Source organism: Modestobacter sp. I12A-02662, assembly GCF_041028325.1.
Lineage (GTDB): Bacteria > Actinomycetota > Actinomycetes > Mycobacteriales > Geodermatophilaceae > Modestobacter.
The window spans coordinates 1-55,991 of sequence record NZ_JABGDE010000009.1; the positions used below are offsets into that span (position 1 = coordinate 1).

58 protein-coding genes and 2 pseudogenes (1 of these 60 running past the window's edge) are annotated in these 55,991 nt (G+C 75.0%); 7 read left to right on the forward strand and 53 right to left on the reverse strand.

The window, feature by feature from the left end:
• Window positions 1-394 precede the first annotated feature (394 nt).
• The 8 genes from dapB to HL189_RS14280 all read right to left on the reverse strand — a co-directional run bounded on the left by dapB (window position 395) and on the right by HL189_RS14280 (window position 8,522).
• The gene (dapB, locus tag HL189_RS14245; protein WP_369134369.1) at window positions 395-1,201 is read right to left on the reverse strand and encodes a 4-hydroxy-tetrahydrodipicolinate reductase; all 807 of its coding nucleotides are present in this window, start codon (window positions 1,199-1,201) and stop codon (window positions 395-397) included.
• 58 nt (window positions 1,202-1,259) lie between these two features.
• Window positions 1,260-1,625, reverse strand: a complete 366-nt coding sequence (locus HL189_RS14250; protein WP_369134370.1) for a VanZ family protein — start codon at window positions 1,623-1,625, stop codon at window positions 1,260-1,262.
• 3 nt (window positions 1,626-1,628) lie between these two features.
• Window positions 1,629-3,005, reverse strand: coding sequence for a M16 family metallopeptidase (locus tag HL189_RS14255; protein WP_369134371.1), 1,377 nt, complete (start codon window positions 3,003-3,005; stop codon window positions 1,629-1,631).
• A complete protein-coding gene (locus HL189_RS14260) occupies window positions 3,002-5,260 on the reverse strand; it encodes a polyribonucleotide nucleotidyltransferase (RefSeq protein WP_369134372.1) in 2,259 nt (752 codons plus the stop codon). The genes HL189_RS14255 and HL189_RS14260 overlap by 4 nt, the downstream gene beginning before the upstream one ends.
• Window positions 5,261-5,519: 259 nt before the next feature.
• Entirely contained in the window at window positions 5,520-5,789 is a 270-nt protein-coding gene (rpsO, locus tag HL189_RS14265) for a 30S ribosomal protein S15 (RefSeq protein ID WP_222269598.1), read from the reverse strand.
• A gap of 123 nt (window positions 5,790-5,912) precedes the next feature.
• A complete protein-coding gene (locus tag HL189_RS14270) occupies window positions 5,913-6,890 on the reverse strand; it encodes a bifunctional riboflavin kinase/FAD synthetase (RefSeq protein WP_369134373.1) in 978 nt (325 codons plus the stop codon).
• A 28-nt stretch (window positions 6,891-6,918) separates the two neighbouring features.
• Window positions 6,919-8,067 carry a branched-chain amino acid aminotransferase gene (locus tag HL189_RS14275; RefSeq protein ID WP_369134374.1) on the reverse strand — a complete coding sequence of 383 codons (1,149 nt, stop codon included), beginning with the start codon at window positions 8,065-8,067 and terminating at the stop codon, window positions 6,919-6,921.
• 122 nt (window positions 8,068-8,189) lie between these two features.
• The gene (locus HL189_RS14280; protein ID WP_369134375.1) at window positions 8,190-8,522 is read right to left on the reverse strand and encodes an antibiotic biosynthesis monooxygenase; all 333 of its coding nucleotides are present in this window, start codon (window positions 8,520-8,522) and stop codon (window positions 8,190-8,192) included.
• Window positions 8,523-8,580: 58 nt separating this feature from the next.
• Here HL189_RS14280 and larB point away from each other — a divergent pair, with 58 nt between their 5' ends.
• Window positions 8,581-9,264 (forward strand): nickel pincer cofactor biosynthesis protein LarB, encoded by a 684-nt coding sequence (gene larB / locus HL189_RS14285; RefSeq protein WP_369134376.1) that lies wholly within the window; start codon window positions 8,581-8,583, stop codon window positions 9,262-9,264.
• Between the two features lie 83 nt (window positions 9,265-9,347).
• On the opposite strand, the gene larE is transcribed toward larB, so the two are convergent.
• Window positions 9,348-10,181: an ATP-dependent sacrificial sulfur transferase LarE gene (larE, locus tag HL189_RS14290; RefSeq protein WP_369134377.1), complete on the reverse strand. Its 834-nt coding sequence runs from the start codon at window positions 10,179-10,181 to the stop codon at window positions 9,348-9,350.
• A 52-nt stretch (window positions 10,182-10,233) separates the two neighbouring features.
• Here larE and HL189_RS14295 point away from each other — a divergent pair, with 52 nt between their 5' ends.
• A complete protein-coding gene (locus tag HL189_RS14295; RefSeq protein ID WP_369134378.1) occupies window positions 10,234-10,788 on the forward strand; it encodes a GNAT family N-acetyltransferase in 555 nt (184 codons plus the stop codon).
• Window positions 10,789-10,795: 7 nt separating this feature from the next.
• Here the strand turns inward: HL189_RS14295 and truB are convergent, their stop codons facing one another.
• The 11 genes and pseudogenes from truB to rimP form a co-directional block, all read right to left on the reverse strand.
• Entirely contained in the window at window positions 10,796-11,716 is a 921-nt protein-coding gene (gene truB / locus HL189_RS14300; protein ID WP_369134379.1) for a tRNA pseudouridine(55) synthase TruB, read from the reverse strand.
• Complete coding sequence (locus HL189_RS14305; protein ID WP_369134380.1) at window positions 11,713-13,056, reverse strand: MATE family efflux transporter; 1,344 nt, start codon at window positions 13,054-13,056, stop codon at window positions 11,713-11,715. The genes truB and HL189_RS14305 overlap by 4 nt, the downstream gene beginning before the upstream one ends.
• The gene (locus HL189_RS14310; RefSeq protein ID WP_369134381.1) at window positions 13,047-14,036 is read right to left on the reverse strand and encodes a bifunctional oligoribonuclease/PAP phosphatase NrnA; all 990 of its coding nucleotides are present in this window, start codon (window positions 14,034-14,036) and stop codon (window positions 13,047-13,049) included. Before HL189_RS14310 ends, HL189_RS14305 begins: the two co-directional genes overlap by 10 nt.
• A 4-nt stretch (window positions 14,037-14,040) precedes the next feature.
• Window positions 14,041-14,256 carry a hypothetical protein gene (locus tag HL189_RS14315; RefSeq protein ID WP_369134382.1) on the reverse strand — a complete coding sequence of 72 codons (216 nt, stop codon included), beginning with the start codon at window positions 14,254-14,256 and terminating at the stop codon, window positions 14,041-14,043.
• Window positions 14,253-14,765 carry a 30S ribosome-binding factor RbfA gene (gene rbfA, locus HL189_RS14320; protein WP_369134383.1) on the reverse strand — a complete coding sequence of 171 codons (513 nt, stop codon included), beginning with the start codon at window positions 14,763-14,765 and terminating at the stop codon, window positions 14,253-14,255. Before rbfA ends, HL189_RS14315 begins: the two co-directional genes overlap by 4 nt.
• 81 nt (window positions 14,766-14,846) lie before the next feature.
• Window positions 14,847-15,143 (reverse strand): DUF503 domain-containing protein, encoded by a 297-nt coding sequence (locus tag HL189_RS14325; protein WP_369134384.1) that lies wholly within the window; start codon window positions 15,141-15,143, stop codon window positions 14,847-14,849.
• A 92-nt stretch (window positions 15,144-15,235) separates the two neighbouring features.
• Window positions 15,236-17,071, reverse strand: coding sequence for a translation initiation factor IF-2 (gene infB, locus HL189_RS14330; RefSeq protein ID WP_369134600.1), 1,836 nt, complete (start codon window positions 17,069-17,071; stop codon window positions 15,236-15,238).
• A gap of 1,140 nt (window positions 17,072-18,211) precedes the next feature.
• Window positions 18,212-18,355: pseudogene (locus tag HL189_RS14335) on the reverse strand (translation initiation factor IF-2 N-terminal domain-containing protein); the annotation flags it as partial.
• A 149-nt stretch (window positions 18,356-18,504) separates the two neighbouring features.
• Window positions 18,505-18,780: a YlxR family protein gene (locus HL189_RS14340; protein ID WP_369134385.1), complete on the reverse strand. Its 276-nt coding sequence runs from the start codon at window positions 18,778-18,780 to the stop codon at window positions 18,505-18,507.
• 8 nt (window positions 18,781-18,788) lie between these two features.
• Window positions 18,789-19,907: a transcription termination factor NusA gene (nusA, locus tag HL189_RS14345; protein ID WP_369134386.1), complete on the reverse strand. Its 1,119-nt coding sequence runs from the start codon at window positions 19,905-19,907 to the stop codon at window positions 18,789-18,791.
• Window positions 19,904-20,695, reverse strand: a complete 792-nt coding sequence (rimP, locus tag HL189_RS14350) for a ribosome maturation factor RimP (RefSeq protein WP_369134387.1) — start codon at window positions 20,693-20,695, stop codon at window positions 19,904-19,906. Before rimP ends, nusA begins: the two co-directional genes overlap by 4 nt.
• A gap of 210 nt (window positions 20,696-20,905) precedes the next feature.
• On the opposite strand from rimP, the gene HL189_RS14355 reads away from it, so the two are divergent.
• Window positions 20,906-21,412: a hypothetical protein gene (locus HL189_RS14355; protein WP_369134388.1), complete on the forward strand. Its 507-nt coding sequence runs from the start codon at window positions 20,906-20,908 to the stop codon at window positions 21,410-21,412.
• A 15-nt stretch (window positions 21,413-21,427) separates the two neighbouring features.
• The gene (locus HL189_RS14360; protein WP_369134389.1) at window positions 21,428-21,916 is read left to right on the forward strand and encodes a ferritin-like domain-containing protein; all 489 of its coding nucleotides are present in this window, start codon (window positions 21,428-21,430) and stop codon (window positions 21,914-21,916) included.
• 138 nt (window positions 21,917-22,054) lie between these two features.
• Here HL189_RS14360 and HL189_RS14365 read toward each other — a convergent pair whose 3' ends face one another.
• The 5 genes from HL189_RS14365 to dxr all read right to left on the reverse strand — a co-directional run bounded on the left by HL189_RS14365 (window position 22,055) and on the right by dxr (window position 28,724).
• Window positions 22,055-23,914, reverse strand: a complete 1,860-nt coding sequence (locus tag HL189_RS14365) for a penicillin-binding transpeptidase domain-containing protein (RefSeq protein ID WP_369134390.1) — start codon at window positions 23,912-23,914, stop codon at window positions 22,055-22,057.
• A 222-nt stretch (window positions 23,915-24,136) separates the two neighbouring features.
• The gene (locus tag HL189_RS14370; protein ID WP_369134391.1) at window positions 24,137-24,988 is read right to left on the reverse strand and encodes a GNAT family N-acetyltransferase; all 852 of its coding nucleotides are present in this window, start codon (window positions 24,986-24,988) and stop codon (window positions 24,137-24,139) included.
• A 24-nt stretch (window positions 24,989-25,012) separates the two neighbouring features.
• A complete protein-coding gene (gene ispG / locus HL189_RS14375) occupies window positions 25,013-26,149 on the reverse strand; it encodes a flavodoxin-dependent (E)-4-hydroxy-3-methylbut-2-enyl-diphosphate synthase (RefSeq protein WP_369134392.1) in 1,137 nt (378 codons plus the stop codon).
• Window positions 26,150-26,184: 35 nt separating this feature from the next.
• Window positions 26,185-27,558, reverse strand: a complete 1,374-nt coding sequence (locus tag HL189_RS14380) for an RIP metalloprotease (protein ID WP_369134393.1) — start codon at window positions 27,556-27,558, stop codon at window positions 26,185-26,187.
• A complete protein-coding gene (dxr, locus tag HL189_RS14385; protein ID WP_369134394.1) occupies window positions 27,516-28,724 on the reverse strand; it encodes a 1-deoxy-D-xylulose-5-phosphate reductoisomerase in 1,209 nt (402 codons plus the stop codon). Before dxr ends, HL189_RS14380 begins: the two co-directional genes overlap by 43 nt.
• Before the next feature lie 70 nt (window positions 28,725-28,794).
• Here dxr and HL189_RS14390 point away from each other — a divergent pair, with 70 nt between their 5' ends.
• Window positions 28,795-29,115, forward strand: a complete 321-nt coding sequence (locus tag HL189_RS14390; protein WP_369134395.1) for a DUF2631 domain-containing protein — start codon at window positions 28,795-28,797, stop codon at window positions 29,113-29,115.
• An 18-nt stretch (window positions 29,116-29,133) separates the two neighbouring features.
• On the opposite strand, the gene HL189_RS14395 is transcribed toward HL189_RS14390, so the two are convergent.
• From HL189_RS14395 to HL189_RS14410, 4 genes are all read right to left on the reverse strand, one after another.
• On the reverse strand, window positions 29,134-29,853 hold the full coding sequence (locus tag HL189_RS14395; RefSeq protein ID WP_369134396.1) for a VIT1/CCC1 transporter family protein: 720 nt from the start codon (window positions 29,851-29,853) through the stop codon (window positions 29,134-29,136).
• Complete coding sequence (rlmN, locus tag HL189_RS14400) at window positions 29,850-31,028, reverse strand: 23S rRNA (adenine(2503)-C(2))-methyltransferase RlmN (RefSeq protein ID WP_369134397.1); 1,179 nt, start codon at window positions 31,026-31,028, stop codon at window positions 29,850-29,852. The genes HL189_RS14395 and rlmN overlap by 4 nt, the downstream gene beginning before the upstream one ends.
• A 68-nt stretch (window positions 31,029-31,096) precedes the next feature.
• Window positions 31,097-32,416, reverse strand: coding sequence for a hypothetical protein (locus tag HL189_RS14405; RefSeq protein WP_369134398.1), 1,320 nt, complete (start codon window positions 32,414-32,416; stop codon window positions 31,097-31,099).
• Window positions 32,417-32,548: 132 nt separating this feature from the next.
• Window positions 32,549-33,220 (reverse strand): TrmH family RNA methyltransferase, encoded by a 672-nt coding sequence (locus HL189_RS14410; RefSeq protein ID WP_369134399.1) that lies wholly within the window; start codon window positions 33,218-33,220, stop codon window positions 32,549-32,551.
• Window positions 33,221-33,280: 60 nt separating this feature from the next.
• Here HL189_RS14410 and HL189_RS14415 point away from each other — a divergent pair, with 60 nt between their 5' ends.
• On the forward strand, window positions 33,281-34,390 hold the full coding sequence (locus HL189_RS14415) for a GNAT family N-acetyltransferase (protein WP_369134400.1): 1,110 nt from the start codon (window positions 33,281-33,283) through the stop codon (window positions 34,388-34,390).
• 7 nt (window positions 34,391-34,397) lie between these two features.
• On the opposite strand, the gene HL189_RS14420 is transcribed toward HL189_RS14415, so the two are convergent.
• From HL189_RS14420 to rpsB, 5 genes are all read right to left on the reverse strand, one after another.
• Window positions 34,398-35,537, reverse strand: coding sequence for a phosphatidate cytidylyltransferase (locus tag HL189_RS14420; protein ID WP_369134401.1), 1,140 nt, complete (start codon window positions 35,535-35,537; stop codon window positions 34,398-34,400).
• A 21-nt stretch (window positions 35,538-35,558) separates the two neighbouring features.
• Window positions 35,559-36,116 carry a ribosome recycling factor gene (frr, locus tag HL189_RS14425; RefSeq protein ID WP_369134402.1) on the reverse strand — a complete coding sequence of 186 codons (558 nt, stop codon included), beginning with the start codon at window positions 36,114-36,116 and terminating at the stop codon, window positions 35,559-35,561.
• Window positions 36,117-36,222: 106 nt separating this feature from the next.
• Window positions 36,223-36,972 carry a UMP kinase gene (gene pyrH, locus HL189_RS14430; protein WP_369134601.1) on the reverse strand — a complete coding sequence of 250 codons (750 nt, stop codon included), beginning with the start codon at window positions 36,970-36,972 and terminating at the stop codon, window positions 36,223-36,225.
• Window positions 36,973-37,201: 229 nt separating this feature from the next.
• Window positions 37,202-38,017, reverse strand: a complete 816-nt coding sequence (gene tsf, locus HL189_RS14435) for a translation elongation factor Ts (RefSeq protein ID WP_369134403.1) — start codon at window positions 38,015-38,017, stop codon at window positions 37,202-37,204.
• A 112-nt stretch (window positions 38,018-38,129) separates the two neighbouring features.
• On the reverse strand, window positions 38,130-39,062 hold the full coding sequence (gene rpsB / locus HL189_RS14440) for a 30S ribosomal protein S2 (RefSeq protein ID WP_369134404.1): 933 nt from the start codon (window positions 39,060-39,062) through the stop codon (window positions 38,130-38,132).
• 456 nt (window positions 39,063-39,518) lie between these two features.
• Between rpsB and HL189_RS14445 the strand changes: the two are divergent.
• Window positions 39,519-39,833, forward strand: a pseudogene (locus HL189_RS14445) (peptidoglycan DD-metalloendopeptidase family protein); the annotation flags it as partial.
• 181 nt (window positions 39,834-40,014) lie between these two features.
• On the opposite strand, the gene HL189_RS14450 reads toward HL189_RS14445, so the two are convergent.
• The 19 genes from HL189_RS14450 to ffh all read right to left on the reverse strand — a co-directional run.
• The gene (locus HL189_RS14450) at window positions 40,015-40,524 is read right to left on the reverse strand and encodes a hypothetical protein (RefSeq protein WP_369134405.1); all 510 of its coding nucleotides are present in this window, start codon (window positions 40,522-40,524) and stop codon (window positions 40,015-40,017) included.
• Between the two features lie 141 nt (window positions 40,525-40,665).
• Window positions 40,666-41,460, reverse strand: coding sequence for an RNA polymerase sigma factor WhiG (gene whiG / locus HL189_RS14455; protein ID WP_369134406.1), 795 nt, complete (start codon window positions 41,458-41,460; stop codon window positions 40,666-40,668).
• A gap of 58 nt (window positions 41,461-41,518) precedes the next feature.
• Window positions 41,519-42,478 (reverse strand): tyrosine-type recombinase/integrase, encoded by a 960-nt coding sequence (locus HL189_RS14460; RefSeq protein WP_369134407.1) that lies wholly within the window; start codon window positions 42,476-42,478, stop codon window positions 41,519-41,521.
• Between the two features lie 69 nt (window positions 42,479-42,547).
• A complete protein-coding gene (gene dprA, locus HL189_RS14465) occupies window positions 42,548-43,756 on the reverse strand; it encodes a DNA-processing protein DprA (RefSeq protein WP_369134408.1) in 1,209 nt (402 codons plus the stop codon).
• Complete coding sequence (locus tag HL189_RS14470) at window positions 43,753-45,273, reverse strand: YifB family Mg chelatase-like AAA ATPase (RefSeq protein ID WP_369134409.1); 1,521 nt, start codon at window positions 45,271-45,273, stop codon at window positions 43,753-43,755. The genes dprA and HL189_RS14470 overlap by 4 nt, the downstream gene beginning before the upstream one ends.
• A complete protein-coding gene (locus HL189_RS14475; RefSeq protein WP_369134410.1) occupies window positions 45,273-45,650 on the reverse strand; it encodes a YraN family protein in 378 nt (125 codons plus the stop codon). The genes HL189_RS14470 and HL189_RS14475 overlap by 1 nt, the downstream gene beginning before the upstream one ends.
• Before the next feature lie 148 nt (window positions 45,651-45,798).
• Window positions 45,799-46,119: a DUF2469 domain-containing protein gene (locus HL189_RS14480; RefSeq protein ID WP_222269673.1), complete on the reverse strand. Its 321-nt coding sequence runs from the start codon at window positions 46,117-46,119 to the stop codon at window positions 45,799-45,801.
• A complete protein-coding gene (locus HL189_RS14485; RefSeq protein ID WP_369134411.1) occupies window positions 46,116-46,943 on the reverse strand; it encodes a ribonuclease HII in 828 nt (275 codons plus the stop codon). The genes HL189_RS14480 and HL189_RS14485 overlap by 4 nt, the downstream gene beginning before the upstream one ends.
• Window positions 46,944-47,057: 114 nt before the next feature.
• A complete protein-coding gene (locus tag HL189_RS14490) occupies window positions 47,058-47,762 on the reverse strand; it encodes a LuxR C-terminal-related transcriptional regulator (protein ID WP_369134412.1) in 705 nt (234 codons plus the stop codon).
• Window positions 47,763-47,913: 151 nt separating this feature from the next.
• The gene (gene lepB / locus HL189_RS14495) at window positions 47,914-48,882 is read right to left on the reverse strand and encodes a signal peptidase I (RefSeq protein WP_369134413.1); all 969 of its coding nucleotides are present in this window, start codon (window positions 48,880-48,882) and stop codon (window positions 47,914-47,916) included.
• Window positions 48,883-49,025: 143 nt separating this feature from the next.
• On the reverse strand, window positions 49,026-49,382 hold the full coding sequence (gene rplS / locus HL189_RS14500) for a 50S ribosomal protein L19 (protein ID WP_369134414.1): 357 nt from the start codon (window positions 49,380-49,382) through the stop codon (window positions 49,026-49,028).
• Window positions 49,383-49,550: 168 nt separating this feature from the next.
• Entirely contained in the window at window positions 49,551-50,045 is a 495-nt protein-coding gene (locus HL189_RS14505) for an NUDIX hydrolase (RefSeq protein WP_369134415.1), read from the reverse strand.
• A complete protein-coding gene (gene trmD / locus HL189_RS14510) occupies window positions 50,042-50,791 on the reverse strand; it encodes a tRNA (guanosine(37)-N1)-methyltransferase TrmD (RefSeq protein ID WP_369134416.1) in 750 nt (249 codons plus the stop codon). Before trmD ends, HL189_RS14505 begins: the two co-directional genes overlap by 4 nt.
• A complete protein-coding gene (gene rimM / locus HL189_RS14515) occupies window positions 50,788-51,303 on the reverse strand; it encodes a ribosome maturation factor RimM (RefSeq protein WP_369134417.1) in 516 nt (171 codons plus the stop codon). The genes trmD and rimM overlap by 4 nt, the downstream gene beginning before the upstream one ends.
• A 41-nt stretch (window positions 51,304-51,344) precedes the next feature.
• Entirely contained in the window at window positions 51,345-51,581 is a 237-nt protein-coding gene (locus HL189_RS14520) for an RNA-binding protein (protein WP_014742367.1), read from the reverse strand.
• 3 nt (window positions 51,582-51,584) lie between these two features.
• Window positions 51,585-52,076, reverse strand: a complete 492-nt coding sequence (rpsP, locus tag HL189_RS14525) for a 30S ribosomal protein S16 (protein ID WP_369134418.1) — start codon at window positions 52,074-52,076, stop codon at window positions 51,585-51,587.
• Window positions 52,077-52,282: 206 nt separating this feature from the next.
• Window positions 52,283-54,019, reverse strand: a complete 1,737-nt coding sequence (locus HL189_RS14530; RefSeq protein WP_369134419.1) for a proline--tRNA ligase — start codon at window positions 54,017-54,019, stop codon at window positions 52,283-52,285.
• Window positions 54,020-54,112: 93 nt separating this feature from the next.
• Entirely contained in the window at window positions 54,113-55,198 is a 1,086-nt protein-coding gene (locus HL189_RS14535; RefSeq protein WP_369134420.1) for an amidohydrolase family protein, read from the reverse strand.
• On the reverse strand, window positions 55,195-55,991 hold the 3' portion of the coding sequence (gene ffh, locus HL189_RS14540; protein WP_369134421.1) for a signal recognition particle protein. The gene runs 790 nt beyond the window's last position; 797 of the gene's 1,587 nt are visible here — the last part of the coding sequence; its start codon lies beyond the right edge, outside the window — the gene reads right to left on this strand; it ends in the stop codon at window positions 55,195-55,197. The genes HL189_RS14535 and ffh overlap by 4 nt, the downstream gene beginning before the upstream one ends.

A 55,991-nucleotide genomic window follows, 5' to 3' on the forward strand; every position in this document is an offset into this window, starting at 1 on the left:
CCCCGGATGGGGCATTCATTACATGGCACTGACTTTCGGCACGCTGTTGAGTTCTCAAGGAGCGGACGCGCGGAGAACCAGACCTTGCGGCCTTCGTCCCCGGCGGCTTGTCCCACGCTACGCCGTGCACGGCTCGCTGTCACATCCGGAGATCTGACCCGCGGCTCCCGGCCCTCTCGGCCCGGTCTCGCTCGGCGCAGGGAGAAAACTACGTGTCGGTCCGGTGCCCGTCAAACCGGGGCGGGCGCCGACCGGTCATCGGCGGGTCCGATGGGATCCATCCCAGCGCAAGACCCCTGGTCAGCGGGCCGCGCGGAGGACGCAGTTGCGAGGCAGGTCACGGTCCGCTGCCGGTCCGGCGTCCCAGGACCCCCATCGGCACCGGGCCCGTGCGTCACAGACCCAGGAGGGACTCGATCCCCACGGTCAGGCCGGGGCGCCGGCCGATCTCCCGGACCGCCAGCAGCACGCCGGGCATGAACGACGCCCGGTCGTAGGAGTCGTGCCGCAGGGTGAGGGTCTCCCCCGCCGCACCCATGAGCACCTCCTGGTGGGCGACCAGCCCGGTCAGCCGCACCGCGTGCACCGGGACGCCCTCGACGTCGGCGCCGCGGGCGCCGGGCAGCGAGTCGGACTCCCGGGTCGCGTCCGGGGCTGCCGGGACCCCCGCCGCCCGCCGGGCCGCGGCGACCAGCCGGGCGGTGCGTGCGGCGGTCCCGGACGGGGCGTCCACCTTGCCGGGGTGGTGCAGCTCCACGATCTCCACGGACGGGAAGAACCGGGCCGCCTCCTGGGCGAAGCGCATCAGCAGCACCGCACCGATGCCGAAGTTCGGGGCGATCAGCACACCGAGTTCCGGCTTGGGCTCCAGCCACTCGGCGATGGTGGCCAGCCGCTGCTCGTCGAAGCCCGTCGTCCCCACCACGCAGTGGATGTTCTGGTCGATGCAGAACCGGATGTTGTCCATCACGGAGTCCGGCCGGGTGAAGTCGACGACGACCTGCGCGCCGGCATCGGCGACGTTGAACAGCCAGTCCCGCTCGTCGACCATGGCGACGAGCTCCATGTCCTCGGCCGCGTCGACCGCACGGCAGACCTCGGTCCCCATGCGGCCGCGAGCCCCCAGCACCCCCACCGAGATCAGCGGCGGCTCCGGAGCCGGGACGACGGGACCGGACGGGGAGGCGGACGGAGTTCTCACCCCGCGATGCTCGTCAACCGTGCGGTGGGGCGCAAGGCGGCCCCCCGCGTCCCGGAGGTCACACCGACGCGCGTCGTCTCCGGACCGACCGCTCCCAGACCAGGAGGCCGACGAGCACGCCGGTCACGTCGGCGACCAGATCGGCGACCGAGCCGTTGCGGTTGACCAGGTCGGTGGACTGGATGATCTCGCTGACCGCGGCGTACAGGACCAGCAAGCCGGCCAGGCCGCCGCGGCCCACCCCGGCCCACCGGCCGGTGAGCGCGAGGACGGCGAACAGCAGGCCGTGCACCAGCTTGTCGATCCCGTACGGGCTCGGCGGCACGTCGGACGGCGGGGCGAACAGCACCGCGAGCGAGATCAGGACGGCGACGGCGAAGGCGCCCCGGGACAGGGCACCGTGCGGCTGGAGCGGGGAGGCCACGGGTCAGCCCCCCAGCTTCTCGAGGTCCCGGTCCCGGTACGGGCCGACGACGGTCAGACACGTGGGCCGCCCGTACAGGTCGGCGGCGATCTCCCCGACCTGCTCCTGGTCGACCGAGTCGAGCCGGTCGAGGACCGTCCGCACCGGCAGGTACTCCCCGTAGGACAGCTCGCTCTTGCCCAGCCGGCTCATCCGGGACCCGGTGTCCTCCAGACCCAGGACCAGCCCGCCCTTGAGCTGGCCGCGTCCGCGGGCGACCTCCTCGGCGCGCAGCCCGTTCGCCGCGACCTCCGCGAGCTCGGCCCGCACGAGGCCCAGCACCTCGGGCACCCGCTTGGGCGAGCAGCCGGCGTAGACCGACCAGGCACCCGTGCCCGCGTAGTGGGTCAGCGACGAGCCGACGCTGTACACCAGCCCGCGCTTCTCGCGGATCTCCTGGAACAGGCGGGAGCTCATCCCGCCGCCGACGGCCGCGTCGAGCACGGCGGCGGCGTACCGCCGGTCGTCGAGCCGGCCCACGCCGAGGCCGCCGAGCAGCAGGTGGGTCTGCTCGGTGCGCCGGTGGATCAGGCCGGTGGACCGGGCTGGGCCGTCGAGGCGGACCTCGTCCCCGATCCGCAGGGGGTCCGGCCGGGACGGGCCGGACAGCCGGTCGCCGAATGCCGCCGTCACCAGGTCGAGGACCTGCTGGTGGTCCACCCGGCCCGCCGCGGACACCACGATCGAGGGCACCCGGTAGCGCCCGCGGTACCACCCGTCGACGTCGTCGCGGGTGAGCGCCTCGATCGACTCCACGGTGCCCAGGACCGAGCGCCCGAGCGGGGTGTCCCCGAACAGCGTCTCGGCGAACAGGTCGTGGACGGCGTCGGACGGCTCGTCGTCGCGCATGGCGATCTCCTCGAGCACCACCGTCCGCTCCGACTCGAGGTCCGGCGCGGTGTTCAGCGCGTCCGTGACCAGGTCCCCGAGCAGCGTCACCGCCAGCGGGAGGTCGCTGGCGAGCACGTTCGCGTAGTAGCAGGTGTGCTCCTTGGCGGTGAAGGCGTTCATCTCACCGCCGACCGCGTCCATCGCGGTCGCGATCTCCAGCGCCGTCCGGCTGCGGGTGCCCTTGAAGAGCAGGTGCTCCAGGAAGTGCGAGGAGCCGGCGAGCGCCGGGCTCTCGTCGCGCGAGCCGACGCCCACCCAAATGCCCAGGGTCGCCGAGAGGACGCCGGGCATCGTCTCGGTGATCACCCGCAGGCCGCCGGGCAGCTCCGTCCGCTCGACGGTGCCGCCGAACTCGTCGACGTCGAGCACCTGCGTCAGACCGACCGGGGCCGGGACGGGCGCCACTGCGCCCGCCCCGGCCCCGGTCAGGGAGTCCGCGGTCGTCGTCACGCCTCCGCGGGTGCGTCGGCCTCGGCCGGGGCGTCGGCCGCGGGGGCCTCCCCCTCGGCCGCGACCGGGACCAGGCTGATCTTGCCGCGCGCGTCGATGTCGGTGATCTCGACCTGGATCTTGTCGCCGACGTTGACGACGTCCTCGACCTTGGCGATCCGCTTGCCCGCGCCCAGCTTGCTGATGTGGACCAGGCCGTCCTTGCCCGGCAGCAGCGAGACGAAGGCACCGAAGGCCGTGGTCTTGACGACCGTGCCGAGGAACCGCTCCCCCACCTTGGGCATCTGCGGGTTGGCGATCGCGTTGATCCGGTCCACCGCCGCCTGGGCCGAGGGACCGTCGGAGGCGCCGACGTAGATCGTGCCGTCGTCCTCGATGGTGATCTCGGCGCCGGTCTCGTCCTGGATCGCGTTGATCATCTGGCCCTTGGGGCCGATGACGGCGCCGATCTTGTCGACCGGGATGCGCACCGTGGTCACCCGCGGGGCGTACGGGCTCATCTCGTCGGGGCCGTCGATGGCCTCGAGCATGACGTCGAGGATGTGCAGCCGGGCCGCGCGGGCCTGGGTGAGCGCACCGGCGAGGACGTCGGAGGGGATGCCGTCGAGCTTCGTGTCCAGCTGGAGGGCCGTGACGAAGTCCTTGGTGCCGGCGACCTTGAAGTCCATGTCACCGAAGGCGTCCTCCGCGCCGAGGATGTCGGTCAGCGCGACGTACTGCGTCTTCCCGTCGACCTCGTCGGAGACCAGGCCCATCGCGATGCCGGCGACCGGGGCCTTCAGCGGCACACCGGCGTTGAGCAGCGCCAGCGTGGACGCGCAGACCGAGCCCATGGACGTCGAGCCGTTGGAGCCCAGCGCCTCGGAGACCTGCCGGATCGCGTAGGGGAACTCCTCGCGGTCGGGCAGCACCGGGAGCAGGGCCCGCTCGGCGAGCGCACCGTGGCCGATCTCGCGGCGCTTCGGGGAACCGACCCGGCCGGTCTCACCGGTGGAGTACGGCGGGAAGTTGTAGTTGTGCATGTAGCGCTTGCGGGTCACCGGGTTCAGGGTGTCCAGCTGCTGCTCCATGCGCAGCATGTTCAGCGTGGTGACGCCCATGATCTGGGTCTCGCCACGCTCGAACAGCGCCGAGCCGTGCACCCGCGGCAGCACCTCCACCTCGGCCGACAGCGGCCGGATGTCGGTCAGCCCACGGCCGTCGATGCGGACCTTGTCGCGCAGGATGCGCTGCCGCACGACCTTCTTGGTGAGCGCGCGGAAGGCCGCGGAGATCTCCTTCTCCCGGCCGGCGAACTGGGCGGACAGCGAGGAGACGACCTCGTCCTTGAGCTCGTCGGTGGCGTCGTTGCGCTCCTGCTTGCCGGCGATGGCCTGCGCGGCGGTCAGGCGCTCGAGGCCGGCGGCCTCGACGGCGGCGTAGACGTCGTCCTGGTAGTCGAGGAACCGGGGGAAGTGCGCCTCGGGCTTGGCGGCCTTGGCGGCCAGCTCGCTCTGCGCCTGGCACAGCGCCTTGATGAAGGGCTTGGCGGCCTCGAGGCCCTGCGCCACGACCTCCTCGGTCGGGGCGGTGGCCCCGCCGGCGACCATCTCGACGGTCTTCTCGGTGGCCTCGGCCTCGACCATCATGATCGCGACGTCGCCGTCGGGCAGCACCCGGCCGGCCACGACCATGTCGAAGACGGCGTCCTCGAGCTCGGTGTGCGTCGGGAAGCCGACCCACTGACCGTTGACCAGCGCGACCCGGGTTCCGCCGACCGGGCCGGAGAACGGCAGGCCGGACAGCTGGGTGGAGGCCGACGCGCCGTTGATGGCGAGCACGTCGTAGAGGTGGTCGGGATCCAGCGACAGGACGGTGATGACCACCTGGACCTCGTTGCGCAGGCCCTTGGCGAAGGTCGGGCGCAGCGGGCGGTCGATCAGCCGGCAGGTGAGGATCGCGTCCTCGGACGGGCGGCCCTCCCGGCGGAAGAACGAGCCGGGGATCTTGCCGATCGCGTACATGCGCTCTTCGACGTCCACCGTGAGCGGGAAGAAGTCGAACTGCTCCTTGGGCTGGCGGCCTGCCGTGGTGGCCGACAGCAGCGTGGTGTCGCCCATGGTGGCGACGACGGAGCCGGCGGCCTGCTTGGCGAGCCGGCCGGTCTCGAAGGTGACGGTGCGGGAGCCGAGGGCTCCGTTGTCGATCACCGCGGTGGCGGTGAAGACGCCGTCCTCGGCGTCGAAGTCGGTGATCTCGGTGCTGGGTGCGGACATTCGTCGTCCTCTTCCTACGTCGCATGCGGCGACGTCCTCTTCGCGGCGGTGTGCCGGCTTCGTCCGGGGCGACCGGTCTTCGATCGAAACCCCTGGGTCCTTCTTGCCCTCGCGGGAGGCGGGGCGAACGTGCCCGGGGGCCACTACCGAGGACCGGCCCACACGTCGGGCGCGGCGGTCCGCCGGTGGGCCCGTGCGGCGGGTGCCGCACGAGAGAGGGGACCGTTCGGATGTGCCCGGAACGGTCCCCTCGGTGGTGCTAGCGGCGCAGGCCGAGCCGCTCGATCAGCGAGCGGTACCGGTTGATGTCGGTCTTGGCCAGGTAGTTCAGCAGCCGACGACGACGGCCGACCAGCAGGAGCAGGCCCCGCCGGCTGTGGTGGTCGTGCTTGTGCTGCTTGAGGTGCTCGGTGAGGTCGCTGATCCGGCGGGTCAGCATCGCGACCTGCACCTCCGGCGAACCGGTGTCGTTCTCGACCGTCGCGTACTCGGCCATGATCTGCTTCTTCGTCGCGCTCTCCAGCGCCATGGTGCCTCCAGGGGCAGGTCACGTGTGGTCCCCGGTCTGTGTCACGGGGGCAGACTTCACACGCGTCGGTCTCCCGACGCCGGGACGAGGCTACCAGCGCTCCCGGCGGCGCCGGCGGGGCGATCAGTCCAGGCCCAGCACCGACCGGGTCCGGGCGACGTCGCCGGCCATGGCCTCGACCAGCTCCGGCACGCCGCTGAAGGACAGCATCGGCCGCAGCCGCTCGACGAACTCGACCCCCACGTGCTCGCCGTAGAGGTCGCCGTCGAAGTCCAGGACGAACGCCTCGACGGTGCGCCGGCTGCCCTCGAACGTCGGGTTGGTGCCGACCGAGACCGCCGCGGGGAACCGCTCCCGGCTGGCTCCGCTGCGCGGGTCGCGCAGCACGAGGTGGCCGGCGTAGACGCCGTCCGCGGGGACGGCGGTGTGCGGCGGGCTCTCCACGTTCGCCGTGGGGTAGCCGAGCTCCCGGCCGCGCCGGTCACCGCGCACCACCACCCCGTCGACCCGGTGCGGGCGGCCCAGCGCGAGCCCGGCGGAGGCCATGTCCCCGGCGGCCACGCAGGCCCGGATGTAGGTCGACGAGATGGTGACCTCGCCCTCGCCGTCGAGGTCCGGGGCGCAGCCCACGCTGGTCAGGTCCACCCCCTCCACCGTGAAGCCGAACCGGCGGCCCTCCGCGGTGAGGGTCTCCACCGTGCCGGCGGCCCGGTGCCCGTAGGTGAAGTTCCGCCCGACGACCACCGAGGCGGCGTGCAGGTGCTCGACCAGCACGGTGTGCGTGAACTCCGCGGTGGTCAGCCGGCTGAACTCCGGGGTGAAGGGCAGCACGCACATCGCGTCCACGCCGAGCTCGGCGACCAGCTCGGCCTTGCGGTCGGCGGAGGTCAGGATCGCCGGGTGCGAGCCCGGGCGGACGACCTCCGACGGGTGGGGGTCGAAGGTCAGCAGCAACGCCGGGCGGCCCAGCGTCCGGGCGCGCCCGACCGCCGTCCGGATGAGGTGCTGGTGCCCCCGGTGGACGCCGTCGTACATGCCGACGGTGACGACGGTGCGCCCGAGGTCCGGCGGGGTCGACCCGAGGCCGCGCCAGCGCAGCACGCCGCTCCTCTCCCCCGCCGACCGGCGCTCAGGCCGCGCGCGCGACGCGGTGCAGCCAGCCGTGGGTGTCGGGCACCCGGCCGTGCTGGATGTCGAGCAGGTGCTGGCGCAGCTGCATCGTGAGCGGCCCGGGCTGCCCGTCGCCGACGGTGAAGTCGCCGGTGCGCGCCTTCACCGTGCCGACCGGCGTGATGACCGCGGCGGTGCCGCAGGCGAAGGTCTCGGTGACCGTGCCGTCGGCGGCCCCCGCGCGCCACTCCTCGACGCTGAACCGCCGCTCGGTGACCCGGTGGCCCAGCTCGCGGGCGACGGTGATGAGCGACTCCCGGGTGATGCCGGGCAGCAGCGTGCCGGTGAGCTCGGGGGTGACCAGCTCGGCGTCCGCACCCTCGCCGAGGACGAAGAACAGGTTCATCCCGCCCATCTCCTCGACGTACTTCTTCTCCGTCGCGTCCAGCCAGACGACCTGGTCGCAGCCGGCCGCGACGGCCTGCTCCTGGGCCAGCAGGCTGGCGGCGTAGTTGCCGGCGCACTTGACGTCGCCGGTGCCCCCGGGGGCGGCCCGGATGTAGTCCTCGGAGAGGTAGACCGAGACCGGGTGCACGCCGCGGGGGAAGTAGGCACCGGCGGGGCTGGCGATCACGATGAACAGGTACTCGTGCGCCGGGCGGACACCCAGGAACGGCTCGACCGCGAGCTGGTAGGGGCGGAGGTACAGCGTCTGGTCAGGGCCGGTGGGCACCCAGTCGCGGTCGGCGTCGACGAGGGCGTCGACGGCGGTGAGGAAGGCGTCCTCCGGGACCGGCGGCATGGCCAGCCGCTTCGCGCTGCGCACGAAGCGGGCGGCGTTGGACTGCGGCCGGAAGGTGGCCACCGAGTCGTCGGGCTGCGCGTACGCCTTGAGCCCCTCGAAGATCGACTGCGCGTAGTGCAGGGTGGCCGCGCTCGGGTCCAGCTGCAGCGGCGCGTAGGCGGTGAGCCGGGCGTCGACCCAGCCCTCGCCGGCGCGGTACCGGGCGACCACCATGGAGTCGGTGAAGTGCCGGCCGAATCCGGGGTCCCCGAGCACGGCGTCCCGCTCGGCGGCGGGGCGACGCGGCACGTCCTCCACGACCAGCGGCACGCCCTCGGTGAACATCCGGGAGGAGGTACGGCTGTCGGCGAGCGTGTCGGTCATGGCTCCCACCTGCTGGTTCCGTGCTGGAGCGGCGCGCGACGGTCGTCGGGCCACCCAGTCACCCTAGCCCGCGCCGATCCGCGGTCGTCGTCCCGCGCGGGCGCGGGCCGGGTGACCGGGGCTCAGGCGCTCGGCGTCGCGGGGCCCGCGGACTCGATGACCTCGTAACTCCACACGTGCTGCTGCGACCGCTCGGCCGCCGGCGCGAGGGTGTCGCCGCCGCCGTCGTGGGCGCGGTCGAAGTCCTGGCTGCTCTGCCAGGCCTCGTACGCCTCCTGGCTGCTCCACCGGGTGTAGACGAGGTAGGCATCGGTGCCCTCGACCGGGCGCAGCAGCTCGAACCACTCGAAGCCCGGGGTCGTCTCCACCGCGCCGGCGCGGCCGCGGAACCGCTCCTCGAAGCGCTCCCACTTGTCCGGCGGCATGGTCACGACGTTGATCTTGACGACGCTCATGCCCGCATCCTGCCGAACCGGCGCGGACCCGGCACGGCGGGTGCGGAAGACTGCGGCCGTGACCGAGCTGCCGCGCACCGCCGACCTGGGCTTCGCCCGGCTCGACCCGGACCGGGCGGCCCGCACCGGCACCCCGGAGGTCGTCTACGCCGCCGGCAAGACGCCCGCGGAGACGGTGGCGTGCCTGGCGGGCCTCCTGGACGCGGGGGTTCCGCTGGCCTGGGCCACCCGCGTGGACGAGGACACCGCCGCGGCGGTCCGCGATCGCTGGCCCGCCGCGCACGTCGACCCGGGGGCCCGGGTCGCCTGGGTGGGCACCCCGCCGGAGCCCGTCGGCTCGGTGCTCGTGCTCACCGCCGGGACGTCGGACGGCGCGGTGGCCGCCGAGGTCGCCGCCACCCTGACCGCGAGCGGGGTCGGCTGGCGGCGGGTGGACGACGTCGGGGTGGCCGGGGTGCACCGCGTCCTGGCCGTCGCCCCGGACCTGGCCGCGGCCGACGCGGTGGTGGTCGTGGCCGGCATGGACGGGGCGCTGCCCAGCGTGGTCGCGGGCCTCACCGACCGGCTGGTCGTCGCCGTCCCCACGTCGGTCGGCTACGGCGCCGCCTTCGAGGGCCTCGCCGCGCTGCTCACCATGCTGACCGCCTGCGCGCCGGGCGTGCTGGTGGTCAACATCGACAACGGCTTCGGCGCCGGGGTGGCCGCCGCGCGGATCGTGCGGTCGGCCCACCTCCCCCGGTGATCATGGACTTCGGGGAGCGCAGCACCGGCGGCCGGCGGCGTGGCAGGTCCCGAACTCCTTGATCGTCTGCCGGGTGAACGCGCTCACCGGTAGCGGACGGGGTCGGTCAGCAGTTCGTTCATCGCGCCCGACCGGAAGCCGCGGGGGTCCAGCTCGACCCGGTCGAAGCCGGCGACGGCGGCCAGCAGCTCCGGGCCCACCAGGGGCACCAGGGCGGCGTCGACCTCGACCCGCGCCACGTCGTCCCCCAGGTCCCGGACGCGCAGGTCCTGCACCGGGATGCCCGCGCCGGCCAGGGCCCGGCGCAGCGCGGCCTCGGCCCGCTCGACCCGGGCCAGCCGCTCGGCGGAGACCGGCACCCCGTAGGCGATCCGGCTGGCCAGGCAGGCGGCGGCGGGCTTGTCGGCCAGCGGCAGGTCCCAGCGGCGGGCGGCGGCCCGGACGTCGTCCTTGGTCATGCCCGCGCGCGCCAGCGGCGCCCACGCCCCCCGCTCGGCGGCCGCGCGGATGCCCGGCCGGAAGCCGGCCCGCAGGTCGTCGGCGTTGGTGCCGGTGACGACGTCGGCGATGCCCAGCCGGGCGGCCAGCGGCATCAGCACGTCGACCAGCTCGGCCTTGCAGAACGCGCACCGGTCGCCGGCGTTGGCGACGTAGCCGGCGCGGCTGAGCTCGAAGGTGCGCGGCTGCTCGTGCCGCACCCCCAGGGACACCGCGATGTCGTGCGCGGCGGCGCGCTCGGCCACGGGCAGGCTCGGTGAGACGGCGGTGGCGGCCACCACCCGGTCCGGCCCGAGCGCCCGGACGGCGGCGGCGAGCACCACCCCGGAGTCGACCCCACCGGAGAAGGCGACCAGCACCCCGGGGACGGCGGAGAGTTCCGCGTCCAGCACCGCCAGCCGGTCCTCGAGCGTGCCCATGCCCGCAGGCTGCCACACGCCGGCGGGCCGGAGCGGCTCTACCGTGGCCGGCATGGGGGCGGTCGCGTTGCCGCCGTGGCCGGCGGTCCCGCCGGCGCACGGTGCCGTCGTCCTGCGGGCCTTCGCCGACAGGGACGCCGAGGTCGCGAGGGAGTTGTCGACCGACCCCTACGTGCCGCTGATCGGCACCTTCCCCGCCTCCGCCACCACCGAGGAGGCGCTGCAGTGGATCGCCCGGCAACGGGGGCGCTGGGCCGAGGGCGCCGGGTTCTCCTTCGCCGTCGCGCGGGCGGACACCGGCCGGGCCGTCGGCTCCGCCGGCCTGTGGCTGGCCCAGCTGCCGCAGGGACGCGCCACCGCCGGGTACGCGATCGCGCCGAGCCACCGCGGTCAGGGCCTGGCGAGCGCGGCCCTGCGGGCACTCACCGACTTCGCCTGGACCCTGCCCGCGCTGCACCGCATCGAGCTGCACATCGAACCGTGGAACACCGGGTCGCTGCGGACCGCCGAGCGGGCGGGATTCCACCGCGAGGGGCTGCTGCGCAGCCATCAGGAGATCGGTGGGCGGCGCCGCGACATGGTGCTGCACGCCGCCGTCCGCGGCTGACGTCCCCTCAGGCGGGCGGGAAGCCGACGGCGACCTTGGCCACCTGTCCGGCGTCCTCGACCAGGGCCACCAGGCGCCCCTGCGGCGCGATCGCCGCGTGCAGGCCGGGGGCGCCGGTCGCGGGCACCCGCTGCCCGTGGCCCACGGCGACCGCCTCGGCCGCGGTGAGCTCGCGGACCGGGAAGACCAGGCGCGCCGCGTCGGCCAGGGCCAGCACGCCGGGGCCGCTCCCCTGCTCGGCCAGCGCCCCGGCCGCCTCCTCCACCGGTCGCGCCCGCTCCGTGGAGAACGGGCCGGAGCTGGTGCGGCGCAGGGCGGTCAGGTGGCCGCCGACCCCCAGCGCGGCGCCGGCGTCGCGGGCGATCGCCCGCACGTAGGTCCCGGTGCTGCAGGCGACCGTCACCTCGACGTCGAGCAGGTCCGCGGTCGGCCGGCTGAGGCGGTGGACGTCGATGCGGTGGACCGTCACCGACCGGGGAGCGAGCTCCACCTCCTCACCGGCCCGCACCCGGTCGTAGGAGCGGCGGCCGTCGACCTTGACCGCGCTCACCGAGGAGGGCACCTGCTGCAGCGCGCCGACCTGCGCGGCCAGCGCGGCGCGGACCGCCTCCTCGGTGACCCCGGCGGTGGAGGCGGTGGCGGTGACCTCGCCCTCCCGGTCGTCGGTCACCGTCCGTAGTCCCAGTCGGATCGTCGCGTCGTAGGTCTTGTCCGAGCCGGCGAGGTGGCCGAGCAGCCGGGTGGCCGACCCGACCCCCAGCACCAGCAGCCCGGTGGCCATCGGGTCGAGCGTGCCCGCGTGGCCCACGCGGCGGACCGAGAGCACCCGGCGGGCGCGCGCGACCACGTCGTGCGAGGTCATCCCACCGGGCTTGTCGACCAGCAGCAGGGACGGCGGGACGGCGGCATCTGCCCGCTTGGGGGTCACCCGGCCACCGTCCCACCCAGCCACCGGTCGCCCCGCACCCGCCAGCCGACGGCGGCCAGCCGCAGCACGATGAACAACGTCAGGCCGGTCCACACCCCCGCCAGACCCCAGTCCAGCCAGCCGGACAGCAGGGACAGCGGCACGAAGCCGAGCAGCGCCGAGCCGAGGGTCACCGTGCGCAGGTAGGCGACGTCACCGGCGCCCATGAGCACGCCGTCGAGCGCGAACACGACCCCGGCGAGCGGCTGCATCAGCGCGAGGAACCACCAGACGACGGCGGCCTGCGCGAGCACCGCGGGGTCGTCGGTGAACAGCGGCGGGAGCACCGGCCGCAGCGCGAGCAGTAGCGCGGCAACCACGATCCCGGTGCCGAGCCCCCACCAGCTCACCCGGACCGCCGTGGACCGGGCGGCGTCGGGGCGACCGGCGCCGAGCGCGTGGCCGACCAGCGTCTGCGCGGCGATCGCGTACGCGTCCAGGACCAGGGCGAGGAACATCCACAGCTGCAGCGCCACCTGGTGCGCGCCGAGCTGGGCGGTGCCCGAGCGGGCCACCACGGCGGCGGCCGCGGCGAAGGCGAACTGCAGCACGGCCGCCCGCAGCAGCAGGTCCCGGCCGAGCACCAGCTGCCCGCGCAGGGCGGGCAGCCGCGGCCGCCAGTCGAGGCCGGCGCCGCGCACGTCGCGCACGAGCGCGTGGACGAACAGCGTCGCCGACACCGCCTGGCCGGCGACGTTGGCCAGCGCCGAGCCGACCAGCCCGAGGCCGGCCGGGTGCACCAGCAGCGGGCAGAGCACCAGGCTCACCAGGCTGCCGGCCAGCACGAACCGCACCGGCCGGCGCAGCTCCTGGACCCCGCGCAGCCAGCCGTTGCCGGCCAGCGCGAGGAGCAGCAGCGGCAGCCCCAGGCTGCCGACCCGCAGCCACTGCTCGCCGGCGGCGGCCACCGGACCCGCGCCACCGGCGAGCAGCCGGGTCAGCGGACCGGCGAGCACCTGGAGCAGGGCGGTCAGCCCGACCCCGAGCCCGAGGGCCAGCCAGGTGGCCTGCACCCCCTCCGCCACGGCGCCGGCGCGGTCGCCGGCCCCGGCCCGGCGGGCGGCGCGGGCGGTGGTGCCGTAGGCCAGGAAGTTCAGCAGCGCGACCACGTAGGCCAGCAGCCCGCCACCGATCGCCAGCCCGCCGAGGGGCACCGTGCCCAGGTTGCCCACGACTGCGGTGTCGACGAGCAGGTACAGCGGCTCGGCGGCCAGCACGACGAGCGCCGGCGCGGCCAGCGCGAGGACCGCCGGCGACGGCCCGGTGTCCGACCCCGGTCCCCGCCGCGCGCTCAGGCGCACAGTTCGGCGCGCAGGCGCGAGAGGGTCCCGTCGAGGTCGAGGGTGGAGCTGTAGCCGGCCGCGGCCCGGTGGCCACCGCCGCCGAGCGAGACCGCCACCCGGGACAGGTCGGTCGCCCCACGGGAACGCATGGAGACCACCCACGAGCCGTCGTCCTGGCCCTTGAGCACGCAGGCCACGTCCGCCTCCGCCGTGGACCGCACCACGTCGACCAGCGCCTCGAGCTGGTCGGACGGCAGGCCGTGGGCCCGCGCCTCCCGCGCGCTGGACCAGGTCCACACGAGCCCCGCGCCGACCTCGGGCTCGAGCACGGCCCGGCCGGTCACCGCCGAGAGCAGCCCCAGCCAGCCGAAGGGCGCGGTGTCGAACAGCCGCTGGCTGATCGCGGCGTGGTCGATGCCGGTGCGCAGCAGCCGGGCGGCGAGCTCGTGGGTGCGGGGCACGGTGTTGCCGAACCGGAAGGAGCCGGTGTCGGCGGACAGCCCGGCGTACAGGCAGGTGGCCAGGGCCCGGTCCAGCTCGACGTCCAGTCCGTCGAGCAGCTGCGCCACGAGGACGACGGTGGCCGGCGCCTGGGGGTCGATCACCGAGACGTCCCCGAAGCCCGGGTTGCTGGCGTGGTGGTCCACGACGACCGAGCGCCCGGCGGTGGCCAGCAGGCCGGCGAGGTCGCCGAGCCGGCCGGTGGAGGCGGCATCGAGGCTGACGAAGACGGCCGGGTCGTCCGGCACCGCGGCCGGGTCGACCAGCCGGTCGGCGCCGGGGAGCCAGCCCAGCGACGCAGGAAGGGTGAACGGTGCCGGGAACGTGGCGACGACGTGGGCTCCCCGGCGCCGGAGACCCTCGGCCAGGGCGAGGGTGCTGCCGAGCGCGTCGGCATCCGGCTGGACGTGCCCGGAGAGCACCACGGTCGCCCCCGCGTCGGCCGCGGCGGCCAGGACGTCGACGGCGGTCGCGACGGAGGAAGCGGGAACTGTCATCGGGTCAGGGCTGCTGGGGCTCGGGGGTGATGTCGCCGCCGCCGACCGGATAGCTGCTGCCGTCGTCGGGCTCGTCAGCGGCGATGCTCTCCGTCGTCCCGATCTTGCCGTGCTTCCCGCCGGCGGTCGGGTCGCCGGTGGCCGGCTCCTCGCGACCGCCGAAGGTCGCGCGCTGCTCCTGGTCGGGGACGTCGGGGTTCGGGTCGGTCGACTCGGTCACGACGCGCTCCGGCGGGTGGCGGGGGCGTCAGCCGGGTCGGGCAGCACCGCCACGTCGCCGTCCTCGTCCTCGTCCTCGTCGTCCTCGTCGACGGCGGGACGGCGGTACGGGTCGGGCTCGCCGGCGTACTGGGCACCCTCGCGGGCCCGGGCGAGCTCCGCGTCGGCCCGGCGGACCCGTTCCAGGGCCTCGTCGAGCTCGCGCGCCGTGTCGGGGACGATGTCGGCGACGAACGTCAGCGTCGGCACGAACTTGATGCCGGTCTGCTTGCCCACCGTCGAGCGCAGCACGCCGGTGGCGCTGGCCAGTGCCTTGGCGGAGTCCTCGACCTGCTGGGCGTCGCCGTAGACGGTGTAGAAGACGGTCGCCTCGCGCAGGTCGCTGGTGACCCGCGCGTCGGTGATGGTGACCATCCCCAGGCGGGGGTCCTTGATCTGCATCTCGATCGTGGCGGAGACGATCTGGCGGATGCGCACCGCCAGTCGGCGCGCCCGGGCCGGGTCGGCCATCTCGGGACCTCCTCTGGAAGGACCCCCTCCCCTCGGCCCTCGCACGCTCGGGCCGAGCCTCTGGAGGGGGCCGGACTGGTGTTACAGGTCTTGCTCGCTGTGCAGCTGCCGGTGGGTCGACAGCAGCGTCACCTCCGGCCGCTCGGCCAGCAACCGCTCGCAGGCGTCGAGCACGTCGATCACCTGGGCCGCCTCACCGGCCACGGTGGCGACCCCGACCTGCACGCGACGGTGCAGGTCGAGGTCGCCGACCTCGGCAGCGGCCACGGCGAACCGTCGCCGGAGCTCGGCGACGATGGGCCGGACCACCGACCGCTTCTCCTTCAGCGAGTGGACGTCGCCCAGCAGCAGGTCGGCGGTCAGTGACCCGGTGAACACCGCGGAAGGACCCCCTTCTCCCCACTACTCGCAAGCTCGCAGTGGGACCCGGAAGGGGGCCACCAACCGGCTGCCGGGCGACGTCAGCTCACTTATGCGCGCGGCTTCTCACGCAGCTCGAAGGTCTCGATCACGTCATCGATCTTGATGTCGTTGAACGACCCCAGACCGATACCGCACTCGTAGCCCTCCCGGACCTCGGTCGCGTCGTCCTTGAACCGGCGCAGCGAGTCGACGGTCAGGTTGTCCGCGACCACGGCGCCGTCCCGGATGAGGCGGGCCTTGGAGTTGCGGACGATCGTGCCGCTGCGCACCAGCGAACCGGCGACGTTCCCGATCCGCGGCACCCGGAAGACCTCGCGGACCTCCGCGGTGCCCAGCTGCACCTCTTCGTACTCGGGCTTGAGCATGCCCTTGAGCGCGGACTCGATCTCCTCGATGGCCTGGTAGATGACCGTGTAGTACCGGACGTCCACCCCCTCGCGGGCGGCCAGCTCGGTGGCCTGACCCTCGGCCCGGACGTTGAAGCCCAGGACGATGACGTCGTCGGCCAGCGCCAGGTCGATGTCGCTCTTGGTGATCCCACCGACGCCGCGGTGGATGACCCGCAGCGAGATGTCGTCGCTCACCTCGATCTTCATCAGCGCCTCTTCGAGCGCCTCGACGGTGCCCGAGTTGTCGCCCTTGATGATCAGGTTGAGCTGACGGGTCTCCTTGAGCGCCGCGTCGAGGTCCTCCAGGCTGATCCGCTTGCGCATCGACGCGTTCTGCGCGTTGCGGATGCGGGCCTGGCGGCGGTCGGCGATCTGCCGTGCGATGCGGTCCTCCTCGACGACGAGGAAGGTGTCACCGGCACGCGGCACGGAGGTCAGGCCGACGACCTGGACCGGACGGGCCGGCAGCGCCTCCTTGAGCTTGTTGCCGTGCTCGTCGAGCAGCGACCGGACCCGCCCGTAGGCGTCGCCGGCCACGATCGAGTCGCCCTGGCGCAGCGTGCCGCGCTGGACGAGCACCGTGGCCACGGGGCCCCGACCCTTGTCCAGCTTGCCCTCGATGACCACGCCCTGCGGGTCCTGGCCGATGTTGGCGCGCAGGTCCAGCGAGGCGTCGGCGGTCAGCAGGATCGCCGTCAGCAGGTCGTCGAGACCCTGACGGGTGGTCGCGGAGACGTCGACGAACATCGTGTCGCCGCCGTACTCCTCGGCCACCAGCCCGTACTCGGTGAGCTGCTGGCGGATCTTGGCGGGGTTGGCCCCCTCCTTGTCGATCTTGTTGACCGCGACCACGATCGGCACCTCGGCGGCCTGGGCGTGGTTGAGCGCCTCGACCGTCTGCGGCATGACGCCGTCGTCGGCGGCCACGACGAGCACGACGATGTCGGTGACCTTCGCGCCGCGGGCACGCATCGCGGTGAACGACTCGTGACCCGGGGTGTCGATGAAGGTGACCGGGCGCTCGTTGCCCTCCAGCTCGGTGACGATCTGGTAGGCGCCGATGTGCTGGGTGATCCCACCGGCCTCCTTGCCCGCGACGTTGGCGTGCCGGAGCGCGTCCAGGAGCTTGGTCTTCCCGTGGTCGACGTGGCCCATGACGGTCACGACCGGCGGACGGATGTCCCAGTCCTCCTCGTCGCCCTCCTCGTCACCGAAGGTGAGGTCGAAGGTCTCGAGCAGCTCGCGGTCCTCGTCCTCGGGGCTGACGACCTGGATGACCCAGCCGATCTCGGCACCGAGCAGCTGCAGCGTCTCGTCGTTCACCGACTGCGTCGCGGTGACCATCTCGCCCAGGTGGAACAGGGCAGTCACCAGCGCGGCCGGCTGGGCGTTGATGCGCTCGGCCAGGTCGGTCAGCGAGGCACCACGGGGCAGCCGGACGGTCTGCCCGTTGCCGCGGGGCAGGCTGACGCCACCCATCGACGGCGCCGCCATGGAGTCGAACTCCTGACGCCGCTGCTTCTTGCTCTTGCGCCCGCGGACCGGACCGCGACCGCCCGGACGCCCGAAGGCACCCGCGGTGCCGGCACCGGAACCACCGCGACCACGGCCGCGGCCACCGCCGCCACCGCCGCCACGGAAGCCACCGCCGGCCGGAGCGCCACCGGGGGCGCCGCCGCCACCGGGACGGAAGCCACCGCCGCCGCCACCGCCGCCGCCGGCACCCGGACCACCGGGACGGCCACGGCCACCGGCACCGCCGGGACCACCCGGACGGCCGCCACCGGCCGGCCGCGGCGGCATCATGCCGGGGCTGGGACGCTGCGGCATCATGCCCGGGTTGGGACGGGGCCCACCGGGACCGGCCGCGGGACGAGGCCCGCCGGGACCGGCCGCGGGACGAGGCCCACCGGCACCCGGGCCGGGGCGCGGGCCACCGGCACCCGGGCCGGGACGCTGACCGCCCGCGGCCGGGCCGGGACGCTGACCACCGGCGGCCGGCCCCGGACGGGGACCGGAGGCCGGCGCACCGCCGGGACGCTGCCCGGGGGCCGCCGGACGGGGCGCGCTGCTGAAGGGGTTGTTGCCCGGCCGAGGAGCCGGACGGGGGCCCGGACGGGCACCGCCGGAGGCGGCCGGACGCTGGGCGCCCGGGGTGGGGGTGCTCCCGGCCGGGCGGGGGCCGGGGCGCGGGCCGGCCGGGGCCGACGGGCCGGCGGCAGCCGCAGGAGCGGCCGGAGCCGACGGGGCGGCCGGAGCCGACGGCGCGCTCGCGGCGGGCTGCTGGGCAGCCGGACGCGGGCCCGGACGCGGGCCGGGGGCCGGACCACCCGGACGCGGGGCCGGACGGTCCGCCGGAGCCTGAGCCGCCGGGGCCTGAGCCGCCGGAGCCTGAGCCGCCGGGGCCTGAGCCGCCGGGGCCTGAGCCGCCGGGGCCTGGGCCGCGGGAGCCTGAGCCGCCGGGGCCTGAGCCGCCGGAGCCTGAGCCGCCGGAGCCTGAGCCGCCGGGGCCTGGGGCGCCGGAGCCTGGGGCGCCGGAGCCTGGGTGGTGGGCGCCGCCGGGGCGGGGGCGACCGGACGCGGTCCCGGAGCGGGCCGGGGGCCCGGGCGGGACGGCGCGCCGTCGAAGGCCTCACGCAGCCGCCGGGCCACGGGGGCCTCGACGGTGGACGAGGCGGACTTCACGAACTCGCCCTGCTCCTTGAGCTTCGCGAGCACGGTCTTGCTGTCGACGCCGAGCTCTTTCGCGAGCTCGTGTACGCGGGCCTTGCCTGGCACGGGTCTCCTCTTTGTGAGGCCGGCGGCTGGCCCGCTCGACCTCGTCGTCAGTGGTGCATGGTCATCGTGGCGACTTCACGGGTTGCTCATCCGAGGTCGTCCTGGTTCTCGAGGTGGACCGGCCGGTTGCCGGTCCGACGGGGTCCCGCTCACACCTGCTCACCGGCGGACCGGTGGACGTGGTGCTCGAGGGGGCCGGTCTCCAGCGGTGCGCCACGACGCAGCGCACGCGGGAAGGCCCGGCGCCGGACTGCTGCCTGCAGGCACTCCGCGGTGGGGTGCAGGGACGCACCCCGGCCGGGGAGCCGCCGCCGCGGGTCGGGGGTGAGTCCCCCGTCGCGGACGACGACACGCAACAGCTCGGTGACCGGAGCGCGTCGCCGGCACCCCACACAGGTGCGGACCGGGATCGACGTGTCGGCCATCGCTGAGTCTAGCGCGCCGCCGGTCCGGGATGTTCCGCGCGTCGGGGCGGAGGCCGGTGCCCGCCCTGCGGGCCCCGCCCGACGGGGCGGCCGGCCGGCTGCGCCGGGCGGAGCGGCGCCCGGCCGACACCCGGCGAGACCGGGCCCTCGTCGACCTGGGCGTCGCTGCGGATGTCGATCCGGCAGCCGGTCAGCCGGGCGGCCAGGCGGGCGTTCTGCCCCTCCTTGCCGATCGCGAGCGACAGCTGGAAGTCGGGGACGACGACCTGCACCGCGCGGGCCTTGGGGTCGACCACCCGGGCGCTGGTGACCCGCGCCGGGGACAGCGCCGAGGCGACGAAGGTGGCGTCGTCGTCCGACCAGTCGACGATGTCGATCTTCTCGCCGTGCAGCTCGCTCATCACGTTGCGCACCCGCTGCCCCATCGGGCCGATGCAGGAGCCCTTGGCGTTCAACCCCGGCACCTTGGTGCGGACGGCGATCTTCGACCGGTGCCCGGCCTCCCGCGCCACCGACACGATCTCCACGCTGCCGTCGGCGACCTCGGGGACCTCCAGCGCGAACAGCTTGCGCACCAGGTTGGGGTGGGTGCGCGACAGCACCACCTGCGGCCCGCGGAAGGTGCGGGCCACCGAGACCACGTAGGCCTTCAGCCGGGAACCGTGCCGGTAGTCCTCCCCGGGCACCTGCTCCCCCGCCGGGAGGGTGGCCTCCACCTTGCCGATGTCGACCAGCACCGCGCCCTGGGCGTTGCGGCGGGCGTCGGCCTGCACGATGCCGCTGACGATGTCGCCCTCCTTGCCCGCGTACTCGCCGAACGTCTGCTCGTGCTCGGCGTCGCGCAGCCGTTGGACGATCACCTGCTTGGCGGTGCTCGCCGCGATCCGGCCGAAGTCGGTGGGGGTGTCGTCCCACTCGTGCACGACCTCGCCGTCGGGGCCGAGCTCCTGGGCGAGCACGGCCACCTCGCCGGTCTTGCGGTCGACCTGCACCCGCACGTGCTTGGCGGCGCCCTCGGCGTGCCGGTAGGCGGTGACCAGCGCGGTCTCGATCGCCTGCAGCACCGTGTCCGCGGGGATGCCCTTCTCGCGCTCGACCGCCTTGAGGGCGGTCACGTCGATGTTCACTTCTTGCCTCCTCGTCGCGGCCGCTCCCCGCGCGGCGCGCGCCCGGGAGCCGGTCGTCCGGTCCTCCCACGCGCGCCGGCGGCCGGGGAGCCGACCGGGTCGTGCCCGTCCTCGTGGTCGCCGGGGTGGGTGTCCCCGGCCGTTCCGCCGTCGTCCGGTCCGTCGTCGTGCAGGTCGTCGTCGGTGTCGTCGTCCGGGTCGTCGTCCGTGTCGTCCGGGCTGCCCTCGGGCACGTGGACCAGCCCGGCGTCGCGGTGCCCCGCGGGCCGGGAGAACTCGACCTGCACCCGGGCCTCGCCGAGCTCGGCCCACCCCACGGTGCGCTCCCCCACGGACCTGCGCACCTGGCCCTTCTTCGTGCCGCCCTTCTCCACCGCGAGGACGACGGCCTCATCGGTCACCCGCACCACCCGTGCGGTCATCTGCTCACGTGCCCCCTGGGGGCCCACCGCGACGCTGACCAGCCGCCCGGTGTTGCGCCGCCAGTGCCGCGGCAGGGTCAGCGGCCGGTCGACCCCGGGGCTGGTGACCTCCAGGACGAACGTCGAGCGGCCCATGGCGTCGTCCTCGGCATCCAGGACGTCGGAGAGCGCCCGGCTGACCTCGGCGACCTCGTCGAGACTGACCCCCTCGTCGCGGTCGATGACCACCCGGACCACCGAGCGCTGGCCGGCCGGTCGCACGACCAGCTCCTCCAGGTCGTACCCCGCCGTGGTCACCACCGGCCCGACCAGCCCGGCGAGCCGGGTCGTGACCGCGTCCGGGGCGTGCGCACCTCGCGTGGACACCGGCTGCCTCCTGCTCGTCGGCGCTGCTGGTGGGGCTCCTGTCCGGAGGAGCTCCAGCGCGGGACCGGCTGGGCGCGCCGGTCCGCCGGCGCGCAGCGCGTGAACCGTCAGGCTACCGCCCGCCGCCGCGCCTCTCTCGCCCCAGCCGACCCGGCGGCCTCCCGGTGCGTCGGGCTGCGGACCCGGTCGCGGCTGCGAGGATGGACGGCGATGTCCGCACCGTGCTCCCCCACCCCCGCGGGCGCCTTCTCCCGCCGCGCCCTGCTCCTCGCCGCCGCGGCCGGGTCCGCCGCCCTGGCGGCCGGGTGCACGAACGGCGCGGCGGAGGACCCGGCCGACGCGGTCACCCCGGCGCAGGCCGACCGGCTGGCCGCCCAGGTCGAGGTGCAGGAGCGGCTGGTCGCCGACTACGCGCAGGCGCTCGCCGCCTCGCCGCAGCTGGCCGCGTCGGCGGCCGTGCTCGCGGCGCAGTCCCGCGAGCAGCTGGACCGGCTGCGGGCGGCCGCCGCTCAGCCGGCCCCGTCGAGCGGCGCGACGGCCGGCACCTCGGCGGCCGAGGCGGTGCCCGCCGAGGGCGCCGTCGCCTGGCTGCAGGCCAGGGTCGCCGCCGCCGCGGACGCGCACGCGCGGGCCTGCCCGGACTTCACCGGCGGCCGGGCCGCACTGCTGGGCAGCATCGCCGCGGGCCTGCGCGCGCAGGCCGGGCAGCTCTCGTGACCACGAGGAGATCCGATGCCTGACGACGGCACCAGCGGCACGACCGCGGCGACCGGCCCGGACGCCGCCGCCCCCGAGGACGCCGCGCTGCAGGAGGCGCTGGCCGCCGCCTACGCCGCGATCTGGGGGTACGGCGTCGTGGGCGCGGCGGTGCCGCCGGAGACCCGGCCGGCCGTGGCCACGGCCGAGCAGGCGCACCGGGACGTCCGGGACGAGCTGCTGACGCTGCTGTCCAGCCGCGACGTGCAGCCGGTGTCCGCGGAGGCCGCCTACGACCTGCGGTTCCCGGTGCTGTCCGCGGTGGACGCCGCGGCCCTGGCCGTCACCCTCGAGGAGGGCGCCGCCACCGCGTGGACCTGGGTGCTGGACCAGGCCGCCGAGCGCGGCACCCGGGAGCTGGCGGTCGCCGCGCTCACCGCGACCGAGCTGCGCGCCGTCGTCTGGCGCGCCCAGGCCGGCCGCACCCCGGTGACCACGGCCCTCCCCGGCCTGCCGACGAGCTGAGGCCGGAGGCCGCGAGGCCCTCGCGGCTCCCTCCAGCGGCCCGCCCCGAGCTTCTGACGGCCCCGTCCCGAGGCTCGTCCCGAGCCTGCGAAGGATGAGGAGGACGGGGTCCTCCGAGGGGAGGAGGGGGTCCTTCGACTAACCCAGGTTGCCGAGGAAGGCGTCGGCGACGTCCACCGCCACCTTGCTGGACTGCCCGGCCTCCACCAGCACGCAGAACGCGACGTCCCCCTGCGGACCGCCGAGCCGGTAGCCCGTGAACCAGCCGTGCGAGTCCGGCGGGGTGTTGGTCCCGAACTCGGCGGTGCCGGTCTTGCCGAACACCTCGCCCCGGTCAGCCAGGCCGGTGGCGGTGCCGCTGAGCACCACCTGGCGCATCATCGGCCGGAGCTGGTCGAGCACCTCCGGACCCGGACCGGTCGGCGCGGCACCGGCCGGGGGCGCGCCGACCACCTCCACCGGCGCGGCAGGGGTGCCGCTGGCGATCCCGGCGGCCACCAGGGCCATCTGCGCCGGGCTCATGAGGACCTCGCCCTGGCCGATCGCGTCGGCGGCCTTCGTCGTCCCGGTGCTCGTCGCCGGCACGTCGCCGCTGAAGACGTCCACGGGCAGCTGCCAGTCGGCACCCACCCCGTACGAGGCGGCCGCCTGGGTCAGGGCGTCGTCGGGCAGCGTCAGCGCCTGCTGGATGAAGGTGGTGTTGCACGACTGGGCGAAGGTCTCGGTGAACGGCACGGTGCCCAGGTCGAACTGGTCCTCGTTCTCGAACTCCCGGCCGTCCACGACCGTGGTGCCCGGGCACGGCACCGGCGTCTGCGGAGTGAGGGTGCCGGCTGCGAGGAGGGCGGTGGCGGTCACGGTCTTCATGCTCGAACCCGGCGGGTACTGGCCGGAGAGCGCGTTGGCCGGGTTCGCCGCCTCGTTGGAGCTGACCGCCAGCAGCTCCCCGGTGCCCGGCCGGACGACCACCAGGTGCGTGGCCAGCGGCTGCCCGCCCACCGCGGCGTCGGCCGCGTTCTGCAGCGCGGGGACCAAGGGTGTCTGCACCGGCGTGCCCGCCACCGGGTCGACGCTCCCGACGACCCGGCCGGTGTCGCCGGTGGCCGCGTCGGTGCTCACCACCGAGACGCTGAAGCCCGGGGTCCCGGTCAGCTGCTCCTGGGCGGCACGCTGCAGGCCGGACAGCCCGAGGGTGTCGCCGGCTGCGTAGGCCGGTTCGCCGTCCTCCCCGGCGGTCTCCTCGATGACCTCCTGCGTGGCGTCGCCGACCCGGCCGAGCAGGGCGAGGCCGAACCGGGAGCTCGGGGCGAGCAGCCGGGTGCTGGTCGGGAACACCGCGCCGGGCAGGTCGAACACCTGGGCGCGGATCGCCTCGAAGTCCGGCCGGCGCAGGGTGATCACCGGGACGAACTGGCCCTCCGGCGCGGCCTGCACGTCGGCGGTGATCTGCTCGGCCGCGACGCCCGTCGCGGCCGACAGCCCCGCGGCCAGGGCCGGCAGGTCGGTGACCTGGGCCGGGTCGACGCCCACGTTGACGACCTCGGTCTCGGCGAACAGCGACGCCCCCGTCGCGTCGGTGATCGGCGCGCGCTCGGCCAGGGCCCGGGTCAGCGCCAGGTGCTGCCCGTCCCCCAGCTCCGGGTGCACGACCGTGGGCGCGGAGACGACCTGCCAGCCCTCGTCGCCCTCGGTGAGCGAGAGGGAGGCGTCGTAGCTCCAGTCCGGCGCGGCCGCGAGGTCCCAGGTCGCCGACCAGCCGACGGTGGCGCCGTCCTCGGTGACCGCCACGTCGCCGAGGTCGGCGGTCAGCGCCGCACCGGGCAGGTCCTCGGCGGTCTGCCGGAGGAGGGCGGTGGTGGCCGCCGGGTCGGTGGTGCGGCCGGCCGCGGCGTCGGCGTCCCCGCCGGACCAGTCCTCGAGGAAGGCCTGCGCGGCCTGGCGCACCTCGTCGCTGGGGTCGGCGGAGCACCCGGCGGCCAGCGGGGCGAGCAGCAGCACCGCCCCTCCGGCCGCGACCGTCGCCCGTCGGCCGACGGACCCCCTCGAACCCGACCCGGAGCCCCGCTGGTTGCGCACGTCCCCACCCTGGCAGACCGGCGCCCGGACAGCGCGCACCCGGCCCGAGCGGAGCAAGGGTCGGGGGCAGGTGAGCGGATGGAACGGCCCCCTCGCAGGGGCCCGGCCCGAGCGGAGCGAGGGTCGGGGGGCGAGGGGGTCCTTTCAGAACAGGACCGACGCGTACGTCCCCACCGGCCGGAAGCCGACCCGGGCGTAGGCGGCCCGCGCCGGGCTGTTGTAGTCGTTGACGTAGAGGCTGACGACCGGGGCGATCGCCGTCCGCGCGTACTCGACGACCGCCGCCGTCCCGCGCTGCCCGATGCCCTGCCCGCGCAGGTGCGGGGCCACCCAGACGCCCTGCACCTGGCAGGCGGCGCGGGACACCGCGCCGACGTCGGCCTTGAACAGCACCTGCCCGTCCTGGATCCAGGCCAGCGCCTGCCCGGCGCGCACCAGCTCGGCGACCCGGGCCCGGTAGCCGGCGCCGCCGTCGACGCGCAGCGGGCTGACACCGACCTCCTCGGTGAACATGGCGATGGCCGCCGGCAGCAGCGTCTCCAGCTCGTCGGGCCGCACAGGTCGCACCTGCGGCTCGGCGGGCACGGTCGGCGGGCCCTCGATGGCCAGCAGCGGCTGCCGGGGGCGCACCTCGCGCGCCGGCCCCCACGAGGGGGCCAGCAGATCCCACAGCGGGAGCACGGACTCGGCCGGGCCGACGATCGTGGAGCACCGCCGGCCGGCCCGGCGGGCCCGCTCGGCGAAGGCGCCGGCGGCCTCCCGCTCCACGCCGGGACGGGCGAACGGGATCAGGTTCGCCCCGGCCAGGCAGACGGCGTCGAGCCGCCGTCCGACGCCGGTGCCCCACAGCGGGGCGCCGAGGGCGGAGGTCGCGGTCCCGTACGTCTCGACGCGCCCGGCCAGCATGCACGCGGCCACCGGATGGGTGGCCAGCAGCGAGCGGACGGCGGGCTCGTCGTCCTCGTCGAGGACCCGGGCCGACAGCGAGCGGAGCACGGGGACCCTGCGCTCAGCCGGGGGTCAGGAGACGGTGACGACCGGCGGGCCGGACGCCACGCCGTCGTCGGCGTGCTCGGCGGCGATCCGCATGGCCTCCTCGATCAGCGTCTCGACGATCTGCGACTCGGGCACGGTCTTGACGACCTCGCCCTTGACGAAGATCTGCCCCTTGCCGTTGCCCGAGGCGACGCCGAGGTCGGCCTCCCGCGCCTCGCCGGGGCCGTTGACGACGCAGCCCATGACGGCCACCCGCAGCGGGATCTCCATCCCCTCGAGGCCGGCGGTGACCTCGTCGGCGAGCTTGTAGACGTCGACCTGCGCGCGCCCGCAGGACGGGCAGCTGACGATCTCCAGCCCGCGCTGGCGCAGGTTCAGCGACTCCAGGATCTGGTTGCCGACCTTGACCTCCTCCGCGGGCGGCGCGGAGAGGGAGACGCGGATCGTGTCGCCGATGCCCTGGGACAGCAGCGCACCGAAGGCAACCGCCGACTTGATCGTGCCCTGGAAGGCCGGGCCGGCCTCGGTGACGCCCAGGTGCAGCGGGTAGTCGCACTGCGCGGCGAGCAGCTCGTAGGCCCGCACCATGACCACCGGGTCGTTGTGCTTGACCGAGATCTTGATGTCCCGGAAGTCGTGCTCCTCGAACAGCGAGCACTCCCACAGCGCGGACTCGACCAGCGCCTCGGGCGTGGCCTTGCCGTACTTGGCCAGCAGCCGGCGGTCGAGCGAGCCGGCGTTGACGCCGATCCGGATCGGGGTGCCGGCGTCCTTGGCCGCCCGGGCGATCTCCCCGACCTTGTCGTCGAACTTCTTGATGTTGCCGGGGTTCACCCGCACCGCGGCGCAGCCGGCATCGATCGCGGCGAAGACGTAGCGCGGCTGGAAGTGGATGTCGGCGATGACCGGGATCTGCGACTTCCTCGCGATGATCGGCAGCGCCTCGGCGTCGTCGGTGTCCGGGACGGCCACCCGCACGATCTGGCAGCCGGACGCGGTGAGCTCGGCGATCTGCTGCAGGGTCGCGTTGATGTCGGCGGTCTTGGTGGTGCACATCGACTGCACGCTGACCGGGTGGTCGCTGCCGACGCCCACCCCGCCCACGTCCAGCTGGCGGGTCTTGCGCCGGGGCGCGAGGACGGGCGGGGGCGAGGCAGGCATGCCGAGGCTCACGGTCACGGGATCTCAGTCTTCCACTACTGCAGGGTGATGGGATTGACGATGTCGGCGAGCAGGAGCAGCCCGGACAGCACCACGAAGGCGCCGGCGACGACGTAGGCGACCGGCATCAGCCGGGCGATGTCGAACGGGCCGGGGTCCGGGCGGCCGCGCAGCCGGGCCACGACGGCCCGGGCCTTCTCGTAGAGCGCGCCGGCCACGTGCCCGCCGTCGAGCGGGTAGATCGGCAGCAGGTTGAACAGGAACAGCACCAGGTTGACGCCGGCCAGCAGCTGGAAGAAGAAGCTGATCTTCTCGGTGGTGGTGAAGTCGGCGTAGGCGAAGACCTCGCCGGAGAGCCGGCTCACCCCCACGACGCCGATCGGGCCGTTCGGGTCCCGCTCCTCGCCGAGGAACGTGGCGCGGACCAGCGCGGGGATGCGCTGCGGCATCTCCAGGAGCCGGTCGACCGACTGGGCCAGCCGGTCGCCGAGGAAGCCCGGCACCGCGGTGACCGGCTGCTGCACGTAGGTCTGCGCGGCACTGACCCCGACGTAGCCGACCGTCTCGGTGCCGTCGGCCTCGCCGTCGTCGTCGGCGTCGACGTAGACGGTGTTCTCGATCGGGGTGACGGTCAGGTCGAGCTGCCGGGCGGCGCCGTCGGAGTCCCGCTCGACGGTGACCACCACGGGGGTGTCGATGCTGCCCCGGATGGCGCCCTGGACCTGCAGCCAGCCCTCGTCGGGCTGCTGGCTGACCGGCTCGCCGTCGATCGCGACGATGGTGTCCCCGGCGCGCAGCCCGGCCGCGGCGGCCGGCGAGGGCGGGGCCTCCGCGGGGCAGGTGGTGGCGGTCGACGTGGCCGGCAGCACGCACTCGGGGACGGCGGCGATGGTGGTCGTCGTCCCCGGGATGCCGAAGCCCACCAGGACGACGGTGAAGAAGACCACGGCCAGCACCAGGTTGTGGAAGGGGCCGGCGAACATCACGATCACCCGCTGCCACCAGGGCTTCTTGTAGAAGACCCGGTCGACGTCGCTGGGCAGGACGTCGTTGAGCGCCTGGCCGCGCACCTCGGCGATGAAGCTGCGCATCCGGGTGGCGCGCTTGCTCTCGTGCTCCTCCGCCGGCGGGATCATGCCGACGATCCGGATGTAGCCGCCCAGCGGGACGGCCTTGATGCCGTACTGGGTCTCGCCCCGGCGGAACGAGGCGACGGTCGGGCCGAAGCCGACCATGAACTGGGGCACCCGCATGCCGAACCGGCGGGCCCAGAAGAAGTGGCCGAACTCGTGGAAGCCGATCGAGAACAGCAGGCCGATCGCGAACGCGACGATCCCGAGGACCGTCAGGAGGAACCCGTTCAGCTCTAGCCTCCGGCGATGGCGGCGTGGGCGTGCTGCCGGGCCCACCTCTCGGCGGCCAGCACGTCCTCGACGCAGGTGGGTGCGCCGAGGTCCGGCGCGGCGTCGAGGGTACGCGCGATGACCTCGACGATGGCTGGGAACGACAGGTGTCCGGCGGCGAACGCGGCGACCGCCTCCTCGTTGGCCGCGTTGTACAACGCGGGCACCACGCCTCCCGCCTCTCCGGCCTGCCGGGCGAGCCGGACGGCGGGGAACACCTCCGCGTCCAGCGGCAGGAACTCCCAGGTGCTGGCGGTGGACCAGTCCAGTGCGGGCTGCACGTGCGGCAACCGGTCCGGCCAGGCCAGCGCCAGCGCGATGGGCAGCCGCATGTCCGGCGGGCTCGCCTGGGCGATGGTCGCGCCGTCGGAGAAGGTCACCATCGAGTGCACGATCGACTGCGGGTGGACCACCACGTCGATGTCGGCGTACGGGACGCCGAAGAGCAGGTGCGCCTCGATCAGCTCCAGCCCCTTGTTGACCAGGGTCGCGGAGTTGATGGTCACGACCGGGCCCATGTCCCAGGTGGGGTGGGCCAGCGCCTGCTCCCGGGTGACGCCGGCGAGCTCGGCCGCGGAACGCCCGCGGAACGGCCCGCCGCTGGCGGTGAGCACCAGCCGGGCCACCTCGTCGCGCGTCCCGCCCCGCAGGCACTGCGCCAGCGCCGAGTGCTCGGAGTCGACCGGCACCAGCTGGCCCGGCGCCGCCGCGGCGGTGACCAGTGCGCCGCCGGCGACCAGGGACTCCTTGTTGGCCAGCGCGACCGTGCGCCCGGCGCGCAGCGCGGACAGGGTCGGCCCCAGCCCGATGGAGCCGGTGATGCCGTTGAGGACGACGTCGGCCGGACGGGTGGCGAGCTCCTCGGCGGCCCGCGGACCGGCGAGGATCTCCGGGAGCGCGTACCGGCCCTGCGCCCAGCCCCGCTGCTGCGCGGCGGCGTAGAAGGCCAGCTGCAGGTCCTGCGCGGCGGTCGCCCGGGCCACGGCCACGGTGCGCACGCCCAGCGACAGGGCCTGCTCGGCCAGCAGCCCGACGTCCCCGCCGCCCGCCGCCAGGCCGGTGATCCGCAGCCGCTCGGGGTTCTGCCGGACGACGTCGATGGCCTGCCGGCCGATGGACCCGGTGGACCCGAGCACGGTGACCGTCCGCGGGCTCCGCTGCGGTGAACTCACCGGGCCATCCTCGCAAGACGCGCTCCCTGCCCGTCCGGTGCGCGCGTGGCGGGCCTGTCATCATGAGGACGTGAGCGAGCACAGCGGACGGGGACAGGGGCACCAGACCAGCGCCCGGGTGGTCGAGCAGCCCATGCGCGAGGAGGGCGTCGTCCGTGCGGGCGAGACGCCGATCACCCACGAGCACCCCGAGGACTGGGGCTGGCACGCGGAGATGGGCAAGTGGGGCCGCCGCCTGGTGTGGCTCCCGATCCTGAGCCTGCTGGTCATGCTGGTCGGCAACCACGAGGGCCGGGTCGAGGACCTCTGGCTGGTCGGCCTGGCGCTGGTCATGGTCGGGATCGCGCTGTGGGACGTCCGCCGGCGGAAGAACTCCTGGCGCTCCCGCTGATCGAGGACCTCGACCGGCTCAGCTGACGGTCACGCCGATCGCCGTGCCGACGAGGTAGGTCGCTCCGGCGGCGAGGGCTCCGAACAGCAACTGGCGGAGCGCTGCCCACCACCACGGGCGCGGGGTGAACCGGGCGGACAGGGCACCGGCGAGCGCGAGCCCGGCACCCCCGCACACCAGCGCCAGCCAGAGCACGGACATGCCGAACAGGTACGGCAGCAGCGGCACCGCCGCGCCGGCCGCGAAGGTGACGAACGAGGACACCGCGGCCACCCGGGGCGACGGGGTGTCCTCCGGGTTCAGCCCGATCTCCGCCACGACGTGCAGCCGCAGCGCGGTCTCCGGATCGCGGGACAGCTGCACCGAGACCCGCTCGGCCAGCTCGTCGTCGACCCCGCGGGCCCGCAGCAGCTCGACCAGCTCCTGGCGCTCGCCCTCGGGGTTGCGTGCGAGCTCCCGGCGCTCCTTGGCGACCTCCAGCTCGAGCTGCTCGTTCTGGGTGGTCACCGACGTGTACTCGCCCAGGGCCATGGAGACGGCGCCGGCGACCAGGCTGGCCACGCCGGAGAGGACCACGGTCTGGGCCGACGCCCCGCCGGCACCGACCCCGGAGACCAGCGCGGTGTTGGTCACCAGCCCGTCCATGGCGCCGAAGACGGCGGCCCGCAGCCATCCGCCGGAGACGTCGGCGTGCGTGTGCTCGTGCGCGTCCTCGCCGGGCAGCGCACCGGTGCTCACGTTCGGTCCGACTCCGCCCCCAGCGGGACACCCTCCTCGACCCCCGGCACCGCGGTGGCGACCGTGGGGACGCCGTCCACCCGGTCGGTGGCGGCCAGCTGCCCGCAGGCGCCGTCGATGTCCGACCCGCGGGTGTCGCGGACGGTGGTCGGCACGCCCGCGGCCCGCAGGCGGGCCACGAACTCGCGCTGGGCCGGCAGCGGGCTCGCGTCCCACTTGCTGCCCGGGGTGGGGTTCAGCGGGATGAGGTTCACGTGGGCCAGCCGCTGGGCCAGCAGCCTGCCGAGCAGGTCGGCGCGGAACGGCTGGTCGTTCACGTTGCGGATCAGCGCGTACTCGATGGAGTACCGGCGGCCGGTGCGGCGGGCGTAGTCGTCGGCGGCGGCGAGCACCTCGGCGACCTTCCAGCGGGTGTTGATCGGCACCAGGGTGTCGCGCAGCTCGTCGTCGGGTGCGTGCAGGCTGACCGCCAGGGTGGCCTGCAGGCCTTCCTCGGTCAGCTTCCGGATGGCCGGCACCAGGCCGACCGTGGACACCGTCACCGACCGCTGCGACAACCCCAGGCCGTACGGCGCCGGGGTCACCAGGGCGTCGAGGGTCTTGCGGACCCGGGCGTAGTTGGCCAGCGGCTCGCCCATGCCCATGAACACCACGTTCGACAGCCGCCCCGGGCCGCCGGCGATCTCCCCGCCGGTCATCGCCGCGGCCGCCGCGACGGCCTGGCCGATGATCTCGGCGGCGGAGAGGTTGCGGGTGAGGCCGCTCTGGCCGGTGGCGCAGAACGGGCACGCCATGCCGCAGCCGGCCTGGCTGGAGATGCACACGGTGGCGCGGTCCGGATAGCGCATCAGGACGCTCTCGACGAGGGCGCCGTCGTGCAGCCGCCACAGCGTCTTGCGGGTGCGCCCGCCGTCGGCCTCCAGGTGCCGGACGGGGGTCAGCAGCCCCGGCAGCAGCGCCTCGGCGAGGTCCGCCCGTGCGGCGGCGGGCACGTCGGTCATCCGGGCCGGGTCGGTGACCCCGGCGTAGAAGTGGCGGGCCAGCTGGTCGGCGCGGAAGGCCGGGTGCCCCAGCTCGGCGACCGCGGCGCGGGCGTCCTGCCGGGTGAGGTCGGCGAGGTGGCGCGGCGGCTTGGTGCGGCGGGGAGCGTCGAAGACGAGTGGCAGGGCAGTCATGGCGCTGCCCATGGTCCCACCCATCCGACCGCGGGGCTGCCGCCCGCGGGGTGAGATGACTCCCGCCCTCAGGGCTCGAGCGGGCTGACCCCCGTGCTCGTCGCCGTGGGGACGGCCTCCGTGGGCGCAGCCGTCCCCGTGGCGGGGGCCTCCGTCGGCGTGGCCACGGGATCGGCCGTCGTGGTGGCCTCCGGGGTCGTGCCGGTCGGGTCGGGCTGGGTCGGCACGGTCGTGGCCGGCCCAGTCGTGGTCGGCGCCGTCGTCCCCGTCGTCTCCGGGGCGGTCGTGGAGCCGGTCGGCGCGCTGGTCGTCTGCGGCGCGGTCGCCGTCCGCCCGGGGGCCGCCGTCTCGTGGACGACCGGCTGCGGCACGTCCGGGTCCAGCCCGGCGAGGTCCTCGTTCAGGACCGGCGGCTCCGCGGCCGGCGGGGCGACGACGACGGGGGCGCCGCCGGGCACGGCGGCCGGCGGCGGCGTGGCGGCGGACGGGCGCGACCGGGGAACGACGGGCGCCCGACCCGCCACACCGGTGGTGATCTTGGTCCAGACGGCGGCGGCCGAGGGCTGCGGCGTGGTCGCCACCGGATCGGTGGCCTCGACGACCGGCGTGGGAGCCGTCGGGGCGGCGGGGCCGGGCGTACGGGCTCGCCCGGGACCCGGTGTGGTGGCGGCGGCTCCACCGGCGCCCTGCCCGGCGCCCTGCCCGGCGACCTGCCCGGCGACCTGCCCGGCGCCCTGCCCGGCGTCCTGCTCGGCGGCCGCGACGGTCGGCCGCTCCGGATCGGCGGAGCCGACAGCCGAGGCCAGGCCGACGCCCGCGGCGACGAGGAGCACGGCCAGCGGGACCAGGACGCGGGCCCGCCACCGGGGGGCGACGGGCGGCGTGCGGACGGCCACGGCCTCGGCCGGCTCGGGATCCTCCGCAGCGGGCTGCTCGGGCTGGGCAGCCGGCTCGGCCGCGCGGGCCGACTCGGCGGCGAGGACCTCTGCGGCCAGGCGCAGGGCGGCACGCTCCTCCTCGTCCTGCAGGTCGGTCCGCTCGTCCTCGTCGGGACGCAGGGCCTGCAGCTCGGCCTCCAGTTCCAGCGCCGCGCGCACCAGCGCCTCGCGGGTCGGCGCCTGGCGGGCCGTCGTGTCCGCTTCCGGACCGTCGCCGTCCTCGGTCGCCAGTCCGGCGGGGCCGGTCCACTGCGGCAGCCAGACCTCGTCCCACGCCGGCGCCGGGTCGGCGGGCTCGCCCTCGCGGGGGGCGGGCACGGTCACCGGCTCTCGGTCGGCCGCGGCCTCCGTCGCCGGGAGCGCGGGCGCCGCGTCGTCCGACCGCGGCCCGGGCACCACGGTCTCCGTCGTCGTCGGAGAACCGTCCCCCCGCGCTCGTCGCGACGCCATCCGCACTCCTCCCGGCGGTCGTCGCCGGCCGCCGAGCGCGGCCGGCGTTGTCGACCGGATCCGTCCAGCGATGCTCCCGCGCGACCTCGCGCGGGCACCGCACGGCGGGCCGTCACATGTGACGACGCCGGGTCACGGGTTTGGTGCGATGTCGCCAGCCACCCGGGAGAGGTCCGCGTGCTGCCGGACCCAGGAGTGCATCGCGATCCCCGCGGCCACGCCGGCGTTCAGCGAGCGCGTCGAGCCGAACTGCGCGATGGACACGGTGAGGTCCGCGGCCGCCCGGGCCTGCGGGCTGAGGCCGGGCCCCTCCTGCCCGAACAGCAGGACGCACTCCCGGGGCAGCCCGGCGGTCTCCAGCGCGGCCGCTCCGGGACCGTTGTCGACCGCGACCAGCGCCAGGCCCGCCGCCCGGGCGTACGCGGCCAGCCCGGTCACGTCGGGGTGGTGGCGCAGGTGCTGGTAGCGGTCGGTGACCATCGCGCCGCGGCGGTTCCACCGGCGGCGGCCGACGACGTGCACCTCCGCGGCGAGGAAGGCGTTCGCCGTCCGCACCACCGTCCCGATGTTCAGGTCGTGACCGAAGTTCTCGATGGCCACGTGGAACGGGTGCCGGCGCCGGTCCAGGTCGGCGACGATCGCCTCGAGGGTCCAGTACCGGTACCGGTCGGCGACATTGCGCCGGTCGCCCGCGGCCAGCAGCCCGGGGTCGTACCGGTCGTCGTCGGGCCAGGGGCCGCCCCACGGGCCGACGCCGACCGACGTGCCCCACTCGGTCGGGCCAGGTACGGAGTCCTCGCTCATCGCCGGGCATGCTGCCATCCGGGTCCGGGACGACGGACCGCGGACGCCGGGAGGACGCACGTGCCCGCTGACCTGCTCGTGCACCTGATCACGCCCGGCGACTGGCGGGCGGCGCTCGCTGCGGGGGCGGTCCGCCCGCCGTCGCTGGTCACCGAGGGCTTCGTTCACCTGTCGGCGCCCGGCCAGGTCCACCTGCCCGCGGCCCGGCTCTTCCCCGGGCGGCGGGACGTCGTCCTGCTGGTCGTCGACCCGCGGCGGCTGACCGCGCCGGTGCGCTGGGAGCCCGGCGTCCCCGGCGACCCGGGGAGCATGCGGTTCCCCCACCTGTACGGCGGGCTGCCCACCTCCGCCGTCGTCGGCGTGGTGCCCTGGCGGGACGGCGCCGCGCCGGAGCTGCCCGGCACCGACGACGCGGCCGCCCGCGCCCGGGCGCTGATGGTCTCGCTGCCGGTCCGCCGCGCGCCGCACGTGCACGACCTGCCCGGTGGCTTCGCCGTGGCCGACCCCGCCTTGCCCCACTCGCGGGACGACAACCGGGTGCTGTTGACGGCCGCGACCGACGTCGGGGCGGTCGAGGGGCTGACGTCGGAGGCGGCAGCCCGGGCCGGCTGGCCGGCCGCCGCGGTCACCTTGCTGCACCCCGGCTCCGCGCCGGTCGCGGCCGAGCTGGAGCGGCGGGGCTGGGAGGTCTCCCCCGCCCTCGTGATGGCCCGCTGGGCCCCCTTCCCCGACGGGGCGCCGGGGCGGGTCGAGGCCGTGCCGCAGGAGGCGGTCCACCCGCTGTGGGAGGCGCAGTGGCGGCGGGAGCTGACCGGGTCCGGCGCCGGGCTGGACGAGGTGGTCACCCAACTCGTGGGCCGGGAGCACCGCACCGACCGGGTGGTCGCGGTGACCGACCTCGCCGTCCGGGAGCAGGGCCGGGTGGTCGCCGCCGCCCAGCTGCGGGTCGACGGCGCGACCGGCTGGATCGAGTCGGTCGTCACCGAGCCGGCCGCCCGCCGCCGGGGGCACGGGGACGCGCTGCTGGCGGCGGCACTGGCCGGGGCGGCGGCGGCCGGGTGCGACCTGGTGCTGCTGGAGGCGGCGGTCCTGGACTGGCCGCGGGAGTGGTACGCGCGCCGGGGGTTCTCGGTGGTGACCCGGAGCTGGGAGGCGGTCCGCCGCCGGTGAGCCCGGGTCAGACCGGCGGGACGACGACGGAGAGGACCAGCCAGGCCACCGCGGCCGAGGGCAGCAGCGAGTCCATCCGGTCCATCAGCCCGCCGTGCCCGGGCAGCAGGTTCCCCATGTCCTTGATGCCCAGGTCGCGCTTGATCAGCGACTCGCCCAGGTCACCGAGGGTCGCGGTCAGCGCGATGGTCACGCCGAAGAGCACCCCGCCCCACCAGGGGCCGGAGAAGGCGAGGGTGATCAGCAGGACCCCGACGAGCACGCACGCGGCCACCGAGCCGGCGAGGCCCTCCCACGACTTCTTGGGGCTGACCGACGGCGCCAGCGGGTGCTTGCCGAACAGCACGCCCGCGGCGAACCCGCCGACGTCGCTGCACACCACCGTGAAGATGAACGCGAGCACCCGGGCTCCGCCGTCGTCGGGCACCAGGAGCAGCGCGGCGAAGCCGGCCAGGAGGGGGACGTACAGGGCGACGAGCACGGCCGCCGAGGCGTCCCGGAGGTAGCCGACCGGGCCGTCCGCCAGCCGCCAGACCAGGACGGCGACGACGGTCAGCAGGAAGCCGACCACCAGCCCCGAGGCCCCGCGGGTCCAGGCCAGCGCCAGCATCAGGACGGCGCCGACCACGACCGGGGTCAGCGGGGGCTGCTGCCCACCGGCACGCAGGGCCCGGCTCAGCTCGACGATGCTGATCACCACGGCGGCGACGAGCACCAGCAGGAACGACGGGCGCCAGACCGCCAGCGTCACCAGGACGACGCCGCCGAGGCCGGCCCCCACGCTGACCGCGGCCGCCATGTCCCGGCCGGCCCGGCCGGGGACGCGCCGCGGCGGGGCCACGGGGTCCACCGGCGCGACGGGGTCCACCGGGACGACGGCGTCCACCGGGACGACGGCGTCCACCGGGGCGTCCGCGGACGCCGACCGGGGGGCCGGTGTCGGCCGCACGGCTCCGCGGGCACCCGGCGGCGGGACCGGGGGCCGCCCGATCCGGCGCTCCGGCGCGGCCTCGGGCAGCCCCACCGTCGCGGGACCGCTGACCGCCGCCGGGGCGTCACCGGTCCGCGGCGCGGCCAGGCCGGAGCGGCCCCGGGCAGGCTCCCGCCCCGAGCCGACGGGCTCGGGGCGGTCGTGGCGGCGGATCACGGCGGGCGTCCGGGGGCCGGGTCAGACGTCGAGCAGCTCGGCTTCCTTGTTCTTCATCGCCTCGTCGATGCTGGCGACGTGGGTGGCGGTCAGGTCGTCGAGCTCCTTCTCCGCCCGGCGGACGTCGTCCTCACCGGCCTCGCCGTCCTTGGCGATGCGGTCCAGCTCCTCCTTGGCCCGGCGGCGGACGTTGCGGATGGCGACCTTCGCCTCCTCGCCCTTGTGCCGGGCCACCTTCACCAGGTCGCGGCGGCGCTCCTCGGTCAGCTGCGGGAAGATCACCCGGATCAGCGAGCCGTCGTTGGTGGGGTTCACGCCCAGGTCGGAGTCGCGGATGGACCTCTCGATGGCGTTGAGCTGGGTGGCGTCGTAGGGCTTGATGACGGCCATCCGCGCCTCGGGGACGCTGATCGAGGCCATCTGCGGCACCGGCGTCGGCGACCCGTAGTAGTCCACGATGATCTTGTTGAACATCGAGGGGGCGGCGCGGCCGGTACGGACGGATCCGAGGTCCTCGCGGGCGACCGACAGGGCCTTGTCCATCCGCTCCTCGGCGTCGAGCAGGGTGTCGTCGATCACGGGTTCACTCCTCCTGCGGCGGCTGCCGCCGTACTGGCCGGGATGGGTTGCTGCGTGGGCGTGGGCGACGTCCGGCGATCGTCGTCCGTACCCGGTCCCCGTCGGGTCAGACCGGCTGACTGATCAGGGTGCCGATCTTCTCACCTGCGACCGCCCGAGCGATGTTGCCGTCCTTGAGCAGGTTGAACACGACGATCGGCATGCTGTTGTCCATGCACAGGCTGATCGCCGTCGCGTCGGCGACCCCGAGCTGCTTGGCCAGGACCGTGCCGTAGTCCAGGTCGTCGTACATGGTGGCGGACGGGTTGGTCCGCGGGTCGTCGTCGTACACGCCGTCGACACCGTTCTTGGCCATGAGCAGCACCTGGCAGCCGATCTCCAGCGCCCGCTGCGCGGCGACGGTGTCGGTGGAGAAGTAGGGCATCCCCGCGCCGGCGCCGAAGATGACCAGCCGGCCCTTCTCCATGTGGCGGACTGCCTTGCGCGGGATGTAGGGCTCGGCGACCTGGCCCATGGTGATCGCCGTCTGCACCCGGGTCTCGAGGCCCACCTGCTCGCAGAACGCCTGCAGGGCCAGCGCGTTCATGACCGTGCCGAGCATGCCCATGTAGTCGGCGTGCCGGCGGTCCATGCCCGCCTCGGCGAGCTCGGCGCCCCGGAAGAAGTTGCCGCCGCCCACGACGACGGCCACCTGGGTGCCGCCGTGCACGACCTCGGCGAGCTGCTCGGCGATGTTGTGCACGATGCCGCCGTCGACGCCGACCATTCCGCCGCCGAAGGCCTCACCGGAGAGCTTGAGCAGCACCCGTCGGTAGCCGCTGCCGTCGGTCGGAGCGGAGGCGGCGGGCGCGAACAGCAGGCCCTCCGGGTTGCTGGTAGCCGTCGTGTCGGTCACGTTCGTCCCTCGGGTCGGTGTCGTCTGGACCGGATCCTGCCCCATCGTCGGCGCGGGGTCCTCCGCACCGTCCGGGACGGCCACCGGCCCCGCCCCCGGAAGGGGGACGGGGCCGGTGAGATGCTGGAACTGCCCCGTCGCAGGGGCCCCCCGAGCGTGCGAGGGGCGGGGTGCGACGGGGTCCTCGAGGTCAGGCCTGGCCGACCTCGAAGCGGACGAACCGCTCGACGGTCAGGCCGGCGTCGCCGACGACCTGCTTCACGGTGCGCTTCGGCTCGGTGATGGAGGGCTGCTCCAGCAGGACGAAGTCCTTGAAGTAGGCGTTGACCCGACCCTCGACGATCTTGCTGATCGCCTGCTCGGGCTTGCCCTCCTCCTTGGCCGTCTGCTCGGCGACCCGGCGCTCGGTCTCCACCGCCTCGGCGGGGACCTCCTCGCGGGACAGGTAGCGCGGACGGGCGGCGGCGATGTGCATCGCCAGGGAGCGGGCCGCCTCCTCGTTCCCACCGGAGTACTGCACCGCGACACCGATGGCCGGGGGCAGGTCGGTGGCGCGCTTGTGCAGGTAGACCGCGGTGGTGCCCTCGAAGAAGGCGAACCGGGAGAGGACCAGCTTCTCGCCGATGCGGGCCGACTCGGCCTCGATCAGCTTCTCGACGGTCTGGCCGTCGACCTCGGTGGCCAGCAGGCCCGCGACGTCGGCCGGCTTCTCGGCGATCGCGAGGTCGAGGAGCTTCTCGGCCAGCGCGACGAAGTCGGCGTTCTTGGCGACGAAGTCGGTCTCGCAGTCGAGCTCGAGCAGCGCGCCGCCCTTGCTGACGACGACGCCGTTGGTCGTCGAGCGCTCGAGGCGCTTGCCGACGTCCTTGGCGCCCTTGATCCGCAGGAACTCGATGGCCTTGTCGTACTCGCCGTCGGCCTCGGTCAGGGCCTTCTTGGCGTCCATCATGCCGGCGCCGGTGGCGTCGCGGAGGCGCTTGACGTCGGCTGCGGTGAAGGCGGGCATGTCACTTCCTTCCGATGATTCGGGAAACGGAGCTCACGCTCCGCTTGGGCTCGCGGCGGCCCCGTCGCAGGGGCCCGCCGCCAGCTCGCGAGCGGTGGGGGGCGAGGGGGCCTTATGCGTTCTGGGCGCCCTGGGTGCCGGTCTCGGTGCTGCCGGTGGCGGGCACGCCCTCGACCGGGGCCACCTCCTCGGCGGTGACGGCCGGCGGCGCGGCCGGGGTCTCCGGCAGCTCGGTGGCCGGGGCCTCGCCGGTCTGGCCGGTGAGGAGCTCGCGCTCCCAGTCGGCCAGCGGCTCGCCGCCGCCGACGGCCGGGGCCTCGGCGCCGTCCTCGGTGCGACCGGCGTTGGCCTGCGCGGCCGAGCGGGCCATGAGGCCGTCGGCGACCGCGTCGGCGATGACGCGGGTCAGCAGCGCGGTGCTGCGGATCGCGTCGTCGTTGCCCGGGATCTTGTAGTCGACCTCGTCGGGGTCGCAGTTGGTGTCGAGGATCGCCACGACGGGGATGCCCAGCTTCCGGGCCTCGCCGACGGCGATGTGCTCCTTCTTGGTGTCCACGATCCAGACGGCGCTGGGCACCTTCTTCATGTCGCGGATGCCGCCGAGGGAGCGCTCGAGCTTGGCCTTCTCGCGGGAGAGGACCAGCTGCTCCTTCTTCGACAGGCTGACCAGCGCGCCGGTCTGCTCGAGGTCCTCGAGCTCCCGGAGGCGCTCCAGCCGCTTGAAGACGGTCTGGAAGTTGGTGAGCATGCCGCCCAGCCAGCGCTGGTTCACGTAAGGCATGCCGACGCGGGTCGCCTGCTCGGCGATGACCTCCTGCGCCTGGCGCTTGGTGCCGATGAACATGATCGAACCGCCGTGGGCGACGGTCTGCTTCACGAACTCGTAGGCCTGGTCGATGTAGCCCAGCGTCTGCTGGATGTCGATGATGTAGATGCCGTTGCGCTCGGTGAAGATGAAGCGCTTCATCTTCGGGTTCCACCGACGGGTCTGGTGCCCGAAGTGGACCCCGCTGTCGAGCAGGTTCTTCATGCTGACGACTGCCACGTGGCGCCGCCTTCCTTCTCGTGCGCGGGCGACCGGTGGCCGGGACCGCGCTGCTCGGTTGTCGCATCCGCCCCCGGTGGGGCGCTGCCCTGGTGTCCGGCCGCGCCACCGAACCCGCCGGAGAGGACGGGACCGAGGTGGCGACTGCCCCGCTGCAGCAGCGGGAAGAGGACACGCGAAGTCGGTCCACCGAAGGCGGACCGCGTGGACGAGCATACGCGCTCCTCCGAACGGCCCCGGACCGGCCGTCCCCAGCAGCGGCATCGGTCCACAGCCGGCCGTCCCGGGCTCCGGCGGGACTCCCGACGGGGCACGGTTGCCGAGGTGACCGCCCGCCACCTGCTCGCCGCGCTCGGGGCCGTCCTCGCGGTCCTGGCGGGTCCCGCCGGCGCTGCCGCCGCGCCCCTGCCGGCTGCCTCCGGCACGTGGTCCTGGCCGCTGCAGGGTCCACCGGTCGTGACCCGCTGGTTCGAGCCCCCGCCCGGCCCCTACGCGGCGGGGCACCGCGGCGTCGACCTGGCCGGCGCCGAGGGCGCCCCGGTGCTCAGCGCGGCGGGCGGCGTGGTGGCCTTCGCCGGCATGGTCGCGGGACGGCCGGTGGTGAGCGTCGACCACCCCGGCGGCCTGCGGACGACGTACGAGCCGGTGCGCGCGGTGGTCGCCGCCGGCCGGTCGGTGGCCCGCGGCGCGCCGCTGGGAGTTCTGCTGCCCGGGCACCCCGGCTGCCCCGCCGCCGCCTGCCTCCACTGGGGGCTGCGCCGGGGGGACACCTACCTGGACCCGCTGTCCCGGCTCGCACCACCACGGGTGCGGCTGCTGCCGTGGGGAGCCGGCCGACAGGTGGGGCAGGGACGGGCCGACGGCGAACGCCGAGGGCCGGCGTCGCCCCGCGTGGGGAGCGACGCCGGCCCTCGGCGTACCGCGGCTCAGCGGCCGCGCGTGCTGCGACCGGTCAGCGGTCGGCGTGCACCGTCTGGCCACGGTCGAGGGAGCGGTGGTCGTCGCCCTCGATCTCCTTGGCGAACAGGCCTGCGCCCACCGCCCACAGGATGCCGCCGACGAGGCCGATCCAGGCGCCCATCTCGGTCTGCAGCTCCGCGCCGCGCTCGAAGGCGCCCGGCGGGTCGAAGACGTAGCCGAGCGACAGCAGGACGGCGGCGATGCCGACGGCCATGGTCGTCAGGGTCAGGCCGCGGTGCTGGTTGCGGCGGGCGCGCTGCAGTGCGTAGACCAGCGCGGCGGCCAGGCCGACGCCGAGGAACGCGGTGAAGGCGATGACGGTGTCGGCCTCGTAGCCGCTCGCCGAGGTCGCCTGGTCACCGGTGGTCGACACCCAGTCGAGGTAGGTCGCGATGACGAAGACCACGATGCCGGCGATGGCGACGTAGGCGCCCGTCGGCGTCGCGCGGTCGTCGTGGTGCAGCGCGTCAGCGCCGGTGGAAGGTCGTGCGTTTGTTGCCATGGCCCGACAGTGCCCACAGCAGACCCACAGGGAAACAAGATGTGACAAGGGCAACGCCCGGCCGGGCCAGCGGGACGGCAGATGTGGCCATTCCTCTCCTCGCGAGGACGCCGGCGACGGGCGGATCCGTCGGCGCGGCGGTCAGGCCATGTCGACGAGCTTGGTGCGCAGGTGCAGGACCGCCTTGGTGTGCAGCTGGCAGATCCGGCTCTCGGTCACGCCGAGGACCCGGCCGATGTCGGCCAGCGTGAGCCCCTCGAAGTAGTAGAGGCTGACCACGACCTTCTCCCGGTCGGGCAGCTGCTCCACGGCCCGGGCCAGCAGTTGCCGGGCCTCCCCGTGCTCGGCCATCGCCTGCGGGTCGAGGGCGCTGGAGTCCTGCAGCGTGTCGACCAGGCGGGGCGCCGAGCCGTCGTCGTCGACCAGCAGCTCGTCGAGGGCGACGACGTTGACCAGGGACAGCTGGCCGAGGAACTTGCGCACCTCCTCGACGTCCAGGTCCATCGCCGCGGCGATCTCCTCGTCGGTGGGACTGCGCTGCAGCTGGCTCTCCAGCGTGGCGACCGTGCGCTCGAACTGCCGGGCCTTCATGCGCACCGAGCGCGGGATCCAGTCGGTCGACCGCAGCTCGTCGATGATCGCGCCGCGGATCCGGGCCATCGCGTAGCTCTCGAACTTGATCTCCCGGGACGGCTCGAACCGGGTGATCGCGTCGATGAGGCCGAAGGTCCCGTAGGAGACAAGGTCGGCCTGCTCGACGTGCGCCGGCAGCCCGCTCCCGACCCGGCCGGCGACGTACTTGACCAGCGGCGCGTAGTGCAGGATCAGCCGGTCGCGCAGCTCGCTGTCCCGGTCGACGACGTAGCGCGCCCACAGGTCGGCCACCGCCGCGTCCGTGCCCTCGCTGCCACCGACGTGCACTGTCGCCTCAGACACCGGACTCCCCTCCGTGCGGTCCCCGACCGCGGCATCGCCCCGTTCCCGGGACACCTTCTCAGGCCCGCGGGTGCGCCCGCGCGTGCACCGCACGGAGCCGCTCCACCGTCACGTGCGTGTAGACCTGCGTGGTGGCGAGGCTAGCGTGCCCCAGCAGCTCCTGGACGGAGCGCAGGTCGGCGCCGCCCTCCAGCACGTGGGTGGCCGCGGAGTGCCGCAGCCCGTGCGGGCCGATGTCGGGTGTCCCCGGTGCGGCCGCGACCGCCGCGTGCACCACCCGGCGCGCCTCGCGGGCGTCCAGCCGCCCCCCGCGCACACCGAGCAGCAGCGCCGGGCCGCTGCCGGCGGTGGCCAGCACCGGCCGCCCGCGGGTCAGCCAGGCGTCCACGGCGGCCGCCGCCGGTGCTCCGAAGGGGACGCTGCGCTCCTTGCGCCCCTTGCCGAGCACCCTCAGCAGCCGGCGCCCGCGGTCGACGTCGTCGACGTCGAGGCCGACCAGCTCGCCGACCCGCACACCGCTGGCGTAGAGCAGCTCGAGCACCAGGGTGTTGCGCAGCCGCAGCGCCGCCCCTTCCGGGGACTCGTCCTCGGCGGGCGTGCCACCGGCCTGCTCCAGGACGGCCCGGGCCTGCTCGGTCCCGAGGACGTCGGGGAGGGTGCGGTGGGCCCGCGGGCTGGCCAGGCGGAGGCCGACGTCCTCGGCGGTCTCACCGGTGCGGCGCAGGTGGGCGGTGAACGACCGGGCCGAGGCCGCCCGCCGCGCCGTGGTGGCGCGGCCGTCGCCACGGGTCCGGCCCGCGGCCAGCCAGCTGCGCAGGGTCGCGAGGTCCAGGTCGGCGACGGTGGTCCCGCTGCGCCGCACCAGGTGGTCCAGCAGCGAGACGACGTCACCGACGTACCCGCGCACCGTGTGGTCGGACAGGTCGCGCTCCAGCCGCAGGTGCTCCTCCCACCCGTCCAGCGACACGGCGAGGGCGGGTGGCAGCGCGGCGCGCATCTCTGCGGTCCCGGCGGCCATGCCCCGAGCGTGCGTGGGCTCCGCCGGGCGGTCAACGGGGCGCGCCGCACCGGCCCCGCCGCCGGCGGTTCAGCGCCCACTCCGCAGCCGCCGCAGCCGCCAGCCCGTGCCGGTCCACTCCACCAGGTCGGCGAGCTCGAGGGCGGGCAGCACCCGCAGCACGTCGACGGCGTCGACCCCGGCCACCGACGCCAACCGCTCCGGAGGGACGCCGATCCGCACCGGGCAGGCGTCCAGCACCCGCCGGGCGACGTCGGAGAGCCCGTCCCGCGGGTCCGCCGCCCGCTCGGCGGGCCGGGCGAGGTCGTGGCCGAACGAGCCGACGGCGTCGAGCACGTGCGCCGCCGAGGCCACCAGGACGGCCTCCGCCTCCTGGTCGCGGAGCAGCTCGTGGCAGCCCACGGACATCGCCGAGGTGACCGGCCCGGGCACCACCATGACCTGCTTGCCCAGCTTCCGCGCCCGGTGGGCGGTCGCCGCCGCGCCGGACCGGGCGGCCGCCTCGACGACCACGGTGCCCCGGGTGAGCGCGGCGATCAGCCGGTTGCGCACCAGGAAGCGGTGCTGGTGCGGCGCGGCGCCCGGCGGCCACTCGCTCACCACCAGCCCGCTGTCGGCGATCCGGTTCAGCAGCGCGCCGTTGCCGGCGGGGTACGGCCGGTCGACCCCGCAGGCGAGGACCGCGATAGTCGGCCCGCCCGCGGCCAGCGCGCCCCGGTGGGCGGCGGCGTCGATGCCGTAGGCGCCGCCGGACACCACCGTCCACCCCCGCTCCCCCAGCTGGTGACCGAGCTCGCCGGCGACGTGCTCGCCGTAGGCGGTGCAGGCCCGCGCCCCGACGACCGCCACGGCGCGGTCGGCGAGCTCGTCGAGCCGCCCCGGCCCGCGGACCCACAGCGCGACCGGCGGCACCGGGGCCACCGTCCGCGGGGACTGCTCCTTGGGGTCGTCGGGCTCCGCCGCCGTGGCGAGGGTCAGCGAGTGCAGCGGGAACGCGGGCCACTCGTCGTCCTCGGGGACGACCAGCCGCGCGCCGCACCGCTCGGCTCGACGCAGGTCGGCGAGGCTCTGATCCTGCTGCGCCCGGGCACCGACCAGCCCGAGGACCGGGGCGGGCGCGCGGCCCGACCGGATGCGGCGGACCGCCTCGAGCGGGCCCTCCCGGTCGACGAACCGCCAGAAGACGACCGATCCGGGCTCCGCGGCCCGGCTCAGCCAGGCCCGCGCGCGACGTACCGCCGGACCGGGGTCCGCGAGGTCCTCGTCGAGGGCGGTCATGCCGCTGCCCGCTGGAGTCGCATGCCCAGTGCCTCGGCGACGTGGTCGGCCCGCGGGCTGGGGGTCCCGGCGAGGTCGGCGAGAGTCCAGGCCACCCGGAGCACGCGGTCGAAGCCACGGACCGACAGCGCCCCCCGCTCCAACGCCCGCTCGGCCAGCGCGAGGGCACTGCGCGGCACGGGCCAACGCTCGCGCAGCAGCCGGCCCGGGACCTGGCTGTTGACGGCCAGGCCCGTTCCGGCCAGCCGGCTCGCCGCGGCCGACCGCGCCGCCCGCACGCGCTGGGCGACCACGGCGGTGGACTCCGGCGGCGCCAGCCCGTCCAGCCACGCCGCCCGGGTCACCGCCGGCAACTGCACCCGCAGGTCGATCCGGTCGAGCAGCGGTCCGGAGAGCCGGGACTGGTAGCGGCGCCGCTCCAGGGGGCTGCACGTGCAGGCGGCGTCGCCGGCCGCGCTCGCGCACGGACAGGGGTTGGCGGCGAGGACCAGCTGTGCCCGGCAGGGGAAGGTCGCCGAGCCCGAGGCCCGGTGGATCGTGACCTCCCCGCGCTCCAGCGGCTGACGCAGGGTGTCCAGGACCGCCCGCGGGAACTCGGGGGCCTCGTCGAGGAACAGCACGCCGAGGTGGGCCCGGCACAGCGCGCCCGGCCTGATCTGGCCGGAGCCGCCACCGACGAGCGCGACGGTCGAGGCCGAGTGGTGGGGCGCCTCGAAGGTCGGGCGGGTGACCAGCGGCGCACCCGGTGGCAGCGTCCCGGCGATCGAGGCGATCGCGGTCACCTCCAGGGAGGACCGCTCGTCCAGGGGCGGCAGCAGGCCGGGCAGGCGCTCGGCCAGCATCGTCTTCCCGGCTCCCGGCGGGCCGCTGAGGAACAGGTGGTGGCCGCCGGCGGCGGCCACCTCCACGGCCCGCCGTCCGACCGCCTGCCCGACGACGTCGGCGAGGTCGGGCCCGGGCGGGGCCGCGGGTGCTGCCGAGCGGATGTGCCCGGGGATCGGCGTCCGGCCCGCGAGGTGGGCCACCACCTGCGCCAGGCTGCCGGCGGCGAGCACCTCGATGCCCTCGACCAGCGCGGCCTCATCGGCGTTGTCCCGCGGGACGACGACGCGGCCGTGTCCGGCCCGGGCGGCCGCCAGCACCGCCGGGAGGACCCCGCGGACCGCCCGGACGCCGCCGTCGAGACCGAGCTCGCCGAGGAGCACCAGGTCCCGGACCCGGTCGGCGGGCACCACCCGGGTGCCGGCGAGCACGGCGACCGCGAGCGCCAGGTCGAACCCGCTCCCCTGCTTGGGCATGGCCGCCGGGGACAGCCCGATGGTGACCCGGCGCAGCGGGAACGCGTGCCCGACGTTGACCACCGCGGCCCGCACCCGGTCGATCGACTGCCGGACCACGGCGTCGGGCAGGCCGACGAGCACCACCGTCGGCACGCCCGGTGCCAGGTCGACCTCCACCTCGACCATCGCGCCGTGCACCCCGACCAGGCCCACGGACCACGTGCGTGCCAGCGCCATCAGAACGCGTTCCGCAGGTGGGTGACCTGGGCCGGCCCCGCCGCGGGCACCTGCACGCCCACCACGTCGAACCGCAGGTCGGGGGCATGGTGGTCGTGCGCGTCGAGCCACGCCCGCGCCAGGTGGCGCAGGCGCCGACGCTTGGCCGGCGTCACCGCCTCGGCGGGGGTGCCGAACCCGGTGCCCGAGCGGGTCTTGACCTCGCAGAAGACCAGGGCGTCGCCGTCCCGGGCCACCACGTCCAGCTCGCCGTCCCGGCAGCGCCAGTTGCGGTCCAGGACGTGCAGGCCGGAGTCGGTGAGGGCGCGTACGGCGACCCGCTCGCCGTAGGCACCCAGGGCGGCGCGCCGCCCCAGGGGTCGCTCGTCTGTGCTCACACCGCCACGGTGCTGGTCCGCACCGGCGCGCGGGTGCCCGGCGAGGGATCTGTGGACGGAGGACCCGGCTGTGGACGACGACCGGCGGTGCCCGGTCCACGCCTGTTGGGCTGGCCCGGTGACCTACCTCACTCCGGCCTCGTGCGGCTCAGGGCAGCCGGGGGCCGTCGGGCAGCTCGAGGTCGGGCTTGTCCAGCTCCTCGACGTTGACGTCCTTGAACGTCACCACCCGGACGTTCTTCACGAAACGGGCCGGGCGGTACATGTCCCACACCCAGGCATCGGAGAGGTTCAGCTCGAAGAACACCTCGCCCCCGGCCTCGCGCACCTGGAGGTCGACGCTGTTGGCCAGGTAGAACCGTCGCTCGGTCTCCACGACGTAGGAGAACTGCCGGACGATGTCCTTGTACTCGCGATAGAGCTGCAGCTCCATCTCGGTCTCGTACTTCTCGAGGTCCTCGGTGCTCATCGGGCGTGCTCCACGAGGGACGGAACTGCGGCCACGAGCCCGGCTGCGGGCAGCGGGGGCGCGGACGGGGACGACGGAGCGTCGGTCGGGAGGAGCACCCGCCCATCATCGTCCATCGCCCCGGCAGTCGGCAGCGGCAGCGTCCGCCCGGCGTGTGCCTCGCGGGCCCGTGCCACGTTGACGAAGCGCATGCGGTGCTCGGGGCACGGGCCGTGCCGGTCGAGGGCCTGACTGTGCGCGTCGGTGATGTAGCCCTTGTGCACGTCGAACCCGTACTCCGGGAAGCGCTCGTGCAGCTCCAGCATGATCCGGTCGCGGGTCACCTTGGCCAGCACCGACGCCGCGGCGACGCAGGCCGCGACCCGGTCCCCCTTCCACACGGCGAGCGTCGGCCGGCACAGCCCGCTCACCGGGAAGCCGTCGGTGAGCACGTAGTCAGGCCCGGGCTGCAGGACCCGGACGGCGCGGCGCAGCGCCTCGACGTTGGTGACGTGCATGCCCCGGGCGTCCAGGTCGGGCACCGGGATGACCACCACCGACCACGCCACCGCCCGGTCCACGACCTCGGCGTAGACCCGCTCGCGGCTGGCCGCGGTGAGCAGCTTGGAGTCGGCGAGCTCCGGCACGCGGCCCCGCCGCCCGGCGGGCAGCACGCAGGCGGCGGCCACGAGCGGCCCGGCGCAGGCACCGCGGCCGGCCTCGTCGGCGCCGGCGACCGCGGTGAAGCCCCGCTGCCGCAGCCAGCGCTCCATCGCCCACAGGGCGTCGGGGGCGCCGTCGTCGGGAGCTCGGGGAGAGGCCGGGGGTGCGGATCGGGCAGCCATCGCCTGCCGACCCTACGTCGGCCGGCGGGCGGGCAGGAGGGGGCCGGGGGACGCCGGACCCTGCCGGTCCGGGCACCGCGGTACCAGGTGCCCGGACCGACGACGGCCCTCCGGTCAGAGGCCGGAGGAGGTGAAGGAGTGCGTGCCGCAGCTGCAGGCCGGGTGGCGGGCGGAGAGCACGAGGGAGACCGCGTGCGCCCGGTCGCGGGCGCCGAGCTTGCGCAGGATCGCCTTGACGTGGGACTTGACGGTGTCCTCGCTGATGAACAGGTTCTTGCCGATCTGCCGGTTCGACTGCCCCTGGAGCAGCTCGTCGAGGACGTCGGACTCCCGCCGGGTCAGCGGCACCTCGGGCGTCACCTCGCGGGCGACCGGCTCGGCCCCGCCCTCGGTGCGCCGGATCTGCGGGTCCACCACCGTGCGACCGGCGCGGGCGGCGAGGACCGCCCAGCCGAGCAGGGTCGGGGAGGTGTTCATGAGCAGGTAGCCGCGGACGCCGGCGGCCAGCGCCTCGTTGACCACGGCCGGGTCCTCGGAGGTGGCCAGGGCCACGATCGCGATCTGCGGGAAGCGGCGGCGGAGGTCACGGCAGGCGTTGAGGGTGGCTGCCCGGCCGGAGCCGAGTTCCACCACCACGGCGTCGGGGCGGGCCGACTCGGCCAGGGTGAGCGCGCGGCGGGGCTCGCCCGGGGCACCCACGGCCTGCAGGCCCGGGGTCTCGTTGACCATGCCGATCAGCCCCCGCCGCAGGACCGGCGCATCCGCGAGGATGAGCACACGGGTCACCCCGCGGGGGGCACTGGGCATCGGTGCAGACATGGGTCCGACCTCTCCGTTCGACTTCCGGCTCTGTCAGCCATTCCATCGACCCGGAGAACGGGTTACTTGAACGCTTTATCCGACAATTCTCTAGAATTGTCCGGAAGGGGTGCGTGCGGATCGTCCCGCGCCATTCCGGGGACGTTCCCGATCAGCCGGGAAGGCTCTCCCGGCTCGGCCGGGTGTGCACCGGACGGCGGATGCGCCGCCATCCGGTGCGCGGTGGCCGGCGGGACGGCCCGGCGGCCCGGGCGCCGCGGCGACGCCGCCACGCCGTGACCGGCAGCGCGCCGGCGACCCCGAGCAGGTAGGGCACGGCCACGGCCGCGCCACCCTGCACCGGGACGCCGGCCGCCGACGCCTGCTGCGCCTGGATCTCCGGGCTGCCGATGGTGCCCATCCGGTCCAGCGGCCAGACGATCAGCGCCGCCTTGCCGATGACGTCGTCGACGGCCACCGTCCCGGCGTACTGGTCGCCCATGTGGGCCTTGGAGTCCGCCGACGCCGAGCGGTGGTCGCCCATCACCCACAGCCGGCCCTCGGGCACGGTGACCGCGGGGAAGCCCCGGGTCTCGATCGGGGTGTCCTGGTAGATGTACGGCTCGTCGAGCGGCTCCCCGTCGACGGTGACCCGCCCCTCGGGGTCGCAGCACTCCACGGTCTGGCCCGCGGTCGCGATGACCCGCTTGACGAAGTCGTCCTCGCTGGGCGGGGCGAGCCCGATCGTGCGGCCGAGGGTGAGCAGCGCGCCGGCGAACCAGTTGGTCGGCTCCGCGACGGTGATCTCCGGTGCCCAGGTGTCCGGCCCGCGGAAGACGACGACGTCGCCGGGCTCGGGCTCGCCGAACCAGTACGGCACCTTGTTGACCAGCACCCGGTCGCCGGTGCACCCGGTGCAGCCGTGCAGGGTCTGCTCCATCGACCCGGAGGGGATGAAGAACGCCTGCACGAGGAAGGTCTTCACCAGCAGCGCCAGGACGAAGGCGATGACCAGCAGGACCGGCAGCTCCTTGAGCAGCGACCCCTTCTTCGGGGGCTTCGTCCGGCCGGCGGACGACGAGTCGCTGGCGGGGTCCGGAGCGGGCTGCCCGGCCGGGCCGGCGGGGTCGTGGGTGCTCATCGCCGTCCAGCCTACGGTCAGGTGCGGCTCCGGCCGGGCGACCCGCCTGGCCAGCGGCCCGGGCGGCCCGGGCGGCATGGCCCCCGGGAACGAGAACGGGCCGGCTGCCCAGTGGCAGCCGGCCCGTTCGGGCGTCGCTGAGGTCAGCGAGCGACGACCTCGCGCTTCTCCTTGATCTTGGCGGCCTTGCCGCGCAGCTCGCGGAGGTAGTACAGCTTCGCCCGGCGGACGTCGCCGCGGGTGAGGACCTCGATCTTCTCCACCACCGGGGTGTGCACCGGGAAGGTGCGCTCCACGCCGACGCCGAAGCTGACCTTGCGCACGGTGAAGGTCTCGCGGATCCCGCCGCCCTGGCGGCGGATCACGACGCCCTGGAAGACCTGGATGCGCGAGCGGTTGCCCTCGATGACCCGCACGTGCACCTTCACGGTGTCCCCGGGGCGGAACACGGGGATGTCGTCGCGCAGCGACTCGGTGTCGAGGGCGTCCAGGGTGTTCATCGCAGCAGTCCTCAGTTCTGGCGGAAACTCGTCGGCGTACGGGCAGCGGTGTCCCGGCGTGTCCGTACCGGGAGGTCGCGCTCCACGGCCCGCGACGGAGTCGTCAGGCGCGGAGCCACCGTCGACGGGAGCCGACGGCGTGCAGCAGCTCTCTACTGTGCCACATCTTCAGCAGACGATGCGCGGCGGCCCCGTCCACCGGCCGCTCAGCAGCGCCGGGAGGGCCGTCGGGAGCTCGCGCGGGGCGAAGGACACACCGCCGGCGCCGATCTCCGCCGGGCTCCACCACCGGTGCGGCTCGTCGGCGGCCAGCTCGAGCGCCGTGCGACCCCGGCCGTCCACCTCGTGCACCACGTCCCGCAGCACGAAGAACGTCTCGCGGGAGTCGATCAGCCGGTCCCCCCACGCGGCCACGTGGCGGCGCAGCCAGACCGGGCCCTCGAGGGCGGCCGGGTCGGCGCGGAGCCCGACCTCCTCGGCCAGCTCGCGGACGGCGGCGGTGCGCAGGTCCTCGCCGTCCTCCACTCCCCCGCCGGGCGCGTACCAGAAGCGGACCGCGGCACCGCCGTCCGGCGCCGCCCCCCGGGAGCCGAGGAGCAGCAGCCGCCGGTCCGGGTCCAGCACCAGCACGCGGCTGGTCGCCCGCACCCGGGCCGCGGTCACGGCTGGGGGTCGGCGTCCAGCGCGGCCCGGTCGGCCGCGCCGAGCGCGCCCTCGGCGAGGCCGGCCAGCAGGTCGGGACGGCGGTCGGCGGTGCGCCGCAGCGACTGCTCCCGCCGCCACCGGGCGATCGCCGCGTGGTCGCCGGACAGCAGCACGGGCGGCACCTCGTGACCGCGCCAGGACGCCGGCCGGGTGTAGGAGGGCCCCTCGAGGAGCCCGTCGGCGTGCGAGTCGTACTCGACGGACTCCGCGTTGCCGACCACGCCGGGGATCAGCCGGGTGACGGCCTCGACCATCACCAGCGTCGCGGACTCCCCGCCGGCGAGCACGTAGTCACCGATCGAGACCTCGGACACCGGCCCGGAGGCGGCCGCCCACTCGGCCACGCGCTGGTCGATGCCCTCGTACCGGCCGCAGGCGAAGACCAGGCCTGGCTCGGTGGCCCACTGCGCGGCGGTCGACTGGGTGAAGGGCCGCCCGGCCGGGGTGGGCACGACCAGGCGGGTGCCGGGCGGGCGGACGGCCTCCAGCGCACGGGCCCACGGCTCGGGGCGCATGACCATGCCGGGGCCGCCGCCGTAGGGCGAGTCGTCGACGGTGCGGTGCACGTCGTCGGTCCACCGGCGCAGGTCGTGCACGCCGACGGTGACCAGCCCGCGGGCGGCCGCCTTGCCCAGCAGCGACTGGCCCAGCGGTGCGAGGTACTCCGGGAAGATCGTGACCACGTCGATCCGGAACGCCGTCACAGGTCCAGCAGCCCCTCCGGCGGGTCGACGACGACGCGCCCGCCGGGCACGTCGACGGTGGGCACCATCGCCGCGACGAACGGCACGAGCAGGTCACCGCCGTCGGGACGGCGCACGACGAGCAGGTCCGTGCCCTCGTGCCGCACCCCGGTGACCTCGCCGAGCGGCGAGCCGTCGGGCAGCTGCGCGGCCAGACCGACCAGCTGGTGGTCGTAGAAGTCCTCGGGGTCGTCGAGCTCGGGCAGGTCGGTGACCGGCACCAGGAGCTGCGTGTTGCGCAACGCGTCGGCGGACTCCCGGTCGGCGACCAGCTCGCCGTCCGGGCCGGTCAGCTGCAGCAGCAGCGTGCCGCTGTGCCAGCGCGCGGAGGCGACGGTGAGCGGCCCACGGGCAGTGGGGTCGGTGAGCAGCACCGCGCCGCTGGTGAAGCGGAGGTCGGGGTCGTCCGTGCGGACCTCGACGGTGACCTGACCACGGACACCGTGGGGCCGGCCGATGCGGCCGACCACCACGGTGTCGGGGTGGGGCTGGGCGCCGTCGGCGCCGGAGGTGCTCAGCGCCCGTCGGTGTCGACGACGTCGACCCGCAGGCCGCGGCCGCCGACACCGGTCATCACCTGGCGCAGGGCCTTCGCCGTGCGCCCGCCGCGACCGATGACCTTGCCGAGGTCGTCGGGGTGCACCCGGACCTCGAGGGTCTTGCCGCGCCGGCCGTTGACCAGGTCGACGACGACGTCGTCCGGGTTGTCGACGATGCCCTTGACCAGGTGCTCGAGCGCCTCTTCGAGCACGTCTTACTCGGCGGGGGTCTCGGCCGGGGCGCCCGCGGCAGCTCCGGAGCCGGCGGCCCCGGCGGCCTCGGCGACTGCATCGGCCGGGTCGGAGGCGGCGTCGGCCTTGGGGGCGGCCTTCTTGCGCGGGGTGGTCGCGTCGGCGGCCGGCTCGTTGCCGGCAGCGCGGGCGGCCTCCTCGTAGATGGCCTTCTTGTCGGCCTTGGGGGCCGCGACCTTCATCGGGGCCGGAGCCGGCTCGCCCTTGAACTTCTGCCAGTCACCGGTCACCCGGAGGATGGCGGCGACGGCCTCGGTCGGCTGGGCGCCGACGCCGAGCCAGTACTGCGCGCGCTCGCTGTCGACCTCGATGAAAGACGGGTCCTCCTTCGGGTGGTACTTGCCGATGGTCTCGATCGACCGGCCGTCCCGCTTGGTGCGGGCGTCGGCGACGACGATGCGGTAGTACGGCGCGCGCATCTTGCCCAGGCGCATGAGCTTGATCTTGGTGGCCACGGTGTGTGGTGTGCTCCTCGAACGCGGTGTGGTTGCTCGCCGGACGGACGCGTGGGGGTACGCCGGGGCGTAGCGATGGACACGGGCGGGGATGGTGAGAGGGCCGCCCACCGCCGTGTTCGACCGTCCATTGTGCCAGAAGAAGGACCCCGTCCTCCTCCCGCCCTCGCAAGCTCGGGCGCGAGCCTCTGGACGGGGCCGAAGAGCTAGGCCCGGACGGCGGCGAGGACGGCTGCGGCCGCGTCGGCGACCGGGACCTCGGACCGCTCCCCCGTCGCCCGGTCGCGCACCTCGACGACGCCGTCGGCCAGCCCGCGGCCCACGGTGACGATCGTCGGCATGCCCAGCAGCTCGGCGTCCTTGAACTTCACTCCGGGCGACACCTTCGGCCGGTCGTCGAGCAGGACGGTCAGCCCCGCGGCGACCAGCTCGCCGGCCAGGGTCTCGGCGTGCTCGAAGACGGCGGCGTCCTTGCCGGTGGCGACCAGGTGGACGTCGGCCGGCGCCACCTCGCGCGGCCAGACCAGGCCCAGCTCGTCGTGGGTGGACTCGGCGATGGCGGCGACCGCGCGGGAGACCCCGATGCCGTACGAGCCCATGGTGACGGTGACGAGCTTGCCGTTCTCGTCGAGCACCTTGAGGTCGAGGGCCTCGGCGTACTTGCGCCCCAGCTGGAAGATGTGGCCCAGCTCCACGCCGCGGGCCAGCTCGAGCGGGCCGGAGCCGTCCGGCGCGGGGTCGCCCGGGAGCACCTCGGCGGCCTCGATGACGCCGTCCCAGGTGAAGTCCCGGCCGGCGACCAGGTCGAAGACGTGCCGGCCCGGCTCGTCGGCCCCGGTGATCCACCGGGTGCCGGGCACGACCCGCGGGTCGACCAGGTAGCGGAGGCCGGTCTTGCTCTCGCTGCCCAGCACCTGCGGGCCGATGTAGCCCTTCACCAGGTCCGGGTGGGCGGCGAAGTCGGTGAACGGCTCGACCTCGGCCGGGGACACCTGCGCCTCCAGCCGCTTGGCGTCGACCTCGCGGTCGCCGGGCAGCCCGACGACCAGCGGCTCCCGGGTGCCGTCAGGGTGGACCAGGGTGACCACGACGTTCTTCAGCGTGTCCGCCGCGGTGTACCCGGCGTCGGGGAACATCTGCCGGGCGACGGCGACCAGCGTCTCGATGGTCGGGGTGTCCGGGGTGTCCTCGACGTGCGCCTCGGGCAGGCCGTCGAACGGGATCGCCTCCGGGACGACGGTGGTGACCGCCTCCACGTTGGCCGCGTACCCGCCGGGCGAGCGGACGAAGGTGTCCTCGCCGATCGACGTGGGGTGCAGGAACTCCTCGCTCTTCGAGCCGCCCATCGCCCCGGACATCGCGGAGACGATCACGTAGTCCAGGCCGAGCCGGTCGAAGACCCTGATGTAGGCCTCGCGGTGCGCCGCGTAGGAGCGGTCCAGCCCGGCGTCGTCGACGTCGAAGGAGTAGCTGTCCTTCATGGTGAACTCGCGGCCGCGGAACAGCCCGGCCCGGGGCCGTGCCTCGTCCCGGTACTTGGTCTGGATCTGGTACAGCGTGGCCGGCAGGTCCTTGTAGGAGCCGTAGAGGTCCTTCACCAGGAGGGTGAACATCTCCTCGTGGGTGGGGCCCAGCAGGTAGTCACCGCCCCGGCGGTCCTGGAGCCGGAAGAGGTTGTCGCCGTACTCGGTCCAGCGGTTGGTGGCCTCGTAGGGCTCGCGCGGCAGCAGCGCCGGGAAGTGCACCTCCTGCCCGCCCATCGCGTCCATCTCCTCGCGGACCACCCGCTCGACGTTGCGGAACACCCGGTAGCCCAGCGGCAGCCAGGTGAACCCGCCCGGCGCGGCCCGCCGGATGTAGCCGCCGCGCACGAGCAGGCGGTGGCTGGGGACCTCCGCATCGGCCGGGTCGTCGCGGAGGGTGCGCAGGAACAGGGTGGACATGCGAAGGAGCACGGGACGAGTCTCCCAGGCGGCAACGGGACGCCGTCGACTGGTTTCCCTCAGCCGCCCCGGCACACCGTGATCCCGGGCGGGTCAGCCGACGACGCGACCGCGCAGGACGAGTCGTTGCGGCCGCTGCAACGAGTCGAGGTCCGTGCGCGGGTCGGTCTCGTACACGACGACGTCCGCAGCGGCGCCCTCCTCGATGCACGGCAGCCCCAGCCACTCGCGGGCCCGCCAGGACGCCGCGGCCACCGCCGCCTCCGCGGGCAGCCCGGCGGCGTGCAGCGCGCGCACCTCGTCGGCGATCACCCCGTGGTCGATCCCGCCGCCGGCGTCGGTGCCGGCGAAGACCGGCACGCCGGCCTCGAACGCGGCCCGGACGACCGCGCCGCTCGATGCGTACAGCCGCCGCATCGTGGAGGCGTAGGCCGGGAACCGCTGCTCCCCCGCCGCGGCGAACCCGGGGAAGTTCTGCACGTTCACCAGCGTCGGGACGACGGCGGTGCCCCGGGCGGCCATCTCCCCCACGAGGTCCTCGGTGAGCCCGGTGCCGTGCTCGATGCAGTCGATGCCCGCGCGGATCAGGCCGGGCAGCGCGTCGGTGCCGAAGGTGTGCGCGGTGACCCGGGCACCCTCCTCGTGCGCGGCCGTGATCGCCGCGGCCACCGCGTCGTCCGGCCACTCGGGCGCGAGGTCGCCGACGCCGCGGTCGATCCAGTCGCCGACCAGCTTCACCCAGCCGTCGCCGCGGCGGGCCTGCACGCGCACCTGGTCGGCCAGCTCCGCCGGCTCCAGCTCGATCGCGAGGTCGGGGATGTAGCGCCGGGGAGCGGCCAGGTGCCGGCCGGCGCGGATGATGCGCGGCAGGTCCTCGTGCTCGTCGAGCACCCGGGTGTCGACCGGGGACCCGCAGTCGCGCAGCGCCAGCACCCCGGCGTCCCGCTCCGCCAGCGCCTGGCCCCGCAGCCCCTCGACATCGGCGACGTGCACGCCACCGCGGCCGATCCCGACGTGGCAGTGCGCGTCGACCAGCCCGGGCAGCAGGAAGCCGCCCCGGCTGACCGTCTCGGCGCCGGGCACCGGCTCGAAGGTGATCCGCCCGTCGCGCACCCACACGTCGCGGTGCACGCCCTCGGGCAGGACGACGCCGGAGAGGTGCAGCGCGGGACCGGTCACTGCTCGGGCCGGTCGTCCTTGAACTTGCTGAAGTCGAGCTTGCTGAGGTCGGGCATCCCCTGGCCGGGCGGCAGGCCGGGCAGCCCGCCGGGCAGCTGGCCGCCGGGGAACTGCCCCGGCAGCCCACCGGGGAAGCCGCCGGCGCCGGGCGGGCCGATCGGCCGCCGCGCCGGGCCGCCCTTGCCCTTCCCCTTGCCCTTCTTGCCCTTGCCGCGCGCCTGGACCTGGTTCTGCCGGCCCCGCTGCTTCTTCGACATCGGGCCCATGCCGGGCAGACCCATGCTCCCGGCCATCTGGCCCATCATCTTCTGCGCCTGGACGAAGCGCTCCAGCAGCTGGTTGACGTCGGTGACGCTGACGCCGGAGCCGTTGGCGATGCGCACCCGCCGCGACGCATTGATGATCTTGGAGTTGACCCGCTCCTCGGGCGTCATCGAGCGGATGATCGCCGCGGTGCGGTCCAGGTCGCGGTCGTCGACCTGCGCGAGCTGCTCCTTCATCTGCCCGGCCCCGGGCAGCATGCCGAGCAGGTTGGCGATCGGCCCCATCTTGCGGATGGCGAGCATCTGCTCGAGGAAGTCCTCGAGGGTGAAGCCCTCGCGGGAGGCGAGCTTGCCGGCCATCTTCTCGGCCTGGTCGGCGTCGAAGGCCTGCTCCGCCTGCTCGATCAGGGTCAGCACGTCGCCCATGCCGAGGATGCGCGAGGCCATCCGCTCGGGGTGGAAGACGTCGAAGTCGGCCAGCTTCTCGCCGGTGGAGGCGAACATGATCGGCTGGCCGGTGATGTGCCGGA

Excerpts from the sequence above, each read along its gene's own strand:
- HL189_RS14480 (WP_222269673.1), bottom strand. The coding sequence starts at position 46,119 with ATGAGCACCGAGGACCTCGAGAAGTACGAGACCGAGATGGAGCTGCAG.
- HL189_RS14530 (WP_369134419.1), bottom strand. The coding sequence starts at position 54,019 with ATGTCCACCCTGTTCCTGCGCACCCTCCGCGACGACCCGGCCGATGCG.
- rplS (WP_369134414.1), bottom strand. The coding sequence starts at position 49,382 with ATGAACACCCTGGACGCCCTCGACACCGAGTCGCTGCGCGACGACATC.
- HL189_RS14340 (WP_369134385.1), bottom strand. The coding sequence starts at position 18,780 with ATGGCCGACACGTCGATCCCGGTCCGCACCTGTGTGGGGTGCCGGCGA.
- HL189_RS14355 (WP_369134388.1), top strand. The coding sequence starts at position 20,906 with ATGTCCGCACCGTGCTCCCCCACCCCCGCGGGCGCCTTCTCCCGCCGC.
- HL189_RS14260 (WP_369134372.1), bottom strand. The coding sequence starts at position 5,260 with ATGTCCGCACCCAGCACCGAGATCACCGACTTCGACGCCGAGGACGGC.
- HL189_RS14460 (WP_369134407.1), bottom strand. The coding sequence starts at position 42,478 with ATGGCCGCCGGGACCGCAGAGATGCGCGCCGCGCTGCCACCCGCCCTC.
- larE (WP_369134377.1), bottom strand. The coding sequence starts at position 10,181 with ATGGGCACGCTCGAGGACCGGCTGGCGGTGCTGGACGCGGAACTCTCC.
- ispG (WP_369134392.1), bottom strand. The coding sequence starts at position 26,149 with ATGCCTGCCTCGCCCCCGCCCGTCCTCGCGCCCCGGCGCAAGACCCGC.
- HL189_RS14405 (WP_369134398.1), bottom strand. The coding sequence starts at position 32,416 with ATGGCGTCGCGACGAGCGCGGGGGGACGGTTCTCCGACGACGACGGAG.
- HL189_RS14490 (WP_369134412.1), bottom strand. The coding sequence starts at position 47,762 with ATGTCTGCACCGATGCCCAGTGCCCCCCGCGGGGTGACCCGTGTGCTC.
- HL189_RS14450 (WP_369134405.1), bottom strand. The coding sequence starts at position 40,524 with ATGGCAACAAACGCACGACCTTCCACCGGCGCTGACGCGCTGCACCAC.
- rlmN (WP_369134397.1), bottom strand. The coding sequence starts at position 31,028 with ATGACTGCCCTGCCACTCGTCTTCGACGCTCCCCGCCGCACCAAGCCG.
- lepB (WP_369134413.1), bottom strand. The coding sequence starts at position 48,882 with ATGAGCACCCACGACCCCGCCGGCCCGGCCGGGCAGCCCGCTCCGGAC.
- HL189_RS14360 (WP_369134389.1), top strand. The coding sequence starts at position 21,428 with ATGCCTGACGACGGCACCAGCGGCACGACCGCGGCGACCGGCCCGGAC.
- HL189_RS14280 (WP_369134375.1), bottom strand. The coding sequence starts at position 8,522 with ATGAGCGTCGTCAAGATCAACGTCGTGACCATGCCGCCGGACAAGTGG.
- HL189_RS14295 (WP_369134378.1), top strand. The coding sequence starts at position 10,234 with ATGGGGGCGGTCGCGTTGCCGCCGTGGCCGGCGGTCCCGCCGGCGCAC.
- rpsO (WP_222269598.1), bottom strand. The coding sequence starts at position 5,789 with ATGGCGCTGGAGAGCGCGACGAAGAAGCAGATCATGGCCGAGTACGCG.
- HL189_RS14470 (WP_369134409.1), bottom strand. The coding sequence starts at position 45,273 with ATGGCGCTGGCACGCACGTGGTCCGTGGGCCTGGTCGGGGTGCACGGC.
- rbfA (WP_369134383.1), bottom strand. The coding sequence starts at position 14,765 with ATGGCCGACCCGGCCCGGGCGCGCCGACTGGCGGTGCGCATCCGCCAG.
- tsf (WP_369134403.1), bottom strand. The coding sequence starts at position 38,017 with ATGCCCGCCTTCACCGCAGCCGACGTCAAGCGCCTCCGCGACGCCACC.
- HL189_RS14275 (WP_369134374.1), bottom strand. The coding sequence starts at position 8,067 with ATGACCGACACGCTCGCCGACAGCCGTACCTCCTCCCGGATGTTCACC.
- infB (WP_369134600.1), bottom strand. The coding sequence starts at position 17,071 with ATGGCGGCGCCGTCGATGGGTGGCGTCAGCCTGCCCCGCGGCAACGGG.
- HL189_RS14485 (WP_369134411.1), bottom strand. The coding sequence starts at position 46,943 with ATGGCTGCCCGATCCGCACCCCCGGCCTCTCCCCGAGCTCCCGACGAC.
- dprA (WP_369134408.1), bottom strand. The coding sequence starts at position 43,756 with ATGACCGCCCTCGACGAGGACCTCGCGGACCCCGGTCCGGCGGTACGT.
- HL189_RS14410 (WP_369134399.1), bottom strand. The coding sequence starts at position 33,220 with ATGAGCGAGGACTCCGTACCTGGCCCGACCGAGTGGGGCACGTCGGTC.
- HL189_RS14310 (WP_369134381.1), bottom strand. The coding sequence starts at position 14,036 with ATGACAGTTCCCGCTTCCTCCGTCGCGACCGCCGTCGACGTCCTGGCC.